37 protein-coding genes and 1 pseudogene (1 of these 38 running past the window's edge) are annotated in these 47,832 nt (G+C 67.4%); 27 read left to right on the top strand and 11 right to left on the bottom strand.

Annotated elements, in window-relative coordinates; genetic code table 11:
• Positions 1 to 432 (bottom strand): annotated as a pseudogene (locus ACZ9YD_RS02220) (hypothetical protein); the annotation flags it as partial.
• Positions 433 to 515: 83 nt separating this feature from the next.
• Between ACZ9YD_RS02220 and ACZ9YD_RS02215 the strand changes: the two are divergent.
• The gene (locus ACZ9YD_RS02215; RefSeq protein WP_465073504.1) at positions 516 to 1,067 is read left to right on the top strand and encodes a UPF0149 family protein; all 552 of its coding nucleotides are present in this window, start codon (positions 516 to 518) and stop codon (positions 1,065 to 1,067) included.
• Position 1,068: 1 nt separating this feature from the next.
• The gene (locus ACZ9YD_RS02210; RefSeq protein WP_465073502.1) at positions 1,069 to 2,394 is read left to right on the top strand and encodes an aminopeptidase P N-terminal domain-containing protein; all 1,326 of its coding nucleotides are present in this window, start codon (positions 1,069 to 1,071) and stop codon (positions 2,392 to 2,394) included.
• Positions 2,395 to 2,474: 80 nt separating this feature from the next.
• Here ACZ9YD_RS02210 and pepQ read toward each other — a convergent pair whose 3' ends face one another.
• The 7 genes from pepQ to rph form a co-directional block, all read right to left on the bottom strand.
• A complete protein-coding gene (gene pepQ, locus ACZ9YD_RS02205) occupies positions 2,475 to 3,827 on the bottom strand; it encodes a Xaa-Pro dipeptidase (protein WP_465073500.1) in 1,353 nt (450 codons plus the stop codon).
• A 775-nt stretch (positions 3,828 to 4,602) separates the two neighbouring features.
• The gene (locus ACZ9YD_RS02200; RefSeq protein WP_465073499.1) at positions 4,603 to 4,944 is read right to left on the bottom strand and encodes a PilZ domain-containing protein; all 342 of its coding nucleotides are present in this window, start codon (positions 4,942 to 4,944) and stop codon (positions 4,603 to 4,605) included.
• Positions 4,944 to 7,211 carry a DUF1631 family protein gene (locus ACZ9YD_RS02195; protein ID WP_465073498.1) on the bottom strand — a complete coding sequence of 756 codons (2,268 nt, stop codon included), beginning with the start codon at positions 7,209 to 7,211 and terminating at the stop codon, positions 4,944 to 4,946. Before ACZ9YD_RS02195 ends, ACZ9YD_RS02200 begins: the two co-directional genes overlap by 1 nt.
• Before the next feature lie 181 nt (positions 7,212 to 7,392).
• Complete coding sequence (hemW, locus tag ACZ9YD_RS02190; protein ID WP_465073513.1) at positions 7,393 to 8,556, bottom strand: radical SAM family heme chaperone HemW; 1,164 nt, start codon at positions 8,554 to 8,556, stop codon at positions 7,393 to 7,395.
• A gap of 48 nt (positions 8,557 to 8,604) precedes the next feature.
• Complete coding sequence (gene rdgB / locus ACZ9YD_RS02185; protein WP_465073497.1) at positions 8,605 to 9,210, bottom strand: RdgB/HAM1 family non-canonical purine NTP pyrophosphatase; 606 nt, start codon at positions 9,208 to 9,210, stop codon at positions 8,605 to 8,607.
• Positions 9,207 to 9,599, bottom strand: coding sequence for a VOC family protein (locus ACZ9YD_RS02180; protein ID WP_465073496.1), 393 nt, complete (start codon positions 9,597 to 9,599; stop codon positions 9,207 to 9,209). The genes rdgB and ACZ9YD_RS02180 overlap by 4 nt, the downstream gene beginning before the upstream one ends.
• Positions 9,596 to 10,324, bottom strand: a complete 729-nt coding sequence (gene rph / locus ACZ9YD_RS02175) for a ribonuclease PH (protein WP_465073495.1) — start codon at positions 10,322 to 10,324, stop codon at positions 9,596 to 9,598. The genes ACZ9YD_RS02180 and rph overlap by 4 nt, the downstream gene beginning before the upstream one ends.
• Before the next feature lie 106 nt (positions 10,325 to 10,430).
• Between rph and ACZ9YD_RS02170 the strand changes: the two genes are divergently transcribed.
• The 12 genes from ACZ9YD_RS02170 (at position 10,431) to ACZ9YD_RS02115 (ending at position 28,559) form a co-directional block, all read left to right on the top strand.
• Entirely contained in the window at positions 10,431 to 11,291 is an 861-nt protein-coding gene (locus tag ACZ9YD_RS02170; protein WP_465073494.1) for a YicC/YloC family endoribonuclease, read from the top strand.
• Between the two features lie 120 nt (positions 11,292 to 11,411).
• Positions 11,412 to 12,056: a guanylate kinase gene (gene gmk / locus ACZ9YD_RS02165; RefSeq protein ID WP_465073512.1), complete on the top strand. Its 645-nt coding sequence runs from the start codon at positions 11,412 to 11,414 to the stop codon at positions 12,054 to 12,056.
• A gap of 106 nt (positions 12,057 to 12,162) precedes the next feature.
• Complete coding sequence (gene rpoZ, locus ACZ9YD_RS02160; RefSeq protein ID WP_159680144.1) at positions 12,163 to 12,465, top strand: DNA-directed RNA polymerase subunit omega; 303 nt, start codon at positions 12,163 to 12,165, stop codon at positions 12,463 to 12,465.
• Positions 12,466 to 12,618: 153 nt separating this feature from the next.
• Positions 12,619 to 14,793 (top strand): RelA/SpoT family protein, encoded by a 2,175-nt coding sequence (locus ACZ9YD_RS02155; protein WP_465073493.1) that lies wholly within the window; start codon positions 12,619 to 12,621, stop codon positions 14,791 to 14,793.
• A 63-nt stretch (positions 14,794 to 14,856) separates the two neighbouring features.
• Entirely contained in the window at positions 14,857 to 15,240 is a 384-nt protein-coding gene (locus ACZ9YD_RS02150; RefSeq protein WP_465073492.1) for a RidA family protein, read from the top strand.
• A gap of 16 nt (positions 15,241 to 15,256) precedes the next feature.
• Positions 15,257 to 17,365, top strand: coding sequence for an ATP-dependent DNA helicase RecG (recG, locus tag ACZ9YD_RS02145; protein WP_465073490.1), 2,109 nt, complete (start codon positions 15,257 to 15,259; stop codon positions 17,363 to 17,365).
• Positions 17,366 to 17,584: 219 nt separating this feature from the next.
• The gene (locus ACZ9YD_RS02140; RefSeq protein ID WP_465073489.1) at positions 17,585 to 18,238 is read left to right on the top strand and encodes a response regulator; all 654 of its coding nucleotides are present in this window, start codon (positions 17,585 to 17,587) and stop codon (positions 18,236 to 18,238) included.
• Positions 18,239 to 18,439: 201 nt separating this feature from the next.
• The gene (locus tag ACZ9YD_RS02135; protein ID WP_465073488.1) at positions 18,440 to 24,931 is read left to right on the top strand and encodes a YadA-like family protein; all 6,492 of its coding nucleotides are present in this window, start codon (positions 18,440 to 18,442) and stop codon (positions 24,929 to 24,931) included.
• A gap of 99 nt (positions 24,932 to 25,030) precedes the next feature.
• Positions 25,031 to 25,966, top strand: coding sequence for a nucleoside hydrolase (locus ACZ9YD_RS02130; RefSeq protein ID WP_465073487.1), 936 nt, complete (start codon positions 25,031 to 25,033; stop codon positions 25,964 to 25,966).
• Positions 25,967 to 26,049: 83 nt separating this feature from the next.
• On the top strand, positions 26,050 to 26,301 hold the full coding sequence (locus tag ACZ9YD_RS02125; RefSeq protein WP_232134337.1) for a type B 50S ribosomal protein L31: 252 nt from the start codon (positions 26,050 to 26,052) through the stop codon (positions 26,299 to 26,301).
• Between the two features lie 260 nt (positions 26,302 to 26,561).
• Positions 26,562 to 27,863: a citrate synthase gene (locus ACZ9YD_RS02120; protein ID WP_465073486.1), complete on the top strand. Its 1,302-nt coding sequence runs from the start codon at positions 26,562 to 26,564 to the stop codon at positions 27,861 to 27,863.
• 231 nt (positions 27,864 to 28,094) lie between these two features.
• Positions 28,095 to 28,559 carry a hypothetical protein gene (locus tag ACZ9YD_RS02115; protein WP_465073485.1) on the top strand — a complete coding sequence of 155 codons (465 nt, stop codon included), beginning with the start codon at positions 28,095 to 28,097 and terminating at the stop codon, positions 28,557 to 28,559.
• 34 nt (positions 28,560 to 28,593) lie between these two features.
• Here ACZ9YD_RS02115 and ACZ9YD_RS02110 read toward each other — a convergent pair whose 3' ends face one another.
• Both ACZ9YD_RS02110 and ACZ9YD_RS02105 read right to left on the bottom strand, forming a co-directional pair.
• Positions 28,594 to 29,226, bottom strand: coding sequence for a hypothetical protein (locus ACZ9YD_RS02110; protein ID WP_465073484.1), 633 nt, complete (start codon positions 29,224 to 29,226; stop codon positions 28,594 to 28,596).
• Between the two features lie 169 nt (positions 29,227 to 29,395).
• A complete protein-coding gene (locus tag ACZ9YD_RS02105; RefSeq protein WP_465073483.1) occupies positions 29,396 to 31,945 on the bottom strand; it encodes a penicillin-binding protein 1A in 2,550 nt (849 codons plus the stop codon).
• A 202-nt stretch (positions 31,946 to 32,147) separates the two neighbouring features.
• Between ACZ9YD_RS02105 and ACZ9YD_RS02100 the strand changes: the two genes are divergently transcribed.
• The 12 genes from ACZ9YD_RS02100 to ACZ9YD_RS02045 all read left to right on the top strand — a co-directional run bounded on the left by ACZ9YD_RS02100 (position 32,148) and on the right by ACZ9YD_RS02045 (position 45,373).
• A complete protein-coding gene (locus ACZ9YD_RS02100; protein ID WP_465073482.1) occupies positions 32,148 to 33,206 on the top strand; it encodes a pilus assembly protein PilM in 1,059 nt (352 codons plus the stop codon).
• The gene (locus tag ACZ9YD_RS02095) at positions 33,206 to 33,856 is read left to right on the top strand and encodes a PilN domain-containing protein (protein WP_465073481.1); all 651 of its coding nucleotides are present in this window, start codon (positions 33,206 to 33,208) and stop codon (positions 33,854 to 33,856) included. Before ACZ9YD_RS02100 ends, ACZ9YD_RS02095 begins: the two co-directional genes overlap by 1 nt.
• Positions 33,853 to 34,524 carry a type IV pilus inner membrane component PilO gene (locus tag ACZ9YD_RS02090; protein ID WP_465073480.1) on the top strand — a complete coding sequence of 224 codons (672 nt, stop codon included), beginning with the start codon at positions 33,853 to 33,855 and terminating at the stop codon, positions 34,522 to 34,524. Before ACZ9YD_RS02095 ends, ACZ9YD_RS02090 begins: the two co-directional genes overlap by 4 nt.
• A 20-nt stretch (positions 34,525 to 34,544) precedes the next feature.
• On the top strand, positions 34,545 to 35,066 hold the full coding sequence (locus ACZ9YD_RS02085; RefSeq protein ID WP_465073511.1) for a pilus assembly protein PilP: 522 nt from the start codon (positions 34,545 to 34,547) through the stop codon (positions 35,064 to 35,066).
• 14 nt (positions 35,067 to 35,080) lie between these two features.
• Entirely contained in the window at positions 35,081 to 36,970 is a 1,890-nt protein-coding gene (locus ACZ9YD_RS02080; protein WP_465073479.1) for a type IV pilus secretin PilQ, read from the top strand.
• Positions 36,971 to 37,115: 145 nt separating this feature from the next.
• Positions 37,116 to 38,108 (top strand): AAA family ATPase, encoded by a 993-nt coding sequence (locus ACZ9YD_RS02075; RefSeq protein ID WP_465073477.1) that lies wholly within the window; start codon positions 37,116 to 37,118, stop codon positions 38,106 to 38,108.
• Positions 38,090 to 39,016 (top strand): DUF58 domain-containing protein, encoded by a 927-nt coding sequence (locus tag ACZ9YD_RS02070; protein ID WP_465073476.1) that lies wholly within the window; start codon positions 38,090 to 38,092, stop codon positions 39,014 to 39,016. The genes ACZ9YD_RS02075 and ACZ9YD_RS02070 overlap by 19 nt, the downstream gene beginning before the upstream one ends.
• A complete protein-coding gene (locus tag ACZ9YD_RS02065) occupies positions 39,016 to 39,480 on the top strand; it encodes a DUF4381 domain-containing protein (RefSeq protein WP_465073475.1) in 465 nt (154 codons plus the stop codon). Before ACZ9YD_RS02070 ends, ACZ9YD_RS02065 begins: the two co-directional genes overlap by 1 nt.
• The gene (locus tag ACZ9YD_RS02060) at positions 39,477 to 40,499 is read left to right on the top strand and encodes a vWA domain-containing protein (RefSeq protein ID WP_465073473.1); all 1,023 of its coding nucleotides are present in this window, start codon (positions 39,477 to 39,479) and stop codon (positions 40,497 to 40,499) included. The genes ACZ9YD_RS02065 and ACZ9YD_RS02060 overlap by 4 nt, the downstream gene beginning before the upstream one ends.
• Entirely contained in the window at positions 40,496 to 42,247 is a 1,752-nt protein-coding gene (locus tag ACZ9YD_RS02055; protein ID WP_465073472.1) for a VWA domain-containing protein, read from the top strand. Before ACZ9YD_RS02060 ends, ACZ9YD_RS02055 begins: the two co-directional genes overlap by 4 nt.
• Positions 42,244 to 43,953 (top strand): BatD family protein, encoded by a 1,710-nt coding sequence (locus ACZ9YD_RS02050; protein WP_465073471.1) that lies wholly within the window; start codon positions 42,244 to 42,246, stop codon positions 43,951 to 43,953. The genes ACZ9YD_RS02055 and ACZ9YD_RS02050 overlap by 4 nt, the downstream gene beginning before the upstream one ends.
• A gap of 46 nt (positions 43,954 to 43,999) precedes the next feature.
• Positions 44,000 to 45,373 carry a dicarboxylate/amino acid:cation symporter gene (locus ACZ9YD_RS02045; protein ID WP_465073470.1) on the top strand — a complete coding sequence of 458 codons (1,374 nt, stop codon included), beginning with the start codon at positions 44,000 to 44,002 and terminating at the stop codon, positions 45,371 to 45,373.
• A gap of 69 nt (positions 45,374 to 45,442) precedes the next feature.
• On the opposite strand, the gene ACZ9YD_RS02040 is transcribed toward ACZ9YD_RS02045, so the two are convergent.
• The gene (locus ACZ9YD_RS02040) at positions 45,443 to 46,006 is read right to left on the bottom strand and encodes a Dps family protein (protein WP_465073469.1); all 564 of its coding nucleotides are present in this window, start codon (positions 46,004 to 46,006) and stop codon (positions 45,443 to 45,445) included.
• A gap of 83 nt (positions 46,007 to 46,089) precedes the next feature.
• Between ACZ9YD_RS02040 and hrpA the strand changes: the two genes are divergently transcribed.
• On the top strand, positions 46,090 to 47,832 hold the 5' end (the start) of the coding sequence (hrpA, locus tag ACZ9YD_RS02035; RefSeq protein ID WP_465073468.1) for an ATP-dependent RNA helicase HrpA. 2,238 nt of this gene lie beyond the right edge of the window; 1,743 of the gene's 3,981 nt are visible here — the first part of the coding sequence; its start codon is at positions 46,090 to 46,092; its stop codon lies beyond the right edge, outside the window.

Raw genomic sequence — 47,832 nt, 5'->3', positions numbered from 1 at the left:
CCACCCGCCCGCCCCATTCGCGACGCGCACCTGCGCCTGGTAGCGGCCGCATTCGCCATCGAGATAACGCCGCAGGGTGTCGCGCGCGAGCGTCATGTCGTCGGGATGCACGAGCGCATCGACCGGCAGGCTGTCTTCGACCAGACGGCCATCGCCATTGGGCTCGTCTTCGACCAGACGCCGCAGTTGGCCGCTGGCGACGTCGTAGTCCCAGTAACGTTCGCCGGTCGCCCAGAGTGCGAGCTTGAGCCGGTCGCGGCGTTCGTTGATCTCGGCGACGTACGCATGCTCACTGCTGCGCCGGCGCACCACGATGACCACCAGCAGCACCAGCAACGCGATCAGCACCGCGGCGCCTGGCACGTGCAGCTGACTGGGTTCGATCACGCGGCGGCGCTCCGTGCCGGGATCGGCGAACGCGAGTGTAGGCATGCCGGCGGTCCAGCAACAAGCGTGCGCCCGGTCACAGGATGGCCCTTGGTAGAATGGCCATCCCCTGTCCGAGAGTGCCAGCCGTGTCCGAAACCCTGCCCAGCCTTGCCGAAGTCGACGCCGAGATCCGCCACCTGCAACTGGCGATGCCTGGCAGCGAACTGCATGGGGGTCTCAGCGGCTGGCTGGCCGGCGGTGGCGACGATGTGGCCGCCTGGTTGGCGCCGGTGCTGGCCGACGCCGCGCTGCCCGCACCTGCGGCCGGCAGCGCGCTCGACCGGATGCGCATGGCCACCGCGAACCAGCTGGAAGATCGTGATTTCGCATTTGCACTGCTGATGCCCGAAGACGGCGAACCGTTGTCGGTGCGCAGCGCCGCGTTGTTCGACTGGTGTCGTGGATTTCTCGGCGGCTTCGGCCTCGCTGCGGGCGAACGTTCGTCGCTGTCGGAAGAAGGCAACGAGGCGCTGGCCGACCTGGCGCGTCTGGCTGCGGCACAGCCCGATCCCGACGACGAGGACGATGCGGTCGAAGAAGACGCGCTGACCGAGATCGAGGAATTCGTGCGTGTGGCGGCGCTGTTGCTGCACGGCGACGCCGCATTGGGGCCGCGTCACCGCAACCGGTTGAACTGACATGGCGAGCGTGACCGGTATCATCGCGGCTACCTACGAGAAGCGTCGGCGCCAGCTGATGCGGCTGGTGGGCGATAACGCGATCCTGGTGCTGGCCAGCGCGCCCGAGCGGGTGCGCAGCCGCGATACGCATCACGCCTACCGGCAGGATTCCGACCTCTGGTATCTCACCGGCTTCGCCGAACCCGACGCGGTGCTGGTGCTGGTGCCGGGCCGCAAGCATGGCGAAGCGCTGATGTTCTGCCGAGAACGCGACCTGGAGCGCGAAGGCTGGGACGGTCCACGGGTGGGTCCGGAAGGCGCGGTCGAGGCGCTTGGCATGGACGATGCGTATCCGATCGACGATCTCGACGAGATCCTGCCCGGCCTGCTCGAAGGCCGCACGCGCGTCTATTACCACTTCGGTCGCGATACCGAATTCGACCTGCAGCTGATCGGCTGGCTGAACCGCGTGCGCGCGCAGGTGCGGGTCGGGGCGCAGCCGCCGCATGAATTCCTGGAGCTCGGCCATCTGCTCGACGAGATGCGACTGTTCAAGGATGCCGGCGAGCTCAAGTTGATGCGGCGCGCGGCGAAGATCAGCGTCGAGGCGCATGCCGCGGCGATGCGCGCGGCGCGCCCGGGCATCCACGAATACGCGCTGCAGGCCGAACTCGAATACGCGTTCCGCCGACACGACGCGAGTCCCGCCTACGAAAGTATCGTCGGCGCAGGCGCCAATGCCTGCGTGCTGCATTATCGCGCCAACAATGCGCAGGCGCGCGACGGCGATCTGGTCTTGATCGATGCCGGCGCCGAGTACCGCGGCTATGCCGCCGACATCACCCGGACGTTTCCGGTCAACGGCCGCTTCACGCCGGCGCAGCGTGCCCTGCATGAAGTCGTCGAATCCGCGCAGCAGGCCGCACTGGCGCAGGCGCGTCCGGGCGTGGCGTACGAGGCAGGCCACAACGCGGCGGTCGAAGCATTGACCGAGGGTCTGCTGCGGCTGGGCCTGCTGAAAGGCAAGCTGGCGAAACACATCGCCGACGGCACGTACAAGCGCTTCTATCGCCACAAGACCGGGCACTGGATCGGCCTCGACGTGCACGACGTCGGCGACTACCGCATCGAAGGGGAATCGCGTCTGCTCGAGCCGGGCATGGTGTTCACCATCGAGCCCGGGCTCTATGTCTCCACCGATGACACCACCGTCGACGCGAAATGGCGCGGCATCGGCATTCGCACCGAGGACGATGTGCTGGTCACGAAGACCGGCCACGAGGTGCTGACGACGGGCCTGGCGCGCACGGCCGATGAGATCGAGGACTTCATGGCGCGCAGGTAGCGCGCGTGTCCTGTCCGCAGCGCGTATGGCGCGCGCTGCGCTTTCAGGTGTCAGTGGGCGCTTTGACGCGCCGGTCGTGATCAGGCGGCCGCGTTCTCTGCCGCCCACGCATCGCGCGTGAGATTCTCGGGCGCGTCGTCGGTGCAGACCACATCGTCCTCGATGCGGATGCCGCCATAGGGGCGGAAGGCTTCGATGCGATCCCAGTCGATGCTGTCGCCGTGACCGGCCGCCTTCAGGTCTTCGAGCAGCATGTCGACGATGTAGACACCCGGTTCGATCGTCACGACCATGCCCGGCGCCAGCACGCGGGTCAGGCGCAGGAACGGGTGCCCATCGGGCTTGGCGATGACGCCGCCGGTCTCCGACGCGGCGAAGCCGGCCACGTCGTGCACCTGCAGGCCGATGCCGTGCCCGAGGCCGTGCGGGAAGAACGCGGCGCTGACGCCGGTGGCCAGCGCGGCTTCCGGCGACACCTTGATCAGTCCGAAGTCGCGCAACACGCCGGCGAGGGCGAGGTGCGCGTCGAGATGCATCTGCTTGTAATCCGTGCCGCTGCGCACCTGCGCGACCATCGCCTGCTGCGCGGTGTCGACCGCGTCGATCATCGCCTGGAACTCGCTACCGGTATCGGTGGCGTAGGTGCGGGTGATGTCGGCAGCGTAGCCGGCGTGACTCGCGCCAGCATCGATGAGGAAGCTGCGCACCGGATCGGGCGGCAGACGTCCGAGCTCGGTGTAATGCAGCACCGCGGCGTGCTCGTTGAGCGCGACGATGTTGCCGTAGGGCAGTTCATTCGCGTCCTGGCCGGCGGCCTGGCAATACGCCAGATGGATGCCGAACTCGCTGGCGCCGGCGCGGAACGCACGCTCGGCCGCCGCGTGTGCACGCACGCCACGGCGCGAGGCTTCGCGCAGCATCGACAGTTCGTAAGGCGTCTTGAACGCCCGGTGGTAGTCGAGATGATCAATGACAGCCTGCGGATTGTTCGGCTTGTAAGCGCCGTAGTGCCCCAGCGCACTTTGCGGCTCGCCGAGGATTGCGCACCGCGCCGCGTTCTTCGGCAGATGCTGCTGCGCGTCTTCGGGTTTGCGGATCACGACGATGTCGAAGTGCTCGACCCAATAGCCCGACGGCGCCTCCGGCACGACATGCCAGTAGTCGCGCGGCTGCAGGTACACCAGTTTCGGCCGCGCACCGGGCGTGATGACCAGCCAGCTGCCCGGATTGCGGGTCAGCGGCAGCCAGGCCTTGAACTGCGGATTGACCGCATACGGATAGTCGCGGTCGTCGAACATCTGGTAATGCAGCGTGCCGCTGGGAATGACGAGATGGTCCAGACCTGCGCGTTCGAGCGCGGTCGCGGTGCGCGCCTGCAGCGTTGCGAGGTGATCGGCGTAGAGGCTGGCGGCGGACGAAGCAGACGTGGACATCTTGATCCCGGGGCGGCGAGTGGATCGGTCTATTCTGCCGTATCGACGGAGGGGTGTTGTTCTGTGCACTTCTTTCCTGCGTTTTGCAGGCGATTGGGCAGGTGCTGCGCGGTTCCTCTACCTACGCTCTTGCTCTTGCTGTTGGCGAGGTCGTGACGTCGTCCCGCTGGCTGCAGACCCGTAGGGCGTCGCACATGGATGTGCGACGTTTTTCGACCGAGCCAGGATGGCGAGTCGAAAAATCCCGGAACAAATGACACGCCGGATTTGCTTCGTCGGGGCTGGCCCTTTTCTTTGGTTCCGTTTCTTTGACTCGCATCTTCGATGCTCGCCCCTTCGGGGCCGGCTGCGCCGTTCGCACTGCGTGCGTGGGGCCTGCAAAAGAAATGAACCCGCTCGCCGCAAGGTGAGTGGAAGCGTTGGACTTTGATGTTCGCTTTTTGATTGCAGAGCAACCCGCCTCAGCGCGGGAGCAGGATCAACCGCTTTCGTCCGCTGACGCGGCCGAGTTCATTTCTTTTGGTTGACGCCCACGCGCGTAGCGCGAACGGCGCAGCCGGCCCCGAAGGGGCGAGCATCGAAGATGCGAGTCAAAGAAACGGAACCAAAGAAAAGCGTCTCCCCGACACGTCCGAAGCCCGCGGCTCGTAGTGCGCAGGGATTTTCCGACTCGGCATCCTGCCTCGGTCGGAAAACGCCGCACGTCCTGTGCGGCGCCCTCCGGGTCTGCAAGTCTCCGTGCGACGTCTCGACGATCAAAAGCAGACGCCAAACGTCAGGCGTAATGACTCCCCGGCGCATTGACCCACCCCTGCAACCGATGCGCCAGCGACGGCGTCGTCGCGATGAAGCGGAAGCCCGCCCAGCTCGCGCCAGCCAAGGTGGCATCGTCAAGCCACAACAGATGCGCGCCGATCTCGACTGGCGCGTCCGGCGCATCGGGCAGGGTGAAGGAGAGCTGATACAGCGCGTCCTCGACGAAGAGTTCGCTGGCGATCAGCAGCATGCCGGTCTCGGACAGGTTGCCGACGCGGCCGATGACGCGGGCGGTCATCGCGTCGGTGACCAGGATGACGTCCGGCGCCTTGCGACGCTTCGCGCGGCGGAACTCCTGCATCATGCCGTCGCCTCCGAAGTCCGGTTTTCGCCGCGGCCGGCGAAGCTGCGCAAGGCGCCCATCGCGGCCTGCCAGGCGCGGTCGACGAGGTGGCCGCGGTCGGCGGTCACGACGCGGGCATTGCCCGTTGCCATCAGCCGCGCGACGGCGTCCATCGACTGTTCACCGGTGCGCTGGCCGCGCTGGTTGACGAACAGCACGTGGTCGGTGATCGGGCTGTACCAGGACATGCGCCGGCGCACCATGTCGCCCTGCTGGTTGGTGGTGAATTCGATCCAGGTGCCGAACGGCAGCGTGCGCAGGTGGTCGTATTGCGCCTGCTCCTCAGACGTACGCACCGGCGGCTTTTCGCGGCGCGCGGTGCCGGCTTCCTCGCCCAGGCGCGCGCGCGCCTTGAGCTTCATCGCCAGCTCCGTGCGCGAGGCGGCATCGTCTTCATCGCTGCGATGGCTGGTCAGGCGCTGGGCGATCACGGTCGCTTCTTCGCCGTGATAGCCGACCTGGCCGAGCGCCGATTCGACATCGGCCTGCAGTGCGTCGTCGACGCACGGCTCGGTGTCGAGCGAGGCTTCGACGATGCGGCGGGTCATCCCCAGCTGGTGCTCGGCCTCGCTCGAGGATTCGCCATGACGCAGCAGGGTCAGCGTCAGCACGTCGGCCCAGGCCTGGTCGAGCAGCGCACGTGAGAAACGCGGCAGGCGACGGTCGCCGACGATGCCCTGCATCAGTTCGTCAGCACGTGCGCGCGCGGCGGCCAGTTTTTCGCGACCGCGCGCGGCCTCGATATGACGACGTTCCTGCAGTTCGGCGGTGCGCGCCTGCGTCTGCAGCTGTGCCTGTACGCGCGCGTTGCCTTCGGCGAACACGGCCACGTCGCCCTCGTAGTTGCCGACCACGAACGCGACTGCGGCCCGCAGCGCGGCCTGGACGCGGGGATCGAACGCGGTGTCGTCGTGCCAGTTGGCGGCGCTTTCGGCGACGGTATTGAGCAGCTGCCGCGCCGGGTGGCGCTGGCGGGTGAAGAAGGAATGGTCCTGCAGCGCCGCGCGCAGCATCGGGATCTGCAGTTCGCGCACCAGCGGCGCGGCCGGCGCTTCGCTGCGGATTTCCTGTTCGATGTGCCCGTACAACATGCCGAGCAGTTCGAATGCGTCCTCGTCCTGCGGCGCCAGACTCGCGCCTTCGCCGCTGCGCTGGCGTGCCTGCGCCAGCAGTGAACGCTTGATCTCGACCAGGCTGCGCCCGCCGCCCTGTGGCTGCTGCTGGAGTTGCCGCAACGCATCGGAGACTTCGCTGGTCGCCAGCTGGCGTCGCGGCAACGGGGAATCGGTGCGCGGCTGGAACTTGCGCAGCAGCTCGCGACGTCCGGACATCAATGCCTGCAGGCGCGCGTAGGCCGCTTCGTGTGACTGCGCGTCATCCGCCTCGTCATGGGCGGTCTCGGGCTCGCCCCAGCCGGTGTACGGACGCTGGGCGTCGTCGAGTTGTGGACGCGGCGTTTCAACGGTGTCGGCAGTCCTTGCCACGCGGGAAGCTTCCTTGGGTTCGATGGCCTCGGCCCGCGCGCGCATCGGCACGAACGTCAGCGAGGGCAGGATGCCGTCGTCGGCGAGCTGCGCGTCGAGCCGCTCGAGAATACGGGCGTAACCGGGCATCACCACCCGGTCGAAGATGCGGTACAGCAGCAGCCGCGCGTCGTGCTCGATCTCGAGTGTGCGGGCGGCCGAAGCGATCGCCCGGCACAGGCACTGCGGACCCAGCGGCAGGCGCTCGGCATCGAACGCGGGTGAAGCGGCGAGCACGCCGAAGCGCTGGCCCAGCAGATGCAGCGACAAGTTGGCGCGGCCCTCCTGTCGGCTGGCGATCTCGCGCAGCACGGTGCCTTCGTCCATGACCGTGTCTTCGACCAGGCTCAGCGGACCGAACGAGGCCGTGTCCAGCGGTGTGGGCGGCGGCGGGGGCGCCGGCGTGCGGATGGCGGCGATCGACCCTTCCAGCGCGAGCAGGAATCGCGGCACGAGGTCGGCGCGATTGGCGCGGAACGCGCGCAGCGTGGCCATGTAGCCCGACTCCAGGCCGGGATTGCGCGCATGGTCGGCGAGCCGGAACAGCTCCTGTTCGAACTCGGAGACCAGACTGGACAGGCCGCCATCGAGCTCGGTGGACACGAACGACAGTGCACGCTCGAGCGTGCGGCGCACGCGCGGGGGCAGGCCGGCCGCGGCAAGCGAACGGGGCGGTGGTGGGTAGTGTGCGGTCGCGGGCATTCCGGTTGCCGGGCTGGGCATCGATCACATTCTTTAACATGCGCGCGCTGCCGTCACCACTGGTCTGCGTACCCAAGCAGCGGCACGCGCGCGGGCGGGGTGTCCGGTTCGCAATAACGGGGTGTCCGGCTGGCAGCGGCCACATGCCTGCTGCGTTGCGGCAGGCGCCTGCGCGCGGGCCTCAGTCTTCGAGGAACAGCGCGACCACGTCGTTGGTGAAACGTCGGCCGGATTCGGTCGGCACGACTCGGTCGGCGTCGCGCTGCAGCCAGCCCTTTTCGACGGCAACGGCCAGTGGGGCGTCGATGGTCGAGGGGGACAGGCCGGTCGTGGCTTCGAAGCCGGACAGGGTGAAGCCGTCGACCAGCCGCAGCGCGTTGAGCATGTATTCGAACGGACGACGTGCCGGCTCGATGCGCTCGTCCCCGCCGATGCCGGCCTGCGTGCCGGCGCCGGCCAGCCACGCGACGGGGTGCTTGGATTTCCAGCGCCGCAGGATCGTCTGCTCGCTGCCCAGCGTGAGCTTGCCGTGCGCGCCGGCGCCGATGCCGAGGTAGTCGCCGAAGCGCCAGTAGTTGAGGTTGTGCGCGCACTGCCGTCCGGCGCGCGCGTACGCGGACACTTCGTACTGCGCATAGCCGGCTTCGGCCAGCAGCGCCTGGCAGCGTTCCTGCATGTCCCAGGCGAGATCGTCGTCGGGAATGCCGGCCGGCGGACGCGCGGCGAACACGGTGTTGGGTTCCAGCGTGAGCTGGTAATGCGAGATGTGCGTCGGCGCGAGATCGATCGCGCGCATCACGTCGTCCTCCGCCATCGCCAGCGTCTGGTCGGGCAGGGCGTACATCAGATCGAGGTTGAAATTGTCGAAGCCGGCATCGCGGGCCAGATGGATCGCGGCCACTGCCTGTGCGCTGTCGTGGATGCGACCAAGCGTCTTCAGCGTGGCGTCGTCGAAGGTCTGGATGCCGAAGCTGATCCGGTTCACGCCGGCGCGGCGGTAGTCCTCGAAACGGCCGTGTTCGGCCGTGCCGGGATTGGTCTCCAGCGTGATCTCGGCCTCGGGCGCGAAACGCAGCCGCGAGGATGCGCCCTGCAGGATGCGTTCGATCGCATCGGCCGGAAACAGACTGGGCGTGCCGCCGCCGAAGAACACGCTGTGCACGGTGCGGCCCCAGACCAGCGGCAGATCCTGGTCGAGGTCGGCGAGCAGGGCGTCGACATAGGCGTCGAACGGCGGCGTGCCGCCCCTGAACTCGTGCGAATTGAAATCGCAGTACGGGCATTTGCGCACGCACCAGGGCAGGTGCACGTACAGCGACAGGGGGGGCGGAATGAGCATCTGCAGAACGTCAGGGCGGCGGGCGGCATGCGCAAGAGCGCGTGCCGCGGTCGGTCAGGCGAGCAGGCCGGACAACGCCAGCCGGTCGCGCAGCGCCTGCAGCGCCAGTGCACGATGACTGATGCGGTTCTTCTGCGCCGGCGGCATTTCGGCCGCGGTCAGGCCGTGCGCCGGATCGAGGAACACCGGGTTGTAGCCGAAGCCGTTGTGGCCGCGCGGCGCGTCGAGAATGCGGCCTCCCCAGCTGCCTTCTGCGATCAGCGGCTGCGGGTCGTCGGCATGGCGCAGCAGCACGATCACCGCATAGAAGCGCGCGCTGCGTCGCGACTCGGGCAGTCCATCGAGTGCCTGCAGCAGCTTGGTGTTGTTGGCGGCATCGTCGGTCGGGCTGCCGGCGTAGCGCGCGCTGTAAAGGCCGGGCGCGCCGTCGAGTGCATCGACGATCAGTCCCGAGTCGTCGGCCAGCGCCGGCAGGCCGGTGACCTTCGAGGCATGCCGCGCCTTGATCAATGCGTTCTCGACGAAGGTGGTGCCGGTTTCGGGCACGTCGTCCACGCCGAGCTCGCGCTGCGGCACGATCGTCAGCGGCAGATCGGCCAGCATCGCGCGCAGTTCGAGGAGCTTGCCGGCGTTGCCGCTGGCCAGGACGAGTGTCTTCATGCGGCAGGCTCCAGCAGGTCCCACTTGGTGCCGTAGAGATCGACGAGCACCGCGACGGTGCCGTAGGGCTCAACGCGCGGCGTCTCGAGAAATGTCACGCCGGCCGCGGTCATTCCGGCGTGGTCGCGTTCGAAATCATCGGTGTAGAGAAAATGGTCGACACGGCCGCCGGTCTGGTCGCCGATGCGCGCACGCTGCGCCTCGTTGGCGGGCTGGGCCAGCAGCAGCGACGCATCGTCTGCGCCGCCGGGGCCGATCTGCACCCAGCGCTTGCCGTCGCCGAGCGGGCGATCCTCGAACACCCGGAAACCCAGCGCACGCGTGTACCACTCGATGGCTGCGTCGTAATCCGCCACCAGCAGCGTGGTCAACGCGATGCGCCGCTTCATCCTGCGAGCGCTTCGCGCTGCAGGGCGACGAGCTGGGCCACGCCGGCTTCGGCCAGCTGCATCATCGCGTCCATCTCGGTGCGGCGGAATGCGTGGCCTTCGGCGGTGCCCTGGACTTCGATGAAGCCGCCACCATCGTTCATCACGACATTCATGTCGGTGTCGCAGTCGCTGTCTTCGGCGTAGTCGAGATCGAGCACCGGCACGCCGCGATAGATGCCGACCGAGACAGCCGAGATCGCGCCGTGCACCGGATCGCGGGTGATCTCGCGACGGCCGCGCAGCACGCCGATCGCATCGACCAGCGCGATGTAGGCGCCGGTGATCGCGGCAGTGCGCGTACCGCCGTCGGCCTGCAGCACGTCGCAGTCGAGCGTGATCGTGCGTTCGCCGAGCGCCTTGCGGTCCACGCAGGCGCGCAGGCTGCGGCCGATCAGGCGCTGGATTTCCAGCGTGCGGCCGCCCTGCTTGCCGCGCGAGGCTTCGCGATCATTCCGGGTATTGGTGGCGCGCGGCAGCATGCCGTATTCGGCCGTCACCCAGCCCTCGCCCTTGCCGCGCAGGAAGCCCGGCACGCGGTTCTCCACGCTGGCCGTGCACAGCACGCGGGTGTCCCCGAAACTCACCAACACCGAGCCCTCGGCATGGCGCGTGAAGCCGCGCTCGAAGCGCACGGCGCGCAGCTGATCGGCAGCGCGGCCGCTGGGACGGGTGAAGTCGGACATGGGGAGCCTGCAGGGGGAAAGCGGGCGTGGATTCTAGCAGTGGCGCCAGAACCGCCCCGACGGGCGGTGGCATACTCGTCCGCCGTTTTCCGCAGTGAACGTGCCGATGATCCGCAGCATGACCGCCTTCGCCTCCGGCGAGCGCAGCACCGAATGGGGCACGCTGGCCTGTGAACTGCGCGCGGTGAACCACCGTTTCCTGGAACTCGGCACGCGCATGCCTGAAGAGATGCGCAGCGCAGAACCCGCACTGCGCGAGCGCATCGCGACGAAGGTCTCGCGCGGCAAGGTCGATCTGGGTCTGCGTCTGCGCAGCGCCGAGGGCGGCGGTGAGCTGCAGCTCAACCAGGCGCTGCTCAGCCAGTTGCAGAATCTGGCCCAGGATCTGCGCGGCGGATTCCCGGAGTTGCGCGCCAGCCTGACCGATCTGCTGCAGTTCCCCGGCGTGCTGCAGTCGCGCGGTGTCGATCCGGCGGCGCTGCAGGTCGAAGTGCTGGCGCTGCTCGACACCGTGCTCGAAGACTTCATCGCCGCGCGCGAACGCGAGGGCGGCAAGCTGGTCGCCGCGATTCTGGAGCGTGTCGACGGCATCGCCGCGATCGCTGCCGAGATGCGCGTGCTGATGCCGCAGATCGGCGAGGCCCAACGCGCCAAGCTGCAGGCACGGCTCGACGATCTGCCGCACCCGGTCGAGCCGGGCCGCATGGAGCAGGAGCTGGTGCTGTGGCTGCAGAAGCTCGACGTGGACGAGGAGCTCGATCGCCTCGACAGCCACGTCGTCGAGATCCGCCGCGTGCTGGCCCAGCGCGAGCCGCAGGGGCGTCGCCTCGATTTCCTGCTGCAGGAATTCAACCGCGAGGCCAATACGCTGGGCTCCAAATCGGTCGACCGCCGCAGCTCGCAGGCGGCGATCGAACTGAAAGTGCTGATCGACCAGATCCGCGAGCAGGTGCAGAACATCGAGTGATCCTGCGCGGCCCGGCCGGCCTCCGGCGCGGGCCCGCGTAAAGCGGTACGATGCGCGGCCTTTCGAGCGCTGGAGACGGGCGTGCCCCCCGAATCCCACCCTGCCGCGAACACGCCGCCGATGCGCGGCACGCTGTTCATCGTCGCCGCGCCATCGGGCGCCGGAAAATCCAGCATCGTCAACGCCTGTCTGGCGCGCGATCCGGACATCGCCCTGTCGATCTCGTTCACCTCGCGCCTCGCGCGTCCCGGTGAGCGCCATGCCGAGCACTATCACTTCGTCGGCAAGGACGTGTTCCAGCAGATGATCGAGGCCGGAGATTTCTTCGAGTACGCCCAGGTGCATGGCGACTGGAAGGGCACCGCGCGCCAGTCGGTGGAACCCCAGCTCGCCGCCGGCAAGGACGTGCTGCTGGAGATCGACTGGCAGGGCGCGCGCCAGGTGCGCGACAAGGTGCCCGAAGCCGTCAGCGTCTTCATCCTGCCGCCGTCGCGTGAGGCGCTGGACCAGCGCATGCGCAAGCGCGGCCAGGACAGCGAAGCGGTGATGGCCCAGCGGCTCGCGGCCGCGCAGGAAGAGATGTCGCACTACGACGAGTTCGACTTCGTCGTGGTCAACGAGGATTTCGACACCGCCGTGGCCGAGATGTGCGCGATCTTCCGCGCCAGCCGGCTGCGCCGCGAACGTCAGGCCGAGCGACACGCCGCGTTGATCGCGCGCCTGCTGCGCGAAGAGGCGGCAGTAGCGGCCTCGAACGCAGGCTAACTGATTGATTCCTATAGCCGGCGCTTGCGCCGGCATGGGCCCGGCGCTAAGATGCCCGACCCTTTTTCGTCAATTCGCGCGGCCGATCCGGTCGCCGGGAGCCCGTATGGCCCGCATCACCGTAGAAGATTGCCTGGAAGTCGTCGACAACCGCTTCGAGCTGGTCATGCTGGCCGCACGCCGCGCCCGCCAGCTCGCCAATGGCGTCGAATCGCAGCTCGACAACAGCGAGAACGACGACAAGCCGACCGTGCTGGCGCTGCGCGAAATCGCCGCGCGCCGCATCGATCAGCCGTTCATCGAAGCGGTCGACAAGTCCGAGCGCGAGCGCAAGGAGCGCGAGGCGCTGGAATGGGCCGCTGCCGAAGTCGTGGCCGACGAAGACATGGGCAAGGGCGACGATCTTTGATCCGCCTGCCGCGCGCCTGGCGCGCGCGACTTGCCGCGTGACCAACGACCCCGCTCCGGCGGGGTCGTTGCGTTTGGACGCGGCGCCGGCACGGCGGCGCTGCACCGCGCAAATGTGGTTCCAAAACCCCGACCGTGCCCGTAGGCTTCGTGGATGACGCCCGCCGTACCCACCACCACCGCCCCCGTGATGCCCGACGTCCCGACGGACGATGTGGTGCCCGAGTACATGCGTGTGCTCGAACGGGCGGCGCAGTACCTGCCGGAAGAGCAGCGCGTGCAGTTGCGACGCGCCTGGTCGGTCGGCGCGGCCGCGCATGCCAGCCAGATGCGCAAGTCCGGCGAGCCCTACATCACCCATCCGGTCGCGGTGGCGGTGGTGCTGGCCGAGCAGAAGGTCGACATCGAAACGCTGGTCGCGGCGATCCTGCACGACACCATCGAAGACACGCCGCTGACGCGCGAAGCCCTGGCATCGGCTTTCGGCGAGACCGTTGCCGAACTGGTGGAAGGCGTCACCAAGCTCGACAAGCTCAATTTCGGCAGTCGTCAGGAAGCCGATGCGGAAAGCTTCCGCAAAATGATGCTGGCGATGGCGCGCGACCTGCGCGTGATCCTGATCAAGTTGGCCGATCGCCTGCACAACATGCGCACGCTGGGTGCACAGCCAGGCCCGTCGCGCGAGCGTATCGCGCGCGAGACGCTCGACATCTACGCGCCGATCGCCCAACGCCTGGGCATGAACAAGATCAAGGCCGAGCTGCAGGATCTCGGTTTCCACGCGCTGTATCCGATCCGCCACACGGTGCTCGAGAAGCGCATCCGCAACCAGCCGCTGGTGCGCCGCGAAGCGCTGGCGAGCATCGAGGCGCAGCTTGCGCAGAGGTTGACCAGCGCGGGACTGCAGTACCGGCTCGTGGGTCGGGTGAAATCGCCGTGGAGCATCTACAACAAGATGCAGGGCGAGGGGAAAACCTTCACCCAGGTCATGGACGTGTTCGGTTACCGGATCATCGTCGGCAATGCGGCGGACTGCTACCACGCGCTGGGCATCGCGCATTCGGTGTTTAAGCCGCTGGATGGGCGCTTCCGCGATTTCATCGCGATCCCCAAGGCCAACGGCTACCAGTCGCTGCACACGGTGCTGTTCGGCCCCTACGGCGCGCCGATCGAAGTGCAGATCCGTACCGAGGAAATGGAGCTGATCGCCGAGCGCGGCATCGCCGCGCACTGGGCCTACAAGCACGGCGGCGAAGGTCCGAACAGCGCGCAGTCGCGCGCGCATACGTGGATCGCCGGCCTGCTGGAATCGCAGCGTGCGACCGGTTCGTCGCTGGAATTCCTCGAGAACGTCAAGGTCGATCTGTTCCCGGACGAGGTCTACCTGTTTACGCCGAAGGGCGACATCATGTCGCTGCCACGCAATTCGACCGCGCTGGATTTCGCGTACGCGGTCCATACCGACATCGGCAACCAGGCGGTGGCCGCGCGTGTCGACGGCAAGCTGGTGCCGCTGCGCACGATGCTGGCCAGCGGCCAGCGCATCGAGATCGTCACGGCGAAGTCGTCGCTGCCGCGCCCGCAGTGGCTGGAATTCGTCGTCACCGGCAAGGCGCGTACCGCGATCCGCGCCCAGCTCAAGCATTTGCAGCACGAGGACGCGGTGCAGCTGGGCCATCGCATGCTCGACCGCGCGCTGGAACTGCTCGGCACCTCGCTCGACCGGCTGCCGCAGGAGCGCCTCGACGCGTATCTGGTCGAAGCGAAATATCCGCGGCTCGAAGAACTCATGGCCGACATCGCGCTCGGCAACTGGATGCCGGGGCAGGTGGCGCTCGCGCTGGCGCAGCATGACGGCGGCGTGCCAACCGAGCAGATCGCGCGCGCCGGCGAGACGATCCGCATCCGCGGCGACGAGCGCGGCGTCATCACATTCGCGAACTGCTGTATGCCGATTCCCGGCGACGACATCATGGGTTACCACACGACGGGCCGCGGCATCGTCGTCCATCGCGTGGATTGCCCGAACGTCGCCGAGTTCCGCAAATCGCCCGAGCGCTGGGTCGCGATCGACTGGGACCGGGATGTCGTCGGCGACTACAACGTTGCCTTGCGCATCGAGGTCGAGAACCATCCCGGCGTACTCGCGCAGGTGGCCGCGGCGATTGCGCGCGTGCACTCCAACATCGACGGCGTGGAATACCTGGAGCGCGACAGCACGATCGCGGCGATCCGCTTCTCGATCGAGGTCAAGGGCCGCAAACATCTGGCCGAAGTGATCCGTCGGACGCGCCGTCTGCCGGTTGTGCATGGCGTGCAGCGGATGTAATCCGAACCGCGGCGCGGTGTGCGCCCGCTAGAATGCGGGTTGTCCTGTTGCCGGAGTTCCACGATGCCCCGCACGCCCATTTCCACGTCCGACGCGCCCGCCGCGATCGGTCCGTATTCGCAGGCCGTCCGCGCCGGCGACACCGTCTATTTCTCGGGTCAGATTCCGCTCGATCCGGCCTCTGGCGAGATCGTCGCCGGCGACATCACCGCGCAGGCGCGCCGTGCGTTCGACAACCTCAAGGCCGTGGCCGTTGCGGCTGGCGGCAGTCTCGACGACATCGTGCGCGTTGGACTCTATGTCACCGATCTGGGCGAGTTCGCGCAGGTCAATGCGGTGATGGCGGAGTACTTCGCTGCGCCATATCCCGCGCGGTCCACCATCGAAGTGCCGGCACTGCCGAAGGGCGCGCGCTTCGAGGTCGATGCGGTGATGGTGCTCGGCTGAGTTCCCACGGTCCTGCATGAGCCGGTCCGGCACCCAAGCGCCGTCGCTCGCCGACGCGGGCCAGAGGCCGGTGTCCGCGTTGTCGGGCGTCGGGCCGAAGGTCGCGGAAAAGCTCACCGCACGCGGGCTCGCGACGATCGGCGATCTGTGGCTGCATCTGCCGCGCCAGTACGAGGACCGCACGCACGTCACGCCGATCCGCCATCTGCGCGGCGGCGTGCCGGCACAGATCGAAGGTACGGTTGAAGCGATCGAGAAAGGCTTCCGACGCCGGCCGATGCTGCGCGTCGCGATCGCTGATGGTTCAGGCGGCACGCTGGTGCTGCGGTTCTTCCACTTCCGCGCTGCACAGGTCGCGCAGCTCGCCGTCGGGACGCGATTGTGCTGTTTCGGGACACCGCGCCCCGGGCAGCAGGGGCTGGAGATCGTGCATCCGAGCTATCGCGTGCTTGGCGACGAGGCGATCACGGTGCTCGACGATCGCCTCGATCCGGTCTATCCCGCGGTCGACGGCGTGGGCCCGCAGGTGCTGCGCCGGCTGATCGGTCAGGCGCTGGACCGTTTGCCCGGCGATGCCGCACTCGAACTGTTGCCGCGCGATGCACTGACTGCGCTCGGCATGCCGACGCTGCGCGAGGCGCTGCTCTATGTGCATCGGCCGCCCAGCGACGCGGACATGGCGCTGCTGGCATCGGGCAGACATCCCGCGCAGCGCCGTCTGGTGCTCGAGGAAATGCTTGCCCACCACCTCAGCCTGCGCCGGCAACGGATCGCGCTGCAGGCGCATCGTGCGCCAGCGCTGCGTCCGGGGTCGCTTGCCGCCGCACTGCAGGCGTCGCTTCCGTTCGCGCTGACCGGTGCGCAGTCACGCGTGCATCGCGAACTGCTGGTCGATCTCGCCCGGCGCAAGCCGATGCTGCGGCTTGTGCAGGGCGATGTCGGCAGTGGCAAGACCGTCGTCGCTGCGCTGGCTGCCGCAGCTGCGATCGATGGGGGGCGCCAGGCCGCGCTGATGGCGCCCACCGAATTGCTGGCCGAACAGCATGCGCAGAACCTGCGCGCGTGGTTCGAGCCGTTGGGCGTGCGCGTGGCGTGGCTCGCGGGCAAGGTGACCGGACGCGCACGTGCGGCGGTGCTGGCGGATATCGCATCGGGCGCCACGCCACTGGTGGTCGGGACGCACGCATTGATGCAGGCGAGCGTCGCCTTCCATGACCTCGCACTCGCGATCGTCGACGAGCAGCACCGCTTCGGCGTGCACCAGCGCCTCGCGTTGCGCGACAAGGGCGCGGACGGCGATCAAGTGCCGCACCAGCTGGTGATGACCGCGACCCCGATTCCGCGCACGCTGGCAATGTCCGCCTATGCCGATCTCGACGTCTCGGCGATCGACGAGCTGCCGCCCGGCCGCACGCCGGTGCAGACGGTCGTGCTCAGCAGCGAGCGTAGGCCCGCCCTGATCGAGCGTATCCGTCATGCCTGCGCCGACGGGCGTCAGGCGTACTGGGTATGTACGTTGATCGACGATTCCGACGAGGTCGTCGCGCAGGCCGCACAGACCACGTACGAACAATTGTCGGCTGCGCTGCCCGAGGTCCGCGTCGCGCTCGTGCACGGGCGCATGAAGCCCACCGCCAAGCAGGACGCGATGCGCGCGTTCAAGCAGGGCGATATCGACCTGCTGGTCGCAACCACCGTGATCGAAGTCGGTGTCGACGTGCCCAACGCCTCGCTGATGGTGATCGAGAACGCCGAGCGCCTGGGCCTTGCGCAGCTGCATCAGCTGCGCGGTCGCGTGGGGCGGGGCAGCGCCGCGTCGAGCTGCGTGCTGCTCTACCAGTCGCCTTTGTCACGCATGGCGCGTGAGCGCCTGGACACCATGCGAAGCACGAGCGACGGCTTCGTCATCGCCGAAAAAGACCTCGCCCTGCGAGGCCCCGGTGAACTGCTCGGCACGCGGCAGACGGGCTTGGCCGAATTCAGACTCGCCGACCTCGCACGCGATGCCGATCTGCTGCCTGACATCCACAGGATCGGCGATGTGCTGTTGGCGACAGAGCCGGCGCTGGCCGACCGGGTGGTCTCGCGCTGGATCGGTAGCGCGACCCGTTATGCGGCAGCCTGACCCGTTATGCGGCAGCCTGAATTTAGCGCGCATTCAACGCAGAATCGCAGACCCGAGCTTCACCATTCCATCACCTGCAAGAAATACCGTACACATTCGCGCATCACGTGTGATTGACGACACATTGAGCGTTACCCATTCCGGGGCGGAGCGAGATAATTCTGAGGGCTTGTCTATCCATCGAAGACGGATTCGGCCCGACATATCCAGGGAGGGACAATGGAAGCTCCATTGCGTATCTTCATCGCGGACGATCATCCATTCACGTTGGCGGGCGTCCGCGCCGAGATAGAGCGAGCAGGCGAAGCTTTCCAGGTTGCGGGCGAGGCCTCGAATGGCGCCGCGCTATTGGGGCTTCTCGAGACCTCGCGCGCAGGAGACCTTCTGGTCACCGATTTTTCGATGCGGGGCCCTCGATTGCGAGACTGCGACGGTTTGCCGCTGTTGCTGACGCTGCGCCGCCAGTTCCCGGCACTTCCGATCATCGTGCTGACCGAGGTCGAGAATCCGGCGATGCTGCGCGCCATGGTCGACGCCGGCGTGCGCGGCCTGGTGGACAAGGTCTCCGCGCGCAACGAGTTGCTGACCGCAATCCAGAAGGTTGCAGCCGGACGTATCCACTTCTGCCGGGCAATGCGCACCGTACTCGATCATGCCGGTGGGCTCGACGGGACGCGGGTGCGCATCTCCCCCCACGAGGCGGAGGTCGTGCGGCTGTTTGTCGGTGGTCTGACCGTCAGCGAGATCGCAGTGCGCCTCTCGCGCAGCGTCAAGACCATCAGCCGTCAGAAGAACGATGCCATGCACAAGCTGGGTCTCGAGAATAATGTCCAGCTTTATGCGTACGCGCGCGATCACGGTTTAACGCCCTGACGACATAACCCAATGCGCCCCGGAATTTGAGAATCGTCTGATTCCCGATATTTCCGACCTCTGATTATCTGATCTCAGCGAAGTCCTTCCAGGTATTTCGCGGTCGATCAGACAGGCAGGGGGCTCTTAGGGCGACTCGCTTCGCAGCGTCTGCCACTTCCCTTTGTCGCCCATCAGGCAAGACAGAGGGAGTGGACCCAGATGAATCGAATTTTCCGCAAGGTATGGAGCCGCGCGCTCGGGGTATTGGTGGTCGCGTCGGAACTGGCGCGAGGGCGCAGCGACGGCATGCCGGCAAGTGGCGCGCTGGGAGTGCCGGTGGTCTCGCTTTTGGCGCTGGCCTTGCTGGGTGCAGGCAATGCCTGGGCGCAGGACGACGCAGCGGCGACACGCGCAGATGCGGAAACAATTGCCAAGGCGGTCGAGCAGCATCTGCAGGCGCAGGACGATGCCGCCAACGACCGTGCGTCATCGCTGCTGTTCACCAGCGACATGCTGTCGGCAGATATCCAGTCGCGTTCGACGCTGGGAGCCGGCTCGGTCACGCCAATGGGCGTGATCAACCCGGGCGGGCTGACTGGTGGCACGTTGCCGGGACTGGTCAATTACCTGCAGCAATTCCTCGTGGGCGGCAACTACCAGCAATGCGGATTGCTGGGAAATGGCCAGTTGCTGCCGGATGAGTGCCTGACCATTTCGCGTGCGAATTTCCGCTACTCGTTTACCGGCCTCAATCTGCTGGGCACTGACCTGGTGACTCTGCCGAATGTGCTCGACCTCAATGGGAACCGTCCTTCAGATCACACGACGATTCTGGGGCGCGCCGCGTCGGAAAGTTATCTGACCGTCACCAATGCGCAGTACGGCGCGGCGAACAACACGCCGACCTGCACCATCGGGGGTGTGATCGGTGTCTGTGTCCCGGGGCTCAGCACGTACTCGTGGTCGACCCTGCCTGCGCAGGATTTCCAGGTCATCATCGGCGATGGCGCTGCCGCAAACGGCTCCAACACCGTTGTGCTGGGCACGAATGCGACACATCGGCTGCCAGCCGCGGCGTGGACCGGGACGGGCGCGCCTGATGGCAATTACGCGGCCAGGCTGGGTAACGCGATCGTGGTCGGCCACGGCGCGAACGGCACCGCGGACCGACAGGTCATCCTTGGTGCGAATGCATCTTCGACGCATGCCAACAGTGTCGCGCTCGGTGCAGGCGCGGCTACGGATCGTGGCGCACTGACGAACTACACCGCAGCCGGCACGACACTCGTCCGCTCCTCGGTCGGTTCGGTTTCGATTGGCGCCGCCGGTGCGAATCGCCAACTCGCGCATGTCGCAGCGGGCACGCAGGCGACCGATGCAGTGAATGTCGAGCAAATGCAGGGCGCGATCTCCCAGGTCAACGCCGTCAATGCACTCGCGGTCGGCTACGACACCGCAGCACGCACCGGGATCACGCTACAGGGTGCAGGCGGCACGACGATCTCCAACCTCGCCGCGGGCACCGTGGCGCCGACCAGCACGCAAGCCATCAACGGCGCGCAACTGCATGGCGTGAGCACGTCCGTCGCTGCGGGACTGGGCGGTGGCTCGACCGTCAGCGCGAGCGGCGCGGTGACTGCGCCCAGCTACAGCCTGGAGGGCGGCGCGGTCACCGCAACGAATGTCGGCGCAGCGCTGACCAACCTGGACGGTCGCACCTCGCTCAACAGCACCAACATCGCCACCAACACCACCAACATCGCGACCAATACGACGAATATCGGCAATCTGCTCAACGGGACGGCCGGCCTTGTGCAGCAGGATCCCACGACACTCGCGCTCAGCGTCGCCGCGGCAACGGGTGGTACCACGGTCGGCTTCGCCAACACGGCGGGCGCATCGCGCGCGCTGACTGGCGTGGCCGCAGGCGCCGTGGGCGCCGCCAGTACACAAGCGATCAATGGTGCGCAGTTGTTCGGGGCGAATACATCAATCGCCGCACGACTGGGCGGGGGCGCAGCGGTGGCTGCCGATGGCAGCGTGACGGCGCCCACGTTCAATGTGCAGGGCGGTGCCTTCCAGGACGCGGGGGCTGCGTTTACAGCCGTCGACGGCGCACTCGATGACGCCGCGGCACTGGCCGCCTCCGCGGTGCAGTACGACGACGATGGCACGGGCGAGCCGGATCTGGGGCGGGTCACGCTGGCAGGCCCTGCGGGTACCACGATCGGCAATCTGGCCGCAGGTGTCGACGACGATGAAGCCGTCAACGTGGCGCAGCTGTCCCCGGTCGTCGATGCGCTTGGCGGGGGTGGGGCGATCGATCCGGTTACCGGCGCAGTGTCCGGCCCGACCTACACGCTCGATACGGGCGCCGATACCGGTGCAACAACGGACTTCGATACGGTCGGGGGGGCGCTGGCCAATCTCGACGGACGGACCACGGGCAACACGACCAACATCAACAACCTGCTCGATGGCACGGCAGGTCTGGTGCAGCAGACGGATCCGGCCGCTCCGTTGACGGTGGGTGCCGCCACGGGCGGCGTGCAGGTGGACTTCAGGAACAGCGGAGGCGTCGCGCGTCGCTTGACCGGTGTCGCTGACGCCGCGGAGAACGGGGATGCGGTGAATTTCGGTCAGGTGCAGGCCATCAGTGGCTCGATCGCCACGCATCTCGGGGGTGGAGTCGGAGTGGGCGCTGACGGTACCTTGACCGCGCCGGCGTACACCATCGGCGGCGCGAGCTACAGCAACGTGGGCGCGGCGTTCACTGCAGTCGACACCGCACTCGACGATGCGGTTGCCCTCGGCGCGTTCGCGGTGCGGTATGACATTGACGGCGCAGGCGAGCCTGATCTGACCCGGATCACACTCGGCGACGGCGTCGCCGCCACCACGATCGGCAATCTGGCTGCGGGCGTCGCAGCCGACGAAGCGGTCAACGTCGCGCAACTGACGCCGGTGGTCGCCGCGCTCGGCGGCGGTGCATCGATCGATGCCACGACCGGTGCGGTCACAGGGCCCACCTACTCGCTCGACGACGGTAACGGCACGCCGGTGGACTTCGATAACGTGGGCGGTGCGCTCACCAATCTGGACGGCCGGACAAGCAACAACACGACCAACATCAACAGCCTGCTGGCGGGCACGGCCGGTCTGGTGCAGCAGGACGTCGATTCGCTGGTCATCCGTGTCGGCGGGCAAACGCTGGGGAGCGAGGTCGACATCTCCGATCTCTTCGGCGACGGTCGCCGTCTGGCCGGTGTTGCCGACGGGACCGAGGCGACGGACGCCATCAACCTGGGGCAGCTGACCGCGGTCGGCAGTTCCGTCGCCACGCATCTGGGTGGAGGCGCAACGGTCGCTGCTGACGGTACGCTGATAGCGCCGTCCTACAGCATCCGCGGCGGCGCATTCGACAATGTCGGTGCGGCTTTCGCCGCGGTGGACAGTGCATTCGATTCGGTCGGCGAAGGCGTCGACGAAATCGCCGAGCTCGCCGTTCGCTACGACACGGACGCGCAGGGCGAACCCGACTTCAGCCGGATCAGCCTGCAAGGTGCAGGCGGCACCACGATCGCCAATGTCGCCGCCGGCGTGGCGAGCGACGAAGCCGTCAACGTGTCCCAGCTGTCGCCGGTCGTCGGCGCGCTTGGCGGCGGTGCGGCGATCGATCCGGCGACGGGTGCGGTCGTGGGCCCGACCTACACGCTCGACGATGGCTCCGACACCGGCGCGACCACGGACTTCGACACGGTCGGTGGCGCGTTGGCCAACCTCGACGGGCGGACGACCGGCAACACGACCAACGTCAACAATCTGCTCGCCGGCACCGCGGGCCTGGTCCAGCAGGATCCGACCACGCTCGCGGTCACGGTCGGTGGGCAGAGCGCAGGAGGGCAGGTCAGTTTCGCCAACAACGCGGGCGACGCACGCCGCCTCAGCGGTGTCGGGACGGGTATCGATGACACGGACGCGGTGAACTTTGCCCAGCTGCGCGACGCGCTCATCGGCGTCGATGGCAATCTGGGGTTTACGGTGGTCTATGACGACGATGGCGCGGGCAATCCGGACCTGTCGCGGATCACCCTGGGCGCCACCGGAACGCCGACGACGATCGGCAACCTGGCAGCCGGCGTCGCCGACGATGAGGCCGTGAACGTCGGCCAGCTGACGCCGGTCGTCGCGGCGCTGGGGGGCGGCGCAGCCGTCGACCCGGCAACGGGGGTGGTGACCGGGCCCACCTATACGCTCGACGATGGCAGCAATACTGCGGTCACAGTCGACTACGGCGATGTCGGGTCGGCGCTCGGCAATCTGGATGCGCGCGTTCTGAGCAACACCGCGTCGATCGAGGGTCTCGATGCTGGCGGTGCGTCGAGCTACTTCCGGGTGAACTCTGGCGGCGCAGTTGCGCAGGCCGTCGGTCTCGATTCCGTGGCGATCGGACAGAATGCGATCACAAACGGAGACGGCGGCGTCGCGATCGGCCTGGATGCAGTCACCGGCAGCGTGGACGATCCGACGCGGATCAATCAGGTCGCCATCGGCAACAACGCGCGGGCCACGGCGCAGAACAGCACCGCGGTCGGCGGTGGATCACTGGCCAGCGGTCCGCAGTCGACCGCGTTCGGCTCGGCTGCGCAGGCGACTGGATCCAACAGCGTCGCAGTCGGGCGCAATGCATCGGCGAGCAATAGCGGTACCGCCATCGGCATGAACGCCGTCGCCACGGGCGTCCGCGCGACCTCGCTCGGTCAGGGGGCGCAGGCCACGGCTGCGGATGCGACCGCGGTGGGTCAGTTCGCGATTGCAACATCGACGAACAGCGTTGCACTTGGTCTCGGCTCATTGGCGGACCGCGCGGATGCGGTCTCCGTGGGCACGGCGGCGAACCTGCGCCAGATCATCAACGTGGGCGACGGCACCGCAGATACCGATGCGGTCAACCTCAGGCAGCTCACAGCGGTGGAAGACCAGATCACCGATCTCGGCGAGCTGGCGATCCAGTACGACGACGCGTCGCAGTCCCGACTGACGCTGGCCGGTGTCGATGGCACGACGGTCGGGGGTCTTGCGGCTGGCGTGGCCGCGGACGAGGCAGTGAATGTCGCCCAGCTCGCCCCGGCGGTGGATGCGCTGGGCGGCGGCGCAGGCGTCGATCCGACCACCGGTGCAGTAACTGGGCCGACCTACGTGCTGGACGACGGCAGCAACACCGGGGCCACCGTCAGCGTCGACGACGTGGGCTCGGCACTCACCAACCTCGACGGCCGCACTAGCACCAACACGGCCGACATCGCAGGACTTCTGTCCGGCACCGCAGGCCTGGTGCAGCAGGACGCCACCACGCTGACGGTTGGAGTAGGCAACCAGGTGGCCGGCACGCAGGTGGACTTCGCGAACAGTGCCGGCGACGCGCGGCGTCTGAGCGGGGTGGCGACCGGCACGGTTGATACCGACGCGGTGAACCTGGCGCAGTTGCGTGATGCGATCGTCGACGTCAATTCCGACAGCGTGTTCGCGGTGCGCTACGACGAGGACGCCAGCGGCGATCCGGATTACAGCCGGATCACTCTGGGCGGCGGCGTCGATGGCACGACGCTGGCGAACGTCGCGGGCGGCGAGACCTCCGTTGCCAGCACCGAGGCCATCAACGGGGGGCAGCTGTTCGCCACGCATTCTGCGATCGCAGAATTGCTGGGCGGCGGCGCATCGGTGACGCCGCTGGGTACGCTCGTCGCGCCGAATTACGCGATCCAGGGTGCGTTCTACGACAACATCGGCTCCGCACTTGCCGCGCTGAACCAAGGCATCGATGACGTCAATGGGCGTATCGATCAATTGCCGCCACGTACGCCACCAGTGCTCGGGGAAGACAATGCCCTGATTGATGTCGATGGTCCGGCAGATGGCAGTGGCGAGGCGATTGCGGGCGACGGCACGCGCGGGGTGGCGGTCGGCGCGGACGCCGTGTCGGACGGCGAGCAAGCGGTCGCGGTCGGCGCTAACTCGATAGCCGATGGTGACGACGCCACGGCGATTGGCGGCAGCGCCGCGGTCCAGGCAGCGGGTGGCACCGCGCTCGGAGCGAATGCCACCGTTGCGCCAGGTGCGGACAATGCGATCGCGATCGGCGAGAGTGCCACTGCCGCCGCCGCCGGCACGACTGTGATCGGCCAAGGCGCCGCAGCGAACGCCGATGGTGGTGTGGCACTGGGTCAGGGGGCGTCAGCGAGTGCTCGCAACGCCGTCGCGCTGGGGCAGGGCGCCGTGGCCGATCGCGCCAATACGGTGTCGGTCGGTACGGCCGGCGGCGAACGTCAGCTGACCAACGTGGCAGCGGGCACAGCCGGCACCGATGCGGTCAACGTCAACCAGATGAATTCCGGGATCGAACGGGCGCTGCAGTCGGCCAACGACTACACCGATGCGCGGTTGAACCAGATGCAGTCGGACGTCTGGGAAATCGATCGCGGTTATCGTGCAGGCGTCGCATCGGCGATGGCGGTGGCGGGTCTGCCGCAGGCCTACCAGCCCGGGCGCAGCATGATCGCGGCGGCGGTCAGCGGTTACGAGCAGGAAGCGGGCATGGCCGTCGGCATCACGACCATCTCCGAGGACGGACGCTGGGTCTACAAGTTCAGCGGGACGACCAATACCCGCAACGATCTGGGCGTGACGGTGGGTGCCGGCCTGCAGTGGTAGATCTGCATCTGTAAGCCCGGAACGCCCGGTCGATCCGTCGGCCGGGCGTTTGTCTTTTCCGTCGTTCGCGGCCGCGGACGTGCCGGGCGATAATGCCGCATGACCGACAATATCCCACTGCTGATCGATACCGACCCGGGCGTCGACGACGCCCTCGCGCTGCTGCTGGCGTTCGACGACGACGCACACGACATCGTCGGGCTGACCATCGCTGCCGGCAATGTCGGCCTGCATCACACCGTCGCCAACGCGCTGAAGCTGTGCGAAGTGGCCGGCCGCCGCCATGTGCCCGTGTTCGCCGGCGCCGCATCGCCGCTGCTCCATGCGGCGCCCGACGCCGCCTATGTGCATGGCAATGACGGTTTTGGCGATATCGGCTACACGCCCGCAACGCGCGGGGTCGAGGACGAGCACGCCGCGCTCGCAATCCTGCGCCTGTCGCATGTACACGCCGGGCGGCTGGCGCTCGTCGCGCTGGGGCCGCTGACGAATGTCGCGCTGGCATTGAAACTCGACCCCACGCTGCCGTCGCGTGTGGCGCGTTTCGTCGCCATGTCCGGCGCGGTGACCGGCCACGGCAACATCACGCCCAGCGCCGAATTCAACGCCTACTTCGACCCGGAAGCCGCGAAGATCGTGTTCGATGCGTTTCCGGTGTTCGATCTGTCCGACTGGGAGGCCACCGTCGCCCACGGCCTGCCGCACGATGCCGTCCTGGGCTGGATGCAGGCCGGCGGCGAGATCGGACGCTTCTACGAGGCGATCTCGCGCAAGACGCGCGAATGGTCCGCGGACCGCCGCGGCGACGACTGGCACTCGGCCGATGCGCTGGCGATGGCCTGGGTCCTCGAACCCGGTGCGGCGCTGGAAGTCGTCGAGCGTCCGATTGAAGTCGTGCTCGACCAGGGCCCCGCCCGTGGCGCGACGATCGTGGACTGGAACCGCCAGCTGGGTCGGCCCGATAACGCCCGTATCTTGATGCGCTACGACCCGGTGCGGTTCCATGCCCGGATCCGCCGCGTGCTGGCCCGGTGAACGAGCCCCCGATCGGCGGCTTGCGCCCTGGTCGGGTCGATGGTTAAAATGCCGCTCTTCCCTTGCGCAACTTTGGTGCCGCCATGAAGGCCGACATCCATCCCGAATACCGCGAAGTCGTCTTCCAGGACGTCACGTCCGACGGTTTCAAGTTCCTCACCCGCTCGACCCTCGCCGCCACGGCGAAGGAAAAGATCCAGTGGGAGGACGGTAACGAATATCCGCTGATCAAGATCGAAGTCTCTTCGGCCACGCATCCGTTCTACACCGGCCAGAACAAGATCATCGACACCAGCGGCCGCGTCGACAAGTTCCGCAGGCGCTACGCCAAGTAAGCGTATGTGGAGTGGTGCGTGCCGCAGATGTGGCACGCGCCGTTCGACGACACCAGCGGCCGCCCTTGGGCGGCCGTCTGCATTCCGGCGTCTCGCACACCGCTGCATTGTTGCCGCGGTGTGCATGACCGTGTTCGACTTTCGTGCAATACCGGGTGCCGGCGCGCACGGAATCGCTATGCGATAATTGATGCGTTGCGGCACGCGCCGCCCGCCAGGCCGGATGGCGTCGCCGTCCGGAGAAATGAGGAGCCTCCAGAGTGTCTGAATCCAACGCCAAGCTCGACCAGGTCACGCTCGATGCCGCCGGCAAAACGGTGACGCTGCCCGTTCTGCACGGCACGCTCGGCAATCCCTGCATCGACATCTCGAAGCTGCCCAAGGAAACCGGCTGCTTCACCTACGACTCCGGTTTTACCGCCACCGCCAGCTGCAAGTCGGCCATCACCTACATCGACGGCGACGAAGGCGTGCTGCTGTATCGCGGTTACCCGATCGACCAGCTGGCCGAGAAGTCGAGCTTTCTCGAAGTCGCCTATCTGCTGCAGGCCGGTGAACTGCCGACTGCCGACGAGTTCGCGAAGTTCGAGCATGAAGTGACGCATCACACGATGATGCACGAGTCGCTGAAGAGCTTTCTGCAGGGCTTCCGCCACGATGCCCATCCGATGGCGATGCTCGCCGCGTCGGTCGCGTCGATGTCGGCGTTCTATCACGACACGCTCGACCTGCAGGATCCCGAACAGCGCCGCCTCGCCGCGATCCGCCTGATCGCCAAGGTGCCGACGCTGGCCGCGGCCGCGTACCGCTATTCGATCGGCCAGCCGATCCGCTATCCGCGCAACAGCCTGGGCTACGTCGACCGCTTCCTGCACATGATGTTCGAAGTGCCCAGCGAGCCGTTGGAGCTCAACCCGGTCGTCAAGAAGGCGATGGATCTGCTGTTCATCCTGCACGCCGACCACGAGCAGAACGCGTCGACCTCGACCGTGCGTCTGGTCGGTTCGACCGGTGCGAATCCCTACGCGTCCGTCGCGGCTGGTATCACCGCGCTGTGGGGCCCCGCGCACGGCGGCGCCAACGAGGCGGTGCTCAAGCAGCTGGCCGAGATCGGCACGGCGGACAACGTCGAGAAGGCGATCCTGCGCGCCAAGGACAAGAATGACCCGTTCCGTCTGATGGGCTTCGGTCACCGCGTCTACAAGAACTTCGACCCGCGCGCGAAGATCATCCGCGAGATGACCCACAAGGTGCTCGGCGAACTGGGCATCAATGATCCGTTGCTCGATGTTGCGATGAAGCTGGAAGAAGCGGCGCTGAAGGACGACTACTTCGTCGAGCGCAAGCTCTACCCGAACGTCGACTTCTACAGCGGCATCATCTACAAGGCGCTCAACATCCCGACCGAGATGTTCACCGTCATGTTCGCGATCGGCCGCACCGCCGGCTGGGTCGCACATTGGCTGGAGCAGCAGGTCGATCCGGAAGCCAAGATCGGGCGCCCGCGTCAGATCTACACCGGCTACGACGTGCGTGATTACAAGGGCGCCAACCAGCGCTGATGCATGCGACAAGCCGGGTCTTCGGGTCCGGCGTGTCGAAAAGGCGGCCCTCGGGCCGCCTTTGTCGTGTCTGGAGGATCACCCGCTTCTACGGTAATTCCGACATCCGCCCCAGGCGCTTTCCGGCAGCCGGCGCGCCAGGCGATAGGCAGACTGGCTTCGACACGCGCTGCCTCGCGTCCTGTGTCCCAGGCCGCCGCAGCGCTCGACTCAATCGAAGGGGATGCTCGAATGAAGATGCGATGGGTGTGGAGCGCGATGCTCGCGTGCGGCGCGGCGCTGGCTGTGGCGAATGTGGCGGCGCAGGAAATGTCGTTCCGCAGTGGTCTGATCACGGGCATCAGCCCGATGCAGGTCGCGGCGGCGGCAGCCCAGCAACAGGCGAAACCCTCTCAGACCAATGGCGCACTCGGCCGTGCGCTTGGCCGGATGGCCGGACGTGCGGCGTCGCGCGTCACCGGCGAGTACTCGTACGAAGCGTATGAGGTGGCCAGCGGCGCCGCCCAGGATGTCGTGCAAGGGGCAGCAGCCGCGCCTGCGGCGGGCGTGCCGACGGTCACGGCCTACATGGTGATGCTCAAGTTCGACGACGGCAGCGAGTCGGCGATCCGCGCCGCGAGCGCCGATGGTCTGCGCGTCGGCGCGCGCGCGCGGGTGTTCGGCACGGGGCAGAGTGCGCAGATCGTCATGGAGTAAGCGCGGCGCGCCATCGCTGCGATGGCACGCCGACTCAGCCGGCGCCGTGTTCCAGCGCGATCAACTGCTCGAGTTGCGCTCTGGACGCACGGCGCATCGGCTTCTCGTCCATCGTGGACAGCGGAGCCTGCCGCAGGCTCGCCTCCGGCAGTACCGTCAGGTCGAAGGTCAGATCTTCGGCCGTGAACACCCAGACATCGAAATCGCTCGCGCGCTGACGGTCCAGGCGCAACCGGCGCATCCGGCTTTCGGCGGGGATGCCGTGATCATCGAGAAAGCGGGCGAGTCCGCCTGAATCGTCGGTATGCACATGCAGCGTCACCGCGGAATGCGCGTCCGCCGTGCCTTCCAGCACCGGGCCGACGAGCCGTGGCGAAAACCGTTCGAAGAATCCCATCGCACGCATCGCCACCTCGCGGCGCTCGCGCAACGCATCGGTCTGGCGCGTGCCCACGAACAGTCGCTGGTACTCGCGCAGCGCGTCTTCTATCTCTCGATTGCGTGGTAAGGAAGCATCGTCGTGGATGCCGAGCCGGCTCGCGGCTTTGAGTTTGGCGACATGGAAGTCGCGGATGCCGCCTTCCGCCATGAGACGGGCGGCCTCGTGTGCGAGGCGATGGCGGCGCTCGCGGGTCTGTGTCTCCGCGTGCTGACGTGCGCGGTGCATGCGCGTCCCCTGTCGTCGATCACTTGGGATCGACTTTACCCTTGCACCGTGACAGGTCAATACGCGCCGCGATGCGCTTCAGCTGGTAGATGCTTCAAGCTTACATCGGTGTCGGCCGATGCTGTGACCAGCCGGCGACGCGATGGTGCGCCGGCCATGCCCGCGTCGATCAGAAGATGTCGAACGCTTCCTCGGCCGGCACGTCGTCGATCTGCAGATCGATCTCCGACTCCATGCGCTCCAGATCTTCGGCCTTGACGTATTCGATGATCCCGCCGTCCGAGGTGCTGGGCAGCAGACGACCGCCCGCAGTGACCGAGACCCGTACCATGCCTTCCGGCGGTTCGTTCGCGACTTCGGGCACGCCATCGAGCGCGACGCGCATGAAGTCGATCCAGATCGGCAGGGCAGCGCGGCCACCATACTCGCGGAAACCCAGCGATCGGTTGTCGTCGCGGCCGACCCAGACGGACGTCACCAGATTGCCGCCGAAGCCGGAGAACCAGGCATCGCGATGGTCGTTGGTCGAGCCGGTCTTGCCGCCGACGTCCTCGCGTTCGAGTACGCGTGCAGCGGTGCCGGTGCCGCGACGCACGACGTCGCGCATCATCGAGATCATCTGGTAAGCCACGCGCTCATCGATTGCGCGCGGCGCCATCACCGGGGCGGCGCCGTCGGCGCGCGGCTCGGGCGGCTTCGGGGCTTCGACCGGCGCTTCGGTGACCTCGCGTTTTTCGGCTGCGGGGCCCAGGTTGAATCCGTCGACCACGTGACCGGGCTTAGAAGACTGGCCCGGCGTACCGCCGGTGCCGCAGCCGCGACAGGCGCGCGCCGCGTTTTCCTTGAACACCAGCGTGCCTTCGCGGTCACGCACTTCATCGACGAACCAGGGCGTCACGCGGAAACCGCCGTTGGAGAACACCGCGTAGCCGCGGGTCACGTCCAGCGGCGTGAGTGACGGGGTTCCGAGCGCGATGGACAGGTTCGGCGGCAGCTGCGACTCCTCGAAGCCGAAATGGCTGATGTAACGGCGCGCATAATCCACGCCGATCGCATCGAGCAGACGCACGGCCACGAGGTTGCGCGATTGCACCAGCGCCTCGCGCAGGCGCATCGGGCCGACGAACTTGCCGTCGGAGTTCTGCGGGCGCCAGTCCTGTCCGCGGCGCATGCGGAACAGCACCGGTGCGTCGAGCACGATCGAAGCGGGGTTGAAGCCCTTCTCGAACGAGGCCGCGAACACGAACGGCTTGAAGCTCGAGCCCGGCTGGCGACGCGACTGCGTGGCGCGATTGAAGTTGCTGCCGGCGAAGCTGAAACCGCCGATCAGTGCGCGTATCGCGCCGTCGTCAGGCTCCATCGAGACCAGTGTCGCCTGTGCGCGCGGCAACTGTTCGAGCTGCCAGGTGATCACGGGCGGCGGCAAGGCCTCCGGCGCAGTGTCCGCGGGCGCCTTCGCCGGTGTCTCGACGCGACGCACGCGGGTCAGGTCGCCGCGCGTGAGCAGCGCGGCCGGGCTCTTGCCGGTCCAGCGACTGGCGGCCGCGTCGAGCGTCACGGTGCTGCCGTCGGCCAGCACGACGTCAGCCGTGCCTTCACCACTGCGCACCACGACCGCCGGCAACATGCCGCCCTGAGGCGCGATGCCACGCAGGCGCCGGGAGGTGGCCTCGACGTCTTCGCCCGCCGCCAGTTCGAAGGTCTCCGTCGGCTTCACCCATCCGTGGCGACGGTCGTAGGTCGTCAGGCCGCTGCGCACGGCCAGCTCGGCGGCCGCCTGCATCGTCGGGTCGATCGTGGTCGTGACGTGGTAGCCGCGCGTCAGCACATCGCCGCCGTAACGCGCCACCATCTCGAGCCGCACCATCTCCGCTACGTACGGTGCGAACACTTCGATCGGGCGCTCGTGGGGGCTGGCGTGCATGTCGACCGCGCGGGCGGCGGTCGCTTCCTCTGCACTGATGAAGCCCAGCTCCTGCATCCGCGCGAGCACATAGACGTCGCGACGTTCTTTCGCGCGCTCGGGGTTGCTGAGCGGATTGCCGCTGGATGGGAATTTCGGGATCGCCGCCAGCGACGCCATTTCGTCAAGATCGAGTTCGGCCAGCGATTTGCCGTAGTAGAACTCGGCCGCTGCCGCGACGCCGTAGGCGCGATTGCCGAAGAAGCTCTTGTTGAGATAGAGCTCGAAAATCTCGTCCTTGCTGAGGTTCTGCTCCATCTTCCGCGCGAGCAGCATCTCGGCGAACTTGCGCGTAAAGCTGTATTCCGAACTCAGAAAGAACTGGCGCGCAACCTGCTGGGTGATCGTCGAGCCACCGGGGACGCGGCGGTCGTTCGTGGTCGCCAGCAGCCACAGCGCGCGGCCGACACCGCGGTAGTCGATGCCGCCGTGCTCGTAGAAGCGCGCGTCCTCGGTTGCGAGGAAGGCCTGCTTCAGGCGATCGGGTACGTTTTCGATGTCAACCGGATACCGGCGTGTCTCGCCGAACAGCGCAATCAACCGCCCGTCGCGTGCATAGACGTACATCGGCTCCTGCATTTCGATATCGCGGAGTGCTTCGACATCGGGCAGCTTGGAAGCCACTGCCGCGTAGAGAATGCCGCCAGTGATCGCGCCGAGGATGCCGAGCACGACTGCAAGGACCAGGGTCCAGCGCAGCAGGCGGCGGAAGCGGGAGGGGCGGGGCTTGGGCGACGACGTGGGGGCTGGGCTCATGGCGGGAAAGTATAGGGGAGGTGCCTGAGGGGCGGCGGTACGCCGGTGGAACAGGGCTTGCAGGAAGGCGCCGCTGGCCGCGTCCACAGGTGGTTCAGCTTCCCGGAATCGAAAACGCGTGTTGCCAATATCGGGAAAGTCCGCTATTTAATGCGCCGGGACACGAGGCGTGGCTAAACGCCCGTGGCAAAGGGGATATTCCGTGGGGCTCATCACAAAAAGCCAGGTGCCGGTCATCGGCGTCGACATCAGCTCGACTGCGGTCAAGCTGCTGCAGCTGTCGCGCCAGGGCAATCGCTACCGCGTGGAGCACTACGCGGTCGAACCGCTGCCGCCTAATGCGGTAGTCGAAAAGAACATCGTCGAGGTGGAGGCCGTAGGCGAGGCCATCCGCCGCGCAGTGTCGCGCTCGGGCACCAAGGCCAAGCACGCATCGGCCGCGGTCGCGGGTTCGGCGGTCATCACCAAGACCATCCCGATGCCGGCCGATCTCGACGAGGACGATCTCGAATCGCAGGTCGAGCTCGAAGCAGTCAACTACATTCCGTATCCGATCGAGGAGGTGAACCTCGATTTCGAGGTGCTCGGGCCGATGCCCGGCAACGCCGAGATGGTGCAGGTGCTGCTCGCGGCCTCGCGCTCGGAGAACGTCGAGTTGCGCGCTTCTGCGCTGGAACTGGGCGGGCTGACCGCCAAGGTCATCGATGTCGAGGCCTTCGCGGTCGAAAACGCGTTCGCGATGATCGCCGGTACGCTGAGCATGCCGGTCGACGGCGTGGTCGCGCTGGTCGATGTCGGTGCGACGATGACCACGCTCAACGTGCTGCGCAACGGGCGCAGCCTGTACTCGCGCGAACAGGTATTTGGCGGCAAGCAGCTCACCGACGAGGTGATGCGGCGCTACGGCTTGAGCTACGAGGAAGCCGGTCTGGCCAAGCGCCAGGGCGGTCTGCCGGAGAGCTACGAGGTCGAAGTGCTCGAACCGTTCAAGGAAGCCATGGTCCAGCAGGTCAGTCGCCTGCTGCAGTTCTTCTATGCCGGTAGCGATTTCAACCGGGTCGACCAGGTGGTACTGGCGGGTGGCTGCGCATCGATTCCGGGTGTCGCCGACATGGTCGAGGAGCAGTTGGGCGTGCAGACCGTGCTCGCCAACCCGCTGGCGCAGATGACCCTCGGCCCGCGCGTGCAGGCGCATGCGCTGGCCCAGGATGCGCCCGCGCTGATGATCGCCTGCGGCCTAGCCCTGAGGAGCTTCGACTGATGTCCAGGATCAATCTCCTCCCGTGGCGCGCCGAACGGCGCAAGCAGCGGCAGAAGGAATTCGGTGTCATGGTCGGCATCGCTGCGGCGGCTGGCGTGGCGCTGTGGTTTCTCGTGAACATGTACTACAACGCGCAGATCGACGGCCAGAACGAGCGCAACGCGTTTCTGCAGCAACAGATCGCTGCGGTCGACACGCAGATCACGGAGATCGAAGCGCTTGAATCGCAGCGTGCACGCCTGTTGGCGCGCAAGGCGGTGATCGAGGAACTGCAGGGCAATCGCTCGCAGATGGTCCATCTGTTCGATCAGCTGGTGCGCACGATTCCCGATGGCGTGCTGCTGACCTCGCTCAAGCAGGAAGGCCAGACGCTGACGCTCGAAGGCCGCTCGCAGTCGAACGCGCGCGTTAGTACCTACATGCGTTCGCTCGATGGCTCTGGCTGGATGACCGGCCCGCAGCTGTCGGTGATCGAAGCGCGGGACGGCGTGCCGGGCCTGCCGTATGCGTTCACCCTGAGCGTGCAGCTGTCCACGCCGGCCGCCAAGGAAGCGGCGGCAGCCGAGGGCACCGAACCGGCTGCGCCGGTCGACGGCGTGCCCGAGGCCGCACCGGTCGCTGCACCCGCTGCAGAAGGAGCCGCGTCGTGAGCAAGAAGAAGATGTCGCTGCGCGAGCTGGACTTCAACAACACAGGGTCTTGGCCGCGCGAATACAAGATCGGCGCCTGCATCCTCGTGGGCCTGCTGATCTTCTTCCTGCTGTGGTACGTGATCACGCGGGAGAAGGGCGACGAGCTGACGAATCTCGAAGCGCAGGAATCCACGCTGCGCGCCGACTTCGAGACCAAGCAGGGCAAGGCCGCGAATCTCGAGCCGCTCAAGCAGCAGCTGGCCCAGATGGAGCAGCAGTTGCAGCAGATGCTGCGTCAGCTGCCGAGCAAGACGGAGATGCCGGATCTGATCGTCGACATCTCGCAGACCGCGATCGCGACCGGCATCCAGAATGACTTGTTCAAGCCGGGCGAGGAAATGCCGCGCGAGTTCTATGCCGAGCAGCCGATCGCGTTGCGCATGGTCGGCACGTATCACCAGTTCGGTGCCTTTGTCAGCGGCGTCGCGTCGCTGCCGCGCGTGGTCATCATGACCATGCACGACATTTCGCTGAAGCCACGCGGCACTGGCACCGACGGCCTGGCTGGCATCGGACCGAACTCCAGCCTCGAGCTTTCGGGCACCGTGAAGACCTACCGTTACCTCGACGAAGAAGAGACCGCCGCACAGGCCCAGGCCGCGCAGACGACGGAGGGGACGCCGTGATGGCCGTCAGGACGGGCAACATGATGCGCGGCGCTGCGCTGCTTTCCCTAGCGCTGGCAGCCTCGGGCTGCGGTCGCGGAGTCACCAGCGAGCCGGGCGAGGCGCCCAACCTCGAAGTCTGGGCCGAAGAGGTCAAGCAGCGTCCTGCCCCGGCGCTCGAGCCGTTGCCGGTGATGCAGCAGTTCGAGACCTTCGAATATTCGGCGCAGGGCATCCGTGACCCCTTCAGTAATGCGTTCACGGACGATTCGGGCGGCAGTGGTCCGCGCCCGGATTCAGACCGGCGCAAGGAAATCACCGAGCAGTACCCGCTCGACAGCATGTCGATGGTGGGCACGATCGGCACCGGTGGCCGCATCGTCGGTCTGGTGCTCGCACCGGACAAGGTGACCTACCGCATTACCCCGGGCAATTACCTGGGGCAGAACGATGGCCGCGTCACTTCGGTCAATGAAAATCGCATCGAGCTCGTCGAGCTCGTGCCCGATGGCGCCGGCGGCTGGTTGGAACGTCCGGCTTCGCTCGCGCTGAACGAACAATGATGAGGGGAAGCAACATGACCGTGAGCAATGCGGGAAGCCTGCAGTCGGGCCGGATGAAATCGGTGCGTGCCGGCGCGCTCGGTCTTGCCATAGGACTGGTGGCGACGTTCACCGGCGCCCATGCGTCGCCGACGCATGCGTCGATGCTGCCGCTGCTGCAGGCAACCACTGCGGCGGCGCAGCCGGCTGGTGCGGTTGCAGTGACGGATATCGATTTCCGACGCGGCGATGGTGGCTCCGGCAAGCTGGTGCTTCGTTTCGACGGCGATGGTGCCGCGCCCGACCTGCGCACGCAGGGCGGTAACGTGGTCATCAACGTGGGTAACGCGACACTGCCGGCTTCGTTGCAGCGCCCGCTCAACGTCACCGACTTTGCGACACCGGTGCAGCGCATCGATGCGCGTCAGGGCGCCGACGGTACGCAGGTCGTCCTCAGTGCCCGCGGCGACTTCGAGCCGATGGCATACCAGAGTGGTCGCGACTACATCGTCGAGATCATTCCGCGCACGGCTGCGGCGACCAACGATCGCGCAGTCGGCGCAGCGTCCACGGCTGCGACAATGGGCCAAGCCGCCGCGGCGACAGTCTCGGATGTCCGCGCCTACAGCGGTGCGCCGGTGACGTTCAACTTCCAGGATGTGCCGGTGCGTACGGTGCTGCAGCTGATCGCCGACGAGTCGAACCTCAACATCGTCGCCAGCGACAGCGTGACCGGCAACGTGACGCTGCGTCTGCAGAACGTGCCTTGGGACCAGGCGCTGGATATCGTTCTGCAGGCCAAGTCTCTCGACAAACGCCGCAGCGGCAACGTCGTTTGGGTCGCGCCGCAGAGCGAGATTGCTGCGTTCGAGCAGGCCAAGGAAGATGCGCGCCTGGCGATCGAAGAGCGTGCGGAGATGACCACCGAGTACATCCCGATCAGTTACGGCAATGCAGAAGATATTGCGAAGCTGCTGACGGAGGAGAGTAAGAGTGGTTCGGGTGGCGGTGGGGGAACAGGCGGCGCGTCGCAGCAGCGTGGTTTTTTGTCTTCGCGTGGCAGCCTGAGCTTCGATAGGCGCACCAACACACTTCTGGTTATCGATATCCCGAATCGGGTCGCTGAGGTCAAGCGCCTTGTCAACATGCTCGACAAGCCGGTGGATCAGGTCGTCATCGAAGCGCGCATTGTCATCGCGAACGAAGCGTTCGCTCGTGACTTGGGTGCTCGGTTTGGCGTGAGCGCAACCAAGCAACGGGTGAACGTCGGCGGCACTCTGATCAACAACACCCAGACTGGCGTAACAGCGCCCGGCGGACTGAATGTAAATCTGCCGATTACTGGTGGAGCTCCTTCTCTGGCATTTACGATCCTTGGAAACACCATTGACTGGGCGGTCGAGTTGCAGGCTCTGCAGCAGGATTCCCGTGGCGAAGTGATCTCAAATCCGCGCATTGTGACGAGCAATCAGCGCGAGGCCATCATCAGTCAAGGGCAGGAGGTTGGGTATCTAACGGTGACCGGCGGTCAGAGTAATAGTGTCCCTACTGTTCAATTTAAAGACGTGCTTCTTGAGCTGAAGGTGACCCCGACCATCACCAACGATGGACGCGTCTTCCTTGCGATGGATATCAAGAAGGACGAGATCATCGATTACATTGAATACCCGGAAATCGGCTCAGTGCCCTTGATCAGTAAGCGCAATGTGACGACTGCGGTACTGATTGATGATGGACAGACCGTTGCGATCGGTGGTGTTTACGAGTTCACCGACCGTGCATCTCTATCGAAAGTGCCGTTTTTGGGGGATCTGCCTATCTTAGGAAACCTTTTCAAAAGTCGAGGTCGCACAAAGGACAAGGCCGAACTGCTGATTTTTGTGACTCCGAAGGTCATGCGTGTGGCGCAGCGGCCGGTTGGCTGATCTGAGACACAGTTGTTCAGCGACGGGGCCTTCGGGCCCCGTTCGCGTTTCGGAATCACCGATTTGGCTGGCGTTGTGAACCTCTGTCGCGTGTTCCGGTCAAACTGGGCTTCTGCGCGATGGGCGCCGGTGACCGAGGATGGCGATGAATCTGGTTGACGGAACTGCGGACGGACTGCACGCGCGGTTCGTGGCGCTGCGCGATGCGCTGTCGGAAGAGATCATCGGCCAGGCAGCGCTGGTCGAACGGCTGCTCGTGGCGCTGTTGGCTGACGGGCATCTGCTGGTCGAGGGCGCGCCCGGTCTGGCGAAAACGATGGCGGTGCGAGCATTGGCGGCGCGGCTGGATGCGGATTTCGCGCGGGTGCAGTTCACACCAGACCTGCTGCCCGCGGATCTGACCGGCACCGAGATCTGGCGGCCGCAGGACGGCCGTTTCGAGTTCCAGGCCGGGCCGATCTTCCATCCGCTGCTGCTCGCCGATGAAATCAATCGGGCGCCCGCCAAGGTGCAGTCCGCGCTGCTGGAGGCGATGGGCGAGCGCCAGGTGACGGTGGGTCGGGAGACCTATCGGCTGCCGGACCTGTTTCTGGTCATGGCGACCCAGAATCCGATCGAACAGGAAGGCACCTTTCCGCTGCCGGAAGCGCAGCTGGACCGGTTCCTGATGCACGTGCGCGTGGGCTATCCGGAAGCGGACGCGGAGGCACGCATCCTGCAGCTCGCGCGCGATCGCGCCTTGGCCCAGCTCGACGCAGTGTCGACGCCGGTCGAGCGCATGCCGCTGTCACAGTTGTTCGAGGCGCGGCGCGCGGTCCTGGCGATGCATGTGGCGCCTGCGGTGGAGCGCTATCTGGTCGAGCTTGTACTGGCGTCGCGCGATGCCGGCCGCTACGACGCGGCGCTGGCCGCACGCATCGCCTGGGGCGCCAGCCCACGCGGTTCGATCGCCCTCGAGCGATGTGCACGCGCGACTGCGTGGCTCGCCGGACGCGACTTCGTCACGCCCGACGATGTGCGCGCCGTGGCGCCCGATGTGCTGCGCCACCGCGTACTGCCGAGCTACGAGGCCACGGCCGAGGGCTGGGACGGCGAGCGTCTGGTGCAGGCGTTGATCGAGTGGGTGCCGCTGCCGTGAATCCGGGCGAGCTGGACGTCGCGCCGGGCGTGCGCCCGTCGCTGGCGGAACTGGTCGCGCTGCGTCCGCTCGCGCGGCAACGCGGCGCGATGCGTCGTGCCCGCAGCGGTGTGCGCGCTATCGCGCCGTCGCCGCAACGCGGGCAGGGCATGGAGTACGCGGAGTCGCGCGATTACGTGGCCGGCGACGACGCGCGGCACATCGACTGGCGTGTGACCGCGCGCACCGGGCGTCCGCACACGAAGACGTTCCAGCGCGAGCGCGAACGGCTGACGCTGATCGTCGCCGACACCGCGGCCACGCTCTACTTCGGCACGCGGGTCCGCTTCAAATCCACCCAGGCCGCACGCGCAGGCGCAATCGCGGCCTGGACCGCGGCCGCCGATGGCGATCGTATTGCGGCCTTGCGTGGTTCGATGATCGAAGCGCCGGTGCCGCCAGCGGGCGGCACGCGCGGTGCGCTGCGGGTGTTGCACGCGCTGACGCGTTGGTATGCGGCGCCGCCGGCAGGCGATGCGGGACTGGGCGTGGCGATGGACCATGCGCGCCGCTTGCTGCGTCCCGGCTCGCGTTTGCTGGTGTTGGCGGATTCGGCCAGCGCCGCCGCGGTGCCGGCACGCGACTGGGCGGCGGTCGGGGCGCACTGTGATGCGCTGGTGTTGCTGCTCGACGATCCGCTCGAACGTGCACCACCGCGCGGGCATCTCGGGTTCGCGAGTGACACCGGACGGGTCGATCTGGATCTGTCGGGCGTTGCGCAGCGCGGGCGCTGGCGCGAGGCCTTCGATGCGCCGCGAGACGCGGCGATCGCGCATCTTCGACGCGCCGGCATCGGCGTTGAGTCCGTGTCGAGCGATGCGCCGAGCGACGGCTGGTTGTCCGCATTCGCCCGTGGCCGGATGGGCTGATGGCAACGATGCCCGACCTGGTGCTGCGCGACATCCATCAGCCGTCCGCACCGTCGTGGTGGCCACCGGCGGTCGGCTGGTGGTGGCTGGCGGCCGCGCTCCTGCTGCTGGTCTGCGCAGTCGTGGGCTGGCGTCTGTTCCGCGCTTGGCAGCGACGGCGCTGGCAACGGCTGTTCGATGCAGAGGTTGAGACTGCGCCGGATGCGGCCGCGCGGATCGCCGCGATGTCGTCGTTGCTGCGCCGCGCGGCGCGGCGACATCGAGCCGATGCCGATCGCCTGCATGGCGATGACTGGCTGTCGTTTCTCGACACCGGCGTGCCGGGCGCGCCGTTCACGACCAGCGAGGGCATCGCGTTGCGGGACGGCGCATTCCGGCGTGATGCCGACGCTTTGGACACCACCGCCCTGCACGCACTCGCACGCGCGCGTTTCGTCGCCTTGATGCTGGGACGCCGTCGATGACCGGCGAGCTGCCCGCATGGCTGCCGGCGCTGGGCGAGATGTTCGCGTGGCCTTGGTGGCTGCTGGCGATCCCGCTGCCCTGGCTCGTGTGGCGTTTCCTGCCGGCGTCGCAGAGCCGCGGCGGTGCGCTGCGCGTGCCCTATCGCGGACTCGATGCGCTGGCGACCCACGGCAGTGCAGCCGGCGCGTCGAAGACGCCCTGGCTGTTGTGGGCGGCGTGGTGTCTGCTGTGCATCGCCGCCGCACGTCCGTTGCAGTGGGGCGAGGTCGAACAGCCGCCGCGCAGCGCGCGCGATCTGATGCTCGCTGTCGATCTGTCGGGCAGCATGAGTGAGGAAGACATGTTCGTCGGGCGACGGCCCGTGGATCGGCTCACCGCGGCGAAGGCGGTCATCGCTGATTTTCTCGAGCGCCGCGCCGGCGATCGCATCGGTCTCATCGTGTTCGGCCAACGCGCCTACGCGATGACGCCGATGACGCTGGACCGCGAGAGCGTGCGCCAGCAGCTGGACGCGACGGTCGTCGGTCTGGTCGGGCGCGAAACCGCGATCGGCGATGCGGTCGGCCTCGCCGTCAAGCGGCTGCAGGATGCGCCGCGCGGCCAGCGCCTTCTGATCCTGCTGACCGACGGCGTCAGCAACGCCGGCGCACTGACACCCGACAAGGCCGCCGAACTGGCGCGCGATGCGGGGGTGCGCGTCCACACGATCGCGTTCGGCAGCGATGCCGGTGCGGGCGGTCTGTTCGGCTTCCAGATGCCCGGCAGCGAACCGGCGATCGACGAGGCCGCGCTGCAACGCATCGCCGATACCACCGGCGGTCGCGCGTTCCGTGCGCGCGATACCGACGAGCTTGCCGGCATTTACGGCGAGATCGATCGTCTGGAACCTGCCGAACGGCCCGGACCCGCATTACGTCCGCGCATCGAACGCTATCCGCTGCCGCTCGGCGCGGCGTGTGGATTGCTGATGCTCGCGCTGCTGCAGCAGTTGAGCCTGCGTCGCGAGGCGGCCGCATGAATCTGCCATTCGACGCGGTGCAGTTCGCGCGCCCGGCCTGGCTGTGGGCGCTGCTGGCGTTGCCGCTGCTGGCCTGGATCTGGTGGCGACGTCGACGCAGCGCGGAGGCCTGGCGCGAGGCGGTGGATCCGCATCTGCTCGCGCATCTGCTCGAAGCGCGTCCGGATCGGCGCGGTCTGTTCGGGCTCGTCGCGTGGCTGCTCGCCGGCTTGCTCGCGGTGCTCGCACTTGCCGGGCCGGGTTGGCGCGAGGTCGCGGTGCCGCTCGACACGCAGGGCATGGCGCCGCTGGTCGTTGCGATCGATCTGTCGACCGCGAGCACCGCCAGCGATCTGCCGCCCTCGCGGCTGCTGCAGGCGCGCGCGAAGCTCGCGCAGTTGCTGGCCGAACGTGGCGCGGGGCAGGTCGCATTGATCGCCTATGCCGATGACGCGTTCACCGTCGCACCGCTGACCGACGACGCGCGCAACGTGGCGCTGTATCTCGATGCGCTGTCGCCCGAGATCATGCCGGTCGATGGCCGGCGCGCCGATCGTGCGATCGCGCATGCAACGCGTCTGCTGCGACAAGGGCAGGCGTTGCGTGGCGACATCCTGCTGGTGACCGGCGATGCCAGCACTGGGGCGGTTGCGGAAGCGGGCATTGCCGCGCGCATGGGCTATCGGGTCTCGGTACTCGGGCTCGGCACCCCCGCAGGCGCGGCCTATCGCGATGCTGCCGGTGCGCTCGCGCATGCGCGCCTCGAGACGGTTGCGTTGCGTGCGCTCTCGGTCGCCGGCGAAGGGCGCTACCACGCACTGTCGATCGACGACGGCGATCTGCGTGCGCTCGGTGTGCTCACCCCGGAGACGACTGCGGGCGCGGCGTCGGCGCGCAGCGATGCGAGCGTGCGACGCGTGCTCGACGAGGGTTACTGGCTGGTGCTGCCGCTGCTCGCGCTGGTGTTGCTGGCCTTCCGGCGTGGTTCGGCCTTCGCGTGTGTGGCGGTACTCGCGTTGTGGCCGGCCCTGTTGCCCATGCCCGCACAGGCGCAGGCGCCGGCTGCGACGCCCTGGCAGCGCGTCGATCAGGTGGCGGACGGCCGGATGCGCGCGGGTACGTCGGCCTATCGCAGCGAACGCTACGACGAGGCCTTGAAGACGTGGACCGGATTGCCGGGCGCCGACGCTGCATACAACCGTGGCAATGCGCTGGCGCGGCTGGGTCGTCTCGACGCCGCTATCGCGGCGTACGACGAGGCGCTGTCGCAGCAGCCGGGCATGGCCGATGCGGTCGCCAATCGCGCGGCTGTCGAAGCCGCGCGCAGCCGCAAGCCGCCACCGGGACAGGGGCAGGATCCGCGCGCGCCGCAGACACCGCGCGACGACGGTGACAGTCAGCCGAAGCCGGGCGAGACCGGTGATCCTTCGGACAGCCAGCGGGGCGATGCGCAGGGACAAGGCGATCAGCGTCCGCCGTCGGACGCTCCGGAACCGCAGGCCTCCGACACCCCGCCGCCGGCCGATGCACAGGCGCAGCGCGACGCGGATGCGCAGCAGCGCGAACAGATGCAGCGCGCGCTCGACGGTCAAAAAGACCCGTCCGATGAAGACGCCACCGACGCCGGCACGACGGGCGCCGAGACCGGCGACGAACGCGAGCAGGCGAATGCCGCGTGGCTGCGACGCGTGCCCGACGATCCGGGCGGATTGCTGCGGGCCAAATTCCGGCTCGAACACGAACGTCGCGCAACGGGAGGCGACCGATGAAGGCTGTGCGTTCGAAGGGCGCGCGATCCGCGGCGTGGATGGTCACGATGCTGTTGCTGTCGTGCCTCGTCGGCGTTGCGCAGGCGCAGACGCGCGCGTGGCTCGACCGCGACCGCATCGCGTTCGGCGAAACGACCACGCTTAACGTCGAAACCGACGGCGCAGGCGACACGCCCGACTGGGCGCCGCTGGCGCGCGATTTCGACGTCAGCGGCCACACCAGCCGGCGCGAGGTCGAGATCACCGGCGGCCGGCGCGTGACGCGCTCGCTGTACGGCGTTGCGCTGCGGCCGCGCCGGGAAGGCGTGCTCACGGTGCCGGCCCTGCAGGTCGGCACCGTGAGCACCGCGCCGCTGTCGCTGAGCGTCGCCCCGGCTGCCGTCACGGCCGCACGTGATGGCGCGCCGGCCTTCATCGAAGCCGACATCGACGTGCAGTCGCCGTACGTGCAGCAGTCGGTGGGTTACGTGCTGCGGCTGTATTACGCGACGCCGCTGGTGTCGGGCAGCCTCGACCAGCCCTCGCCCGAGGGCGCGTCGATGCAGCGCATCGGCAGTGACGTGCAGTACAGCCGCGACATCGACGGACGGCGCTATACCGTCGTCGAGCGTCGCTATCAGATCGTGCCCGAGCGCAGCGGCACGCTGTCGATTCCCGGCGCGCGTTTCGAAGGGCGCGGCGCAGGCGGCGGCATGTTCGACGATGTGTTCAATCGTGGACCGCGCGAGCTGTCGGCGAACGGGCCGCCCAGCGTGCTCGACGTCCGCGCGATGCCCGCAAACGCGCCGCAGCCCTGGCTGCCGCTCTACGGCGTGCAGGCGCGCTGGCTGGAAGCGCCGACGCAGGGGCGTGCGGGCGAGGCCAGCACGTTCGTGCTTGAGGCCGTGTTCGATGGCGCCGTGGGAACGCAGTTGCCGGAGATCTCATTGCCGCCGTTGCAGGGCGCGCAGGTGTTCGCCGAACCGCCGCAGTACGACGAGAGTTTCGAGGACGGCCGGCCGCGCGTGCGGCTGACCCGGCGCTACTCGGTGGTGCCGCGCGCCGAGGGCAGTCTGCAGGTGCCCGGCCCGCGGATCGCCTGGTGGGACGTGCGCGCGGGTGCGGCGCGGACCAGCGGCCCGCCTGCGGTGTCGCTGGCGGTCGCGGCTGGTGAAGCGTTGCCCGGTGGGGCGCCACAAGCGGAAGTTGACGCGGTGGCTTCGACCGCCGTGTCGACACCATCCGATGCGGCTGACTCGAAGCTGTGGCCCGCGCTCGCGGCACTGCTCGCCGCGCTGTGGCTGGCGACCGCGTGGGTGGCATGGCGCTTGTATCGGCAGCAGCCGATTGGCCTGGCGCGCGCAGGCGTTGCGTCGTCGGCGCCGGGCGACGCGACGGTTCCCCCGCAATCTTCCGGCTCAGCGGGCCAAGCCCAACGCCGCCTGATGCAAGTGCTGCAGACCGGCGAGCCGGCGGACGTCGAGGCCGCCCTGCGCGCTTTGTCCGACCCGCCCGCGGCGGATCTCGACACGATCGCGGCCCGTCTCGATGCGCCCGCCCAGCGCGAGGCCGTCGGCCTCTGGCAGCGGGCGCGCTGGACCGACGGCGATCTACCCGGCGCACGTCAGGCGTTGCGCGCGGCGTTTCGCAGTGGCGCTTCGTGGCAGGGTGCGTCTTCGCACGCGCCGCGCGGCCCGGATCTGCCACCGTTGTACCCGCGCCGCTGATCCCCGCTTCCTGCTAGCCTCCGCGCTTTCCCGCGGTCTCCACGCCATGGCCGATTCCAACGCTCCCGCACGTTCCCGCCTGCCGCTCCACTGGAAGATCGCGATCGGTTTCGCGGCCGGTCTGGTCTTCGGCCTCATCGCGCACTACACCGGCCTGACCGCGTGGACGCTGGCCGATCCCGCATCGGCCGCCTGCACCGGCGCCGAGCCGTCCTGGCAGTGCCGGCCGCTGATCGAGAGCTTCGTCGGCTGGGTCACCGAGCCGCTCGGTACGCTGTTCCTCAGCCTGATCTTCATGCTGATCGTGCCGCTGCTGTTCTCGGCGCTGGTGATCGGTGTGTCGGAAATGGGCGATGTCGCGGCGCTGGGCCGGATCGGCTGGCGCACGCTCGCGTGGACGGTCGTCCTGTCGGGCATCGCGGTGGTCGTGGGACTGGTGATGGTGAACGTGTTCCGGCCCGGCGACGGCGTGGATCCCGCGCTCGCGCAGCAGTTGCTGGCCGAAGGTGCGCAGCGCACCGCGGCGATCGTGCGCGACAGCAAGGAAGGCGCGACCGGCATGGACATGCTGATGTCGATCGTGCCGCAGAACGTGGTGGGCGCCGCCTCGGACAACGCCAACATCCTGTCGCTGATGTTCTTCGCGCTGATGTTCGGCATCGGCCTGGTGCTGACCAAGTCCGAAGCCACCGCGACGCTGAAGCGCGGTATCGAAGGCCTGTTCGAAGTGTCCATGACGCTGATCGGCCTGGTGATCCGCCTCGCGCCGATCGCGGTGTTCTGCTTCATGTTCAATCTGGCTGTGCTGTTCGGCTGGGATCTGCTCCTGCGCCTGGGCGCCTACGTGCTGGTGGTGGTCGGCGCGCTGGCGCTGCACATGCTGGTGACGTATTCGCTGGCGCTGAAGTTCGTCGGCGGCTGGTCGCCGCTGGCGTTCTTCCGAGGTGTGCAGGAAGCGATGCTGATGGCGTTTTCGACGGCCTCGAGCAACGCCACGCTGCCGACCGCGCTGCGCATCGCCGACGAAAACCTCAAGCTGCCGCGCAAGGTGTCGCGCTTCGTACTGACCGTCGGCGCGACCGCCAACCAGAACGGCACCGCGCTGTTCGAAGGCGTCACCGTGATCTTCCTGGCGCAGTTCTTCGGCGTGGACCTGTCGATCTGGCAGCAGGTGCTGGTGATGCTGGTCTGCATTCTCGGCGGCATCGGCACCGCTGGCGTGCCGTCCGGCTCGCTGCCGGTGGTTGCGCTGATCTGCACGATGGTCGGTGTGCCGGCCGAAGGCATCGGCCTGGTGCTGGGCGTGAACCACTTCCTCGACATGTGCCGGACCACGGTCAATGTGACGGGCGATCTCGGCATTGCCGCGCTGGTGTCGCGTGGTGAGGACGACGCGCCCGAGCCGTTGAAGGCGGTCTGACCCCCCGCCGCACGCGCACATAAAAACGCCCGGCACTGCCGGGCGTTTTTATGACGCGGATCGTGATGCTTACTGCAGCAGCGAGCGCAGCATCCAGGCATTCTTTTCGTGGGTCTGCAGACGCTGGATCAGCAGATCCTCGGTCGGATCGTCGTCGGCATCGTCGGCCACATCCAGCGCCTTGCGCGCACTGCGGCACACGGCCTCGTTGCCTACAACCAGCTGACGCACCATCTCGCGCCAGTCCGGCGCCTTCTCCAGGCCCGGCTCTTCCTTGATCGAGGACAGCTGGATGAACTCACCGTACGAACCCGGCGCGTTGTAGCCCAGCGCGCGGATGCGCTCGGCGATCTCGTCCAGCGCGTTCCACTGCTCGGTGTACTGGCCTTCGAACATCACGTGCAGGGCGTTGAACATCGGCCCGGTGACGTTCCAGTGGAAGTTGTGGGTCTTCAGATACAGCGTGTAGGCGTCGGCGAGGAACACCGACAGATGCTGGGCGACCGCCTTGCGATCGGCATCGCTGATCCCGATATCGATGGCCGGCGCCTTCGACTGGGCATCCGGCGACGCGACGGCCGGGGCGACCGGTGTCTTGGAGGATTTGGACTTGTTCGGCTTGGTCTTGGCCATGACAGGACTCCGGTGATGAGGGGATTGCGCACACAATAGGCGCGCATCCGTTGTGGATATGTGACTTGAGGGCAGCTTCGGGCGTGACGCAGCATTCCAGCGACCAGGCGGTGAACGGCGCGTTGAAACACGCGCAGACCGCGATCGAATCCGCTTCGACGCGCGACCGCGGCCGCCTGCTCGGTCTGCTCGGCCGCTGGCGTCGCGCACCCGGTGATGTCGCGGCGCGCGAAGCGTTCGAGACCCGCCTGCAGGCCTCCGTCCGGCAGCGCGAGACGCGCGCCGCGCAGTTGCCGCGCGCCGAGGTCGATCCGGTGCTGCCGATCGCCGGCAAGGCGGAGGAGATCGTCGCGCTGATCCGCGCGCACCAGGTCGTCGTCGTCGCCGGCGAGACCGGTTCGGGCAAGACCACGCAGTTGCCCAAGCTGTGCCTGGCCGCCGGCCGCGGCGCCGCCGGCCTGATCGGCTGCACCCAGCCGCGCCGCATCGCCGCGCGCACGGTGGCGAAGCGCGTGGCGGAAGAACTGCAGGTGCCGAGCGGTGGTCTGGTCGGCTACCAGGTCCGCTTCAACGACAACGTCAGCGATGCGACCGCGATCAAGTTCATGACCGACGGCATCCTGTTGGCAGAGATCGGCTCCGATCGATGGCTGTCCGCCTACGACACGATCATCATCGACGAGGCGCACGAGCGCAGCCTCAACATCGATTTCCTGCTGGGGTATCTGAAACAACTGCTGGGGCGCCGTCCGGATCTGAAGCTGATCGTGACCTCGGCGACGATCGACACCGCGCGCTTCGCCGAACATTTCGACGGCGCACCGGTGGTCGATGTCGAAGGTCGCGGCTTTCCGGTCGACGTGCGCTATCGGCCGCTGGAAGGCGAAGGCGAGGATGCGGGCGAGCGCAGCGTGCTCGACGGTATCGTGTCGGTCTGCGACGAGATCATGCAGATCCGCGGCACCGGCGACACGTTGATCTTCCTGCCCGGCGAGCGTGAGATCCGCGACGCGCACCAGGCGCTGGAACGTCGCAAGTACCGCCACACCGAAGTGCTGCCGCTGTATGCGCGGCTGTCGGCCAAGGACCAGGACCGCGTGTTCAATCCCGGTCCGCAACGGCGCATCGTGCTGGCGACGAACGTGGCCGAGACCTCGCTGACGGTGCCGCGCATCCACTACGTGGTCGATCCGGGTCTCGCACGCGTCAAGCGCTACAGCCCGCGGCAGAAGCTCGATCGTCTGCACATCGAGCCGGTTAGCCAGGCCAGCGCCGACCAGCGCAAGGGGCGTTGCGGCCGTATCGCGCCGGGCACGTGCTTCCGGGTGTTCTCCGAGGCGGATTTCGAGTCCCGCCCGGCCTACACCGATCCCGAAATCCGGCGCGCGTCGCTGTCGGGGGTGATCCTGCGGATGCTGTCGCTGGGCCTGGGCGATATCGAATCCTTCCCCTTCGTCGAACCGCCGGATCCGCGCGCGGTCGCCGACGGCTGGCAGCAGCTCGCCGAACTCGGTGCGATCGATGGCGCGCGCACGCTCACCGCGACCGGTCGCACGATGGCCAGGCTGCCGGTCGATGCCAAGCTCGCGCGCATGCTCGTCGCCGCCCGCGCGCACGGCTGCCTCGACGAGATGCTCGCGATCACCTCGTTCCTCGGCATCCAGGATCCGCGCGAGCGGCCGTCCGACCAGCGCGGCGCAGCCGATGCGGCGCACGCGCAGTTCGCCGATCCGAAGTCCGAGTTCGTCGGCATCGTGAAGCTGTGGGACGGCTATCGGCAGGCGCATGCCGATCTCACACAGTCGCAGCTGCGCAAATGGTGCGAC

This window comes from Luteimonas sp. AC640a (assembly GCF_979256585.1).
Note: the sequence above shows the minus strand (reverse complement) of the source record. Positions and strands in the feature narration are given on the sequence as shown.

Coding starts and splice junctions, on each gene's coding strand:
- ACZ9YD_RS02210 (WP_465073502.1), top strand. CDS start 1,069: ATGGCGAGCGTGACCGGTATCATCGCGGCTACCTACGAGAAGCGTCGG.
- pepQ (WP_465073500.1), bottom strand. CDS start 3,827: ATGTCCACGTCTGCTTCGTCCGCCGCCAGCCTCTACGCCGATCACCTC.
- ACZ9YD_RS02200 (WP_465073499.1), bottom strand. CDS start 4,944: ATGCAGGAGTTCCGCCGCGCGAAGCGTCGCAAGGCGCCGGACGTCATC.
- ACZ9YD_RS02195 (WP_465073498.1), bottom strand. CDS start 7,211: ATGCCCGCGACCGCACACTACCCACCACCGCCCCGTTCGCTTGCCGCG.
- rdgB (WP_465073497.1), bottom strand. CDS start 9,210: ATGAAGACACTCGTCCTGGCCAGCGGCAACGCCGGCAAGCTCCTCGAA.
- ACZ9YD_RS02180 (WP_465073496.1), bottom strand. CDS start 9,599: ATGAAGCGGCGCATCGCGTTGACCACGCTGCTGGTGGCGGATTACGAC.
- rph (WP_465073495.1), bottom strand. CDS start 10,324: ATGTCCGACTTCACCCGTCCCAGCGGCCGCGCTGCCGATCAGCTGCGC.
- ACZ9YD_RS02170 (WP_465073494.1), top strand. CDS start 10,431: ATGATCCGCAGCATGACCGCCTTCGCCTCCGGCGAGCGCAGCACCGAA.
- gmk (WP_465073512.1), top strand. CDS start 11,412: ATGCGCGGCACGCTGTTCATCGTCGCCGCGCCATCGGGCGCCGGAAAA.
- rpoZ (WP_159680144.1), top strand. CDS start 12,163: ATGGCCCGCATCACCGTAGAAGATTGCCTGGAAGTCGTCGACAACCGC.
- ACZ9YD_RS02155 (WP_465073493.1), top strand. CDS start 12,619: ATGACGCCCGCCGTACCCACCACCACCGCCCCCGTGATGCCCGACGTC.
- ACZ9YD_RS02150 (WP_465073492.1), top strand. CDS start 14,857: ATGCCCCGCACGCCCATTTCCACGTCCGACGCGCCCGCCGCGATCGGT.
- recG (WP_465073490.1), top strand. CDS start 15,257: ATGAGCCGGTCCGGCACCCAAGCGCCGTCGCTCGCCGACGCGGGCCAG.
- ACZ9YD_RS02140 (WP_465073489.1), top strand. CDS start 17,585: ATGGAAGCTCCATTGCGTATCTTCATCGCGGACGATCATCCATTCACG.
- ACZ9YD_RS02135 (WP_465073488.1), top strand. CDS start 18,440: ATGAATCGAATTTTCCGCAAGGTATGGAGCCGCGCGCTCGGGGTATTG.
- ACZ9YD_RS02130 (WP_465073487.1), top strand. CDS start 25,031: ATGACCGACAATATCCCACTGCTGATCGATACCGACCCGGGCGTCGAC.
- ACZ9YD_RS02125 (WP_232134337.1), top strand. CDS start 26,050: ATGAAGGCCGACATCCATCCCGAATACCGCGAAGTCGTCTTCCAGGAC.
- ACZ9YD_RS02115 (WP_465073485.1), top strand. CDS start 28,095: ATGAAGATGCGATGGGTGTGGAGCGCGATGCTCGCGTGCGGCGCGGCG.
- ACZ9YD_RS02110 (WP_465073484.1), bottom strand. CDS start 29,226: ATGCACCGCGCACGTCAGCACGCGGAGACACAGACCCGCGAGCGCCGC.
- ACZ9YD_RS02105 (WP_465073483.1), bottom strand. CDS start 31,945: ATGAGCCCAGCCCCCACGTCGTCGCCCAAGCCCCGCCCCTCCCGCTTC.
- ACZ9YD_RS02095 (WP_465073481.1), top strand. CDS start 33,206: ATGTCCAGGATCAATCTCCTCCCGTGGCGCGCCGAACGGCGCAAGCAG.
- ACZ9YD_RS02085 (WP_465073511.1), top strand. CDS start 34,545: ATGATGCGCGGCGCTGCGCTGCTTTCCCTAGCGCTGGCAGCCTCGGGC.
- ACZ9YD_RS02080 (WP_465073479.1), top strand. CDS start 35,081: ATGACCGTGAGCAATGCGGGAAGCCTGCAGTCGGGCCGGATGAAATCG.
- ACZ9YD_RS02075 (WP_465073477.1), top strand. CDS start 37,116: ATGAATCTGGTTGACGGAACTGCGGACGGACTGCACGCGCGGTTCGTG.
- ACZ9YD_RS02065 (WP_465073475.1), top strand. CDS start 39,016: ATGGCAACGATGCCCGACCTGGTGCTGCGCGACATCCATCAGCCGTCC.
- ACZ9YD_RS02060 (WP_465073473.1), top strand. CDS start 39,477: ATGACCGGCGAGCTGCCCGCATGGCTGCCGGCGCTGGGCGAGATGTTC.
- ACZ9YD_RS02055 (WP_465073472.1), top strand. CDS start 40,496: ATGAATCTGCCATTCGACGCGGTGCAGTTCGCGCGCCCGGCCTGGCTG.
- ACZ9YD_RS02050 (WP_465073471.1), top strand. CDS start 42,244: ATGAAGGCTGTGCGTTCGAAGGGCGCGCGATCCGCGGCGTGGATGGTC.
- ACZ9YD_RS02045 (WP_465073470.1), top strand. CDS start 44,000: ATGGCCGATTCCAACGCTCCCGCACGTTCCCGCCTGCCGCTCCACTGG.
- ACZ9YD_RS02040 (WP_465073469.1), bottom strand. CDS start 46,006: ATGGCCAAGACCAAGCCGAACAAGTCCAAATCCTCCAAGACACCGGTC.